Source organism: Streptomyces sp. DT224, assembly GCF_049844595.1.
GTDB lineage: Bacteria > Actinomycetota > Actinomycetes > Streptomycetales > Streptomycetaceae > Streptomyces.
Genome location: NZ_JBNCLI010000016.1, coordinates 57,672 through 110,348 on the forward strand (window position 1 = coordinate 57,672; position 52,677 = coordinate 110,348).

The following is a 52,677-nucleotide window of genomic DNA, read 5'->3' on the forward strand; positions in this document are numbered from 1 at the left end:
GCGGAACGCGATCGTGGCGCGGATCAGGTGGTGGTCGTACGGGAGTGCGTGACGGCCGCATGGCTCCCGGGTCACGGGGTCGTGGACCAGGCCGTGCACCCCCCACGGCGTCACCTGCTCCGCCAGGGCCAGGGCCGGGGCGCCCCGCAGGTGCTTGCAGCCGATCTCCTCGGTCAGGGCCTCGATCGCGCAGGCACGGTGCACGGGCGGGGAAGCGGTCTCCGCACCGTCGTGGAGGGGCGTGCCCTCGGCGACGAGGAAGAGGCGCCGGCCGTTCCACAGATCGGCTGCCTCACGGCCGGTGTCTGCGCCGCAGACCTGGCAGCCGAGGCGGTCCATCACCTCGCGCTGCCGCTGCGGGTGGACACCCGCCGGATTCGCGTACCCGCGGCCCCGCGCTGAGCCCTGGCGCAGCAGCAGCGCACCTCTGACGCGGTCCTGCTCGGTTTCGTCGGTGTAGGCGAGCCGGCCTCCGCGCAGCCACGTCAGCGCACGGTCGGGTCGCTCCTCGCTCCACGGCGCGATGTAGGGCATCCGCCGACGGCCCTGGTAGAACTGCTCAACGTCGGCTTCTACGAGTTCGACCATCACGCCCCCCGCGCTTCTGCTGTGCTGGCGGCCGGCTTGATCGCGACGCCCGCGTACGCCCCGGATGCGTGCCACATCTCCTCGGGGAGTGGGCTGTCCGCCCGCCACCGTGCGGTGGGCATGAGGCCCGGCTCCAGCAACGGCCAGCCGCCGGCGTACTCCCGGATGACTTCCTTGTCGCGGGGGAGGTAGGTGAGGGTGGCCTTGTCCCTGACGAGGGCGGTGAGTTTGGATGGCCTGGTGGGGCCAAGGTCGCAGGCGTGGGTGATCGACAGGGCGCTGCCGGGTGGCGCCCACTCCCGCAGGATGCGCATCGACCTCATGGCGTCGGCATCGGAAAGCCAGGGCAGCACGTCGTGCGCGAGGATGGCGACAGGCCGGTCCAGGTCGAGCGCCCCGCTCACCTGCTCGGAGCGCAGCAGGGTGTCCGTGCGGGCAAGGTCGCCTTGCACGATCCGAGTGACAGTCGCGTTCTCCTGCCGCATCCGCCGGTGAGCGACGACACGCGGATCGATGTCAACGTAAACGACTCGGGGTACGGGGATGAGCGCCAGCGCCGTCTCGTCCACGTCGCGGACGTGCGGCCGGGGCGAGGGGTAGCCGCATCCGAGGTCGAGGAACTGCGTGAAGCCCTCGTGGGCCAGGCGCGTGACCACCGCGGTGTTGTGTTCCAGATTGATCATGGCGGCCTGGCGCAGGCGTTCGAAGCCGTCCTTGGACAGGTCGGCGAACACCGCCCTGTCCGAGGCGTAACAGTCCGAACCGCCCAGCAGCCGGTCGTACAGTCGTGCGCTGGCGGCATGGTGTGCCCAGTCCTCGGGCGGGCGCGGCACCTGTGTGGCCGGGGCCCATGCGGTGCCGTAGCACCGCTGGTTGTGCTGGTACTCGGTGTCGGTGCTCATGCTTGGCCTCCCGAGGGTGTGGTCGGTTGTGCTGCTGCGGCGGTTCGGCGGGCAACGGCTGCGGCCAGGGACTGAGCCTCGTCCGCGGTGAGTGCGCCGAAGACGACTTGGTTCGGGAGGTGGCAGTTGTCGCATCCGGGCTGCGCCTCGATGAGCACAGCGAGTTTCGGCAGGCGCATCAACTTGCCTGCGAGTTTGTCGAGACCGGACCAGGTGGAGATATCGATATGGGCGGGCCGGTCGGAGGGTCCGCGGAGCAGCTTCCACAGGGTCAGCGCGTCTTTGGCGTTGAGCGCGAGGGGTTGGAGCGCGTAGTCGTCATCGACGGCTGCCCGGACCTCGATGCCGGCCTCGTTGAGGGCGAGGGTCAGAGCGAGTGCGGCGCGCTCCACGGCGTTCATTCCGGACTTGATCAGGGCGGTGAGCAGGCGTACGGCGCCGGCCGTTGGGAGAGTGATGTCCCATCCAAGGCGCGTGCCGGCGGACCGCTCGCACTTCCACGTCATGATGCCGTTGTCGGCGAGGGTGTTCTTCACATCGCCTCGGGCCCATGCCCATGCGTCCGGCCGGTCGTCGTCGGCCGCAGGCACACCCTCGACGCGGACTCGGGCGCCACCACCGCTGTGCTGCTGCACGAAGTGCCCCCCGGCCGGCCCGAGGACACCAAGGGCCACGTCCAGCTGCCGCGCGGCGAACTCGGCGACAGCAGCGAAACCGGTCTCGTTGCTCAGGTGAGGGAGAGCGTGCATGCCCATCAGGCGCTCACCCCGTCTGCGAGTGCGACGCCGGCGTACGGGCAAGCCGCGCCGGAGGGGGTGGTCGCGGCGGTGACGACGGCCTCGACGGCGACCCAGCCCAGTTCCCGGACGGCGTGCCGCGCCACGACGTACCGTGCGTCGGGGGAGTCGTAGAGGACCAGGGCGTCGTCGTCCTCGGCCAGGCTTGGCTGTCCCGTGCGGGAGTACCGGGTGCCGCGGACACCGATCTGCTCGGCGACCCGGGCCCGCAGCCGGACATGACCGTCCCGCAGCCACGGACAGCCCGCCGTCACCCTGTCCGCGCACGGCTCGCACGAGGGCGGGATGGTGGTCTGCACGCCCTCCCACGTCGTGCCCTCGGCCGGAGGCCCGGCCAGCAGCGGCATCAGCCACAGCATCCCGTCGGCGTTCCGGCTCGCGGGACCTCCGCACGTCGCGCAGAGCAGATTCCGCATCGCCTCGCGCTGACGGGCCGGGTGCAGCAGCGCGTAGATACGAGGTCCGGTCTGCTGGCCGCCGCATGCCTCCCACAGCACGTCGTCGTCATCCCTGTGTCGCTGATCCACGCGGGGATCGACGTAGAAGACGCCTCCCGGGGTGATCATCAGCGGCTCGGGCAAGGTGATCTCGCCCGCCCACGGAATGATGTACGGCGCTCTGGTGGTGGTCACGGTGCTGTCCCTGATGGTCGGTGACGGTCACGGAACTGGAGGTGGGGATCGGGGCCGGCCGCATACCCCCCACGGATCGCGGCCGGGGCGCGCAAGCGCGCCGCTCCCGGGCGCCTTCTGGCCGGGACACACTCGCTATGCGGCCCAGGCAAAAGGCAGGATTCCCGGACGCCCCCGGGTCTGATGGCACGGCCCCTCGGAGCGTGCGGGTCGGTCAGCTGGCCATGACGCTGGCGTTCTTCTGCTCACGCTGGACGGACCGGTACGCAACCGCGAGGGCGTCGTTGACGGTGCCGAGCTGCCGCTCGCCGTGAACGGCCTCCGCCTCCCGGTCAGGCCCGAAGCGCTTCCAGTACTGGCGCACGCACTTGGTGCGCATCAGGAGGTCGGCGTAGAAGCGCATCTGGGGGGTCGAGTCCACGCCCAGCCGATGCCGGAGCGAGTGCGTGCCCAGCGCCAGGTTGGCACTCATCAGCGTCGCGTACTCCTCGGCGCTCAGGTCGTCCGGCTTCCACGCCTCGGCCAGCTCGGGGTTGGTCATGATCCGCTCCAGCCACCGCTCCTGGCGGTTGGCCGCCGCGAGGTCGAGGCGCTGCCGGTGGTGCCGGTCACGCTGGACAAGATGGGCGCCGGCCAGGGCGGTGAGAGCGAGCAGGGCCATGCGTTCGAACTTCATGTGGTGCCTTTCGGGGCAGCGGTCAAGTGCGGAGGCTGTAGGGACAGTTGCTGAAGCCAGGCCGACGGCAGGAAGGCGACGAACGCGAGCCATTCAGCAAGTCGGCGCAGCAGGTGCTCGTAGGCGGAGCTGCTGGCCGGTATGGCCTGTCGGTTGGTCGTGAGAATCCCGTGCACGAAGCCGCGGCTGATGGCCTGGCAGGCAGCGCCCAGCTCCGGCCGCTCCGCGTTGCCGGGCGGCCTGGTGCTGGCGGCGGGGTACTCCGTGTACGGAACGCGGTAGACGTGCCAGTTGCGGGTTCTGGCGAATTCTGCGAGGTAGGCGTGGGCGGCCTCCACGTCGACTCCCGGCTCCGCCAGAACGTACGTGGCGACGCGCACCTGCCGGCTCTCCGGGACAGCGGCCAGGGCGCTCGTGAGGTAGCCCCGACGAAGGTTCGCGAGGCGGGCCTCGTCGGTCTGTCGCAGCCGGGGCTGACCGTAGTCCGGCCAACCGTCCGCGATCTCATCGGGCGGAACAGTCTCGAACACAGGATTCTCCAGTACGGGCCCCTGGTACCGGGGCCGAGGCGGCAGCCCGGCACCAGGGGGTCAGCCCGTGCTCGCCGGCATCCGGGGGGACGGGTGGGTCGGCGAGCACGGAGTCAATGGGCGGAACCGAGATGAGCGGCGATCTCGCGGTGCGGGGCCGGCTCTGGCCGGGCCTGCATCAGCACCTGCCGCAGCGGATCGACTGGGACTAGGCGGTCGCTCCTCGGCGGGCGCAGCCAGTACGGCCCCGGAGGCGCGTCCCGGTTCAGCGGGGGCAGGGTGAGGATGTGCGGAGCACCGAGGCACACCGCGTACGAGTGCCACGCCCAGCGCCGGCGCGTGCCCGGCGGGACCAGCCAGTACAGCCACCCGGCAGGGTCCTGGATGACCGGCCCGCACCCGCCCTGCTGCACGTCCATCCGCTCCAGCGCCTCAGCGGCCCCGTCGGCGCCGGTGATGACGACCTCGAACAGCCCGCCACCCAGCCGCAAGCGCGTCTGCCGGTGCGCCTGGACGTTCAGCAGGGCTCGCAGTCGGGCGGCGAGGTCCGCCATGTCGGCGGCCGGCTGTCGGTCAGGTCCGGCCGCCGCGTCCAGGCGCTCGGTGATTTCGGCGGCCGTCGGCATCTCGGCGACTGCCGACGGGAGGGTGAGGATGGTCATGGTGCCACCGGACCCGGGCGCAGGGTGGCGCGTACGGTCTTGCCGCCGCCCTCACGGTCGGCAGGGAAGTACGTGATGGTCGCGCCGCACCGCTGTGCTTCCCACAGGCCGCGCCCCAGTTCTCCCCCAATCGCTCGGTCGAACTCGGGGAACTTCGGGTTTGGGTCATCGACCTCAACCAGAAGCTCGTCGCCGTCAGCGACGGTGAGTCGCACCTCGAATGTCTGTGTGTCCGGAGTGACCCCGTGTTCCAGAGCGTTGCGCACCAAGACGTACAGAACGTTCACGGCATCATGCTGGCTGCCGGGCCAGCCCAGTACGGTGAGTCGGGTCCGACCGTCGATACGGGCCACCGCCAGTGCGCTGTAGTCGGCTGGTAGTGCGAAGCGCGTCTCACGTAGGACGGGAACGAGTTCCATCATGAGGTCCTTCGAGCAGGGACGAGCGCCGCGCTGGCGCCGGGGGAGGCGAGCTTCGTGGCTTGGTGGGGCACGAACTCCTCGCGCAACTAGGCTGCTACACAGGGGAATTAGGATTCAACGGAATCCCCGCAGAATCCTCCCGGGGGACTAAAGTGGCATGTGCCCGAGCGCGCAGATGGCCCGGGAGGTCGATCAGATGGACCTTGCAGCCGATCACATGGCGTGAGCGGCTGCGCACATGGGCTGTCGGGCCGATCCCATGGGGTGTTCTGCCGAGCAGATGCAATGCGACACTCAGCGCATGCCGAAGGAGGCATGTGCGTTCGCCGGGGAGGTAGGCACATTGGCCGGTCGATCGCGTCCGACCGCACGCAAGATTGCGCTGGGCCAGGAGCTGCGACGCCTCCGCGTTGCGGCGGGCATGAGGATCGAGGATGCCGCGGTCCTGGTGGGCTTCTCCGAGGCCCTGCTTCAGCGCGTCGAGACGGGGCTCAGTTCGCTGCGCCAGGCCCAGCATCTCATTGCGCTTCTGAGGATCTACGGCGTCGAAGAGCCGGACCCGCTCGTTGAGGAGCTGCTTGCCATCCAGCGGGAGGCTTCCAGCCAGGAATGGATCTCGGAGTTCAAGGACGGGATGACGCCCACCCAGATGCCGAAGTTCGTCGGCATCGAGGAGGTAGCGAAAACGATCCGCGTGTACCACCCGCTGCTACCGTGGGGAAGCCTCCAGACGGAACCCTTCGCGCGCGCCCTGTTCGCCATGCAGCAGCCAGTCCTGGAAGCCCCCTCCGACTCCGTGGAGAAGGCCGTACAACTGCGCATGCGCCGGCGTGGTTTCATCACCCGCAAGGACGATCCCGTCGCACTCGTCGCCATCATCGGAGAGTCGGCACTCCGGCAGATCATCGGCGACATAGAGGTGATGCAGGAACAGTGCGAAGAGCTGATCAAGCTCTCGAAGCTCGACAACGTCACCATCCAGATCCTGCCTACGACCGGAAAGCGATACCGGTTCACGGCCGACTTCAGCATCCTGGACATGGGGGACGAACTGCCCCCACAAGTCCAGGCAGATAACGCGTGGGGAGCCCTGGCTATGTCCGGGAAGCCCCGCGATGTAGGGGTCTTCGCCAGGCGGTGGGAGAGGCTTTCCGCTTCCGCCCTGCCTCCGGAGGAGACCGAAGAATATGTACGCAACCTAGCGCGAGAGATCAGATGACCAACAACAATGCTCAGCCCCAGTGGTTCAAGTCCTCCTACAGCGAGGGCAGCGGGAACGCCTGCGTGGAGGTAGCACTCAACACCAGCGCCGTCCTCGTCCGTGACTCCAAGGACGTAACGATCCCCAACCTCAAGATGACCCCCGCGTCGTGGTCGGCCTTCCTGACCCACGCCACACGCTAGTCCCTACCGAGAGAGCAATGATGGGCCCCCCTCTGGGAGATAGAGGGGGGCCCATCGCTGCTCTCCACGATGGCCATTCGAGCACAGCGAATCATCTTCCTGTGCCCGACACCAGCCTGCTTCCGGCCCTGGTGCTGAAGCGGCGATGGGTGGATGATTTCCCCACCCCCACATACAGAACAGCGCAAAGGGGTACCGGTGACCGTTTTCTTGCCGCACACGCCGACAACCGCGACAGTGGTCCGCGCCGGCTGCCGTACAACCCTCGTAGCACTGCCGGACTGGTACCGGGGGCAGATCCTCGTCCCGGTGGAGACGTGGGTCGTCATGATGGCCACCGGGCTCACCCGCGGCGCCCTGCCGGACACGCAGCTCCTGGTGCGCGCCCGGCTCGGGGCCCGTACGGAGCAACAGCTCGATCTTGAAGGCTGGGAGCTCCCCGACGGGGGCGAGCAGCCAGCTGCCGTGGCCGCGTGACTCCAGCTCAGCCTCCGCCCGCTTCCTCTCGGGCCCTGGCGACGGCTGCGTGTGCGGCTCCGCCGTACTGCGGGACCTTGTCGAGCGGGTCGCTTGCCCCGACACCGTGGCGGCGGTCATAGACCGTGTCCGCGGTGCGCGAGCCGGGCGCCCACCGGCCGGCCATGTTCCGCTCCGCCAGCGGCACACCCCGTTCGGCCATGTCCGTGTTCGCCCCGGCCCTCCACGAGTGCGAGGTGACCTTCTTGCCGTCGATGTACGGCACGCCTGCCCGCTCGGCGAGGATCTGGAGCCGTTCGTTGAGCGACCCGGGCCGCATCTTCGTGCCCCGCTCCCGGTCCGCCGGGTACTTGCGCAGGTTGCCCTTAACGGTGAGGGCACGGAACAACGGATCGGTGGGCCCGTCGGCGCTGAGATCGTGCAGGACGGCGAACCAGGCGCGTGCCCGACGCACGAGCTGAAGATCCTCGCGGTCCTTGATGAACCGGCGGGAACCCTTCCCGACCTGGTCGGTCTTGGAGGTAGCCGTCTTCACCCACAGACCCGTCTCGTGGACCTTGACCCACTTGCAGAGCTGATCGGCGAGTTCCATCTCCCGGTGCAGGTTGGCGTAGGCCAAGGCCGCGAGAAAGGCATCCCTCTTACCGATGTTCGTGCCCTCGTCAATGGCGGCGATGATCCGGACGTTGTACTCGATGGTGACGGATGCGGACCGGTCGACCTCGCCGCCGGCCTTCACCCACTCCTTCTTCCAAGCCCGCAGTCGGCCCTTGAAACGGCTGGGGTCGGGCCGGATGCCTTTCGGGTTCCAGTTCCAGATCCGCGACATGTACTTGCCTACGGTGTCCGGCACGAACTCCCCGGCTTTGCCGCGGCGGATGAGGTGCAGTCCGTAGGCCGTGTACGTCTCCGTCGTGCACGGGTACGCCGTCCGCGGCGGCTTCTGCGTGGCGCACCACGTCCTGAAGGCTCGGATCGTGGACTTGAGGTTGGTGACGGTGTTCTCGGCGAGGTCCGGTTCGGCAAGGTCCGCTTGATCCTCGGGGGACAGTCGAAAGTCGGCGTCCGTCCAGGCCGGCACCTGGTCAGTGCGCGGCGACAGCTCCCCGAGCCTGGTGCGCTCGCTGATCAGGTAGCGCGGCCCCGTCCCGGCCGGGGCAAGCTCGTCCCCGTCGACCAGCTCCGCCTGAACGACCTCGGCCTCCGTGCTCACGTCTCCTCCGGCTGCTCGTACTCGGGGTGGTCGGGGTGGTCGATGAACGGCGCGGCGAACTGCTGGACCACCATGCGGAGCGGCCCCACCAGCGGGGCCTTCTCTTCGGCGATCTGCGCCTTGAGCAGGTTGACCAGCATCAGCTTGCCCAGGAGATCGTCACGCGTGCGCTGCGGCTGGTTGCGGACGATGTGCATGGCGGTGGCCTGGTCCGCGAAGTGCCCGGAGCCGGTCAGGATCGGTGCGAATACCCGGCCGCCCATCCCCTGCACGCCGAACCGGCGGGTGCCCGGCTCGGTCAGCTCCCACCAGCCGTGGGGGGCAAGGACGCCGGCGGCCTCCAACTCCTCTGTGACACGGGCCTCCAGGAAGGCCGCCCACTCGGCGGCCGTCACCTCATCTTCGGCGGTCGGTCGCTCGGGTCGCTGTTCGGTCACCGCCGGGCCTCCGCGGGGAAGTCCGGGTGGTCCGCCCACTTCTTCGCCTCGTTGCGCATCCACTCCAGCTTGCGCACGGCGCCGACGATGTCCTGCTTCTCCATGCACGCGTCCGCGTATCCCCTGGCGTAGCCCAGGGCCTCGTAGAAGAGCGGTTCCACGACGGGTGTCGCCGCGGCCCGCGCCTTCAAGAAGGTGTGGAGGGCTTCGAGTTGGGCGCTCATGTCCGCGTACGCGTCGATGTCGGGGCGCTCGGGCGGGGAGAGCGGGGAACCGGTGGCGGGGGCCGTCGTCGGCTCCGGCCGGTAGCCCTGGGGGCTGTATCCGCGACCGTTCACGACTGTCCCTCCTGGTGACTGAAGGGGTTGGTGCACTCCGCCGAGGGCTCACCCACGGGGGTGAGACACGTACGGCACAGGTCGAGCCCGGGGCCGCCGAGCGGCGTGGCCGCGGTGCCCTGCGGGTCAGTGTCCACGATCATGGGCATGCTGGTCTTCCCGTCGCCGCCCGGCAGATGCCCACCGGTGATGACCCGGCCGAACGCCGCAACCCACTCGTCCGCATCGTCCGGCACCGGCATGGTGTTGGGCACCGGCTTCATGATCGCGTACATCTGCGTCGGATGCTCGATGTGCCCGAGGTGTGCGAGGCGGTCGCCCGGCGGCACTCCGCCCGAGCCGACCTCACCCGGACCGTCCGCGCGCTCGTTCCCGCTCATCTGTTCCCCTCCCACCAGGTACCGGCTATTCCAGGCAGAATACCCGGTAAGGGTGCCCTTACCGCCCCTCGATCCCCCCACACTACCCACTGAGGACCACAACGCGCGACCACAACACCCAACGACGTCATCCGCCCGTGAAACCACCCGATGTCATAGGCTGGGCGAAGTTCATCGGGTGAGTTCTGTCGGAAGGATCAGGATGGATCTGCGCATCAGTGGTGGGTCGGCCGCGTTCGAGGAGAAGCTGCTCGCGCTCTTCGCCGAGCACCGCGACGAGTTCACCGTCGAGGCCGATCGAGAATGGACACCGCAGCGCGCGAAGGACTTCGTCCGGATCGCCACGCCCCCCGTCCGCACACTCCTCAACGACGTTCTGCAGGGCGGGGGGTACCGCGCAGCGAGCGACCTGCGAGACATGGGCCGCGACCTCGCAGGCCCCTCCATCTCCCTGACGAAGACCCTGACCAAGGGCGTGGTCGACGGCCTATGGCCCAGCGGTATGCCCGCGCCCATCGCGGCAGACTACGGCCGCGAAAAACCCCAGAACAAGAAGGTCGAGGGGTACCGGATGGCGGCCGAACTCGTCCCCGTCTTCACCGTCGCAGTAGAAGGCTGAGCCCGTGCGACTGGAGCCCGAGCGGAACAGCACCCGAGGAGCGAGTGACGAGACACCGCCGGTGGCGGACCCGGAGACGGGCGAAATTCGGATACTCGAAGACCGCTGCGGAACGTGCATCCTGAACCCCGACGGAAGGAACGCCGGCCTGGAGCCGGGGCGGCTGAAGCAGTTCTTGGGGGACACCCGTGCGGTGGACGGACACGTGGTCTGCCACTCGACCATGCCGCCCTTCGTCCCGGCAAGCACGCCAGCGGCCATGTGCCGGGGGTATGTTGACGCCTACGGCCTCCCGCGAGCAGCCCAGGACGTCATACGACTTGGCCTCGGACATCTTGTAGAGGTCCCCGGCCCGAAGGCCGCCAGGGCGTAGCGCCCTTCCACCGCTCCGGCTGCACGAGCGAGGCGATCGTCGAGCTCTCAACGAGGGAACGGCAGTTGGCGTCCGCTCCGCGTTTTGTGCCGCAGGACGATGGGTAGGTTTCGAACGCATAGGTCACGAGTGATAGCCGATCAGGCCCCGGCCAGCTGTCCGGCGACCCCCATGTTGTGGCGATGGCGGGGAGCCCCGGGTGAAGACCAGGTCGCGCAGGTTTGTGCTGCGCGGCAGGAGCCTTCACATTGAGGACACCCGCAGTGCCTGCTTTGTCGTCATCTCTCATCCTGTCGACTGGGGCCCGTGTTGCTCGCCCCCTGGCGACGTTCCTAGTAGTTGCGGTGCGACTCGTGCCGGTTGCCACGGTCACGGTGTGTCTCGCGCCGACGTGGTTGACGTGGCCTGTCCTGCCTGAGCGGGTCCATAAGAGGACGCTCAACCTGGTCGTAGCGCTCGCGAAGTGGGCCAACCACTAGTCGGCGTCCGAGCGGGTCAGTGGGTCCGCACGGCTGGGTGCGGGCGGTGCCGCTGCCTGACCCGTACGCCGCGGTGTAACGAATCGGCGGGTCACTCCGTCTATCTCGTGCACGGCCCCCTGCGTCGGCGCCCGCCGGCACGGTATTCAGGCAGGGGGCTGTGCTCTGGGAGACATCGTGAGCACAGCCACCACCACCGCCGCGCGCAGCGAAGTGCTGCGTTCGGCGTCCCTGACGGTCTGCGGCCGGCGTGAGGGCAAGGTCAAGTCCTGCAACTCGTGTCTGCGGAAGGCCGATGCCGCCGTGCGGCTCATCAAGAGCCCCACGTTGAACACGCGGCTCTTGCCGCGCGTCGCAGACATCGTGTGCGGCTCGGACGGCCACCCCTGCGGCACCTGCTGGGAGAAGGCCACCGCCCTGATTCTGGAGCTGCGGCCGTGAACGATTCCGACTTCTGGGTGGTGAAGGCCCGCGTTCGCGCGGGTGGACAGGTGACGACTGCCCAGGTGGCGCTTTTCGGCCTGGACTGGGCAGCCTTGCCTGTTGAGGCGCGCTGCCTCGCAGTGCGCCAGGTCCGGCGTACCCTCTCCGGCACGGCAGGAATCTGCGAGTTCTGCGCGGGAACGGTCGAAGGCCCGTGCAGGCGCCCCTTCCCGTGTGGGCCGGTGTCGACGCTGGTGTCGGTCGGCGGCCACGAGTATCCGCTGACCGGCGACATGCTCACGGACTACGGCAGCGACCCCGGCCGCATGCTGGCTCTGGTGGCGACGGCCCGGGGCGGGTGGGGTCGCCAGGCGCGCGCCCTGGTTCCCGCCGCGGAATGGCAGGCCACCCATCCGCAGGCGCGTGAGGCCGCCCTGCGGTGTGTCGTTGAGGAACTGGTCCGCTGTTGCGGCGCTGGCCCGGACCCCCTGAACATCAGCACCCTGATCTGGGACGGTGAGCGCGAGTTCCCCTACCCCGGCAACTGGCCCGAGGCGCTTCCCGGTCAGAACTTCGTCCCGGCTGGCGGCTACGAAGTGTGGGCCGAGGGTGAGGGATACATCCCGCTGGACCGGTAGGCTGATTCCATAACTTCATACCGGGCTTCGGCCCGGCCGGCTGCGGCGCACGAGCGAGCGCCCGCGGCCTCCACGCTCCGACGACCGGAAAGGCATGCCCATGTCTCGCGTCACCGTTTCCACTCTCGGCTCCCCCTGCACGTCCTCATGTGACGTGACGAACCTCTGACCTGCGGTTTCCTACGCCGCCCTCGTCACGTCACTTCCCGGGAGACTGCTGTGCCTCCGCATGACTCAACACTCACGCGCGCCGCCCTGGGCACCGCGCATGCTCTGGGCCGGGCATGCCGCTGGTGCGCGAGCCGCCGCTTCGAACTCGCCCCCGCAGCCGCCTTTACGGGACTGACGGGACTGTCCTGGCTACATCACCTCGCCGACGTGAGCCGTGCCGAGCACGGCGTCTACGGAGCCGCCCTGGCCGCCTCCACCATGCTCACCGTCGGTGCGCTGAAGCACCGGCACAAGGGCCTGGCGACGGCGGGCGCCAGCAGCATGGCCGTCATGGCAGACGCCTGGATGGGGGCCACGCTCGGCCCGTCCGTGCCGTCCCTGATCGCCAGTTCCCTCGTGACCGGCGGGGCGTACGCCGTGTACGTGCCGTGGCTCGTCCGGTCCCGCCGGGAACAGCTCGCACTCCAGGTGAAGGCCGCGAAGGCCGGCGTCACCGCGCAGGGCCTGGGCACCGACACCCTCGCGCCGGGCCTGACCGGGGCCACCCGCGAGGAAACCGCGCTCATGCAGGCCCTCGTCGCGATGCTGTCCGTGCCGGCCGTGGACGTGACGGCGCTGGAGTACACCCGCTTCGGGTGGCGTGCGGTCATCGTGCTCCCGCCCGGCCGGGACACGGCCCCGCACAAGGTCATCGCCCGCCGCGACCAGCTGGCCACGAACCTCGGCCTTCCCGGGAAGCTGCGCCTGGCGAAGGGGGAGCAGGACAACGAGCTGGTGGCATACCTGTACGAGTCCGACCCGCTCGCCTCCCCGATCGCATGGCCGGGCCCGTCGACCAGGACGTGCACGGAGCCGGTCGTGCTCGGCGTGGACGCATACGGCCAGCCGGTGACGATCCCGCTGCTCTACAACCACACCCTGATCGGCGGGGCGACCGACAACGGGAAGTCGGGCGTCCAGAGCGTCCTCATCGCCTACGCGGTCGCGTGTGAGGACGCCGAGGCCCTGCTGATCGACATGAAGCCGGGAGCGGTGGAGTTCGGCCCGTGGCGGGACTCAGCGCTCGCACTGGCGGACACCCCGAGCCGGGCCATGCAGCTGCTCAAGATGGTCTGGGCCGAGGTCGAGCGCCGCGGCGCGCTGCTCTCCAGCCTCGGCGAGAAGAAGTGGGTTCCCGGTAAGCACGGGCCGGCGTGGTTCGTCTTCATTGACGAGCTCGCGGAGCTGATCCGCCGCGTGCCCGCGGCCGCGAAGCTGATCGAGTCGCTGCTTCAGGTCGCCCGGTACACCGGCGTCACGCTGGTGTGCGCGACCCAGTCGCCGAGCAACCGGGTCTTCGGCGGTTCCACGGACGGCCGGCAGCAGTACCAGGTCCGCATCGGCCTGGGCGCCAAGGAGTCGACCACGTCCAACCTCATCTTCGGGCCCGGCGCGTACGGAGACGGGTGGTGCCTTGACGAACTCGACCTCGCGGGGAAGTTCCTCCGCTGGGACCGCGAACACCAGATCCCGGTCGACGCCCGCGCGTACTGGATGACCGAGGCCGACGTGACCGCTACGAGCCACCGCTACGCCCGCGAGGAGACCGAGACGGAGGCTCGCGGGCATCCGGAGCACGCACCGGACCCGGAGGACGACCCGACGCCCCCGCGCCCGCCTGTGCCCCCTTCCGGCCCTGGCGGGGGCCGCCCGCTGCTGCGCGCGGTGCCGACGTTCCCGGACGGGTCGGAGATCGCCGACGAGCGGCATGCGGCGCTGTGGCAGGCGGTCGAGAAGGCCGGGCCGCGCGGCATCACTGTGGACGACCTGGTGGCCCTCGGCCTGCCGCAGTTCGCGGCCCGGTCGTCCGTGAACGGCCCCCTCGCGCAGTGGCGGCGCAGAGGGTGGATCGAGGAGGCCGGGAAGCAGGGGAGGGCGATGGCGTTCCGCACGGTGCCCCGGCTTCCGGTTGGCGAAGCGCCGGCGGCCGTCACGGACGCGGCGCCGGTAACGGTCGGCGGGTGAGGGGACGCCTTCGGCCCGGGACACTGGCGGAGCGAGGGCGTAGAGACAGGAAGTACCGGCGGTCGCGGGCGGCATTCTCCCCGCGGCCGCCGTGGCGTTCGCTGCCCTGGATCAGGCTGATGCCTTCGGCTTCCTGCTGCGCGCGGCCTCGACGGCAGAGCGGCAGGTGATGCACAAGGGGTTCCCGCCAAAGCCGTATCGATGGCAGCGCTGCTGGCAGCGGGCACACAGCCCGATCTGCGAAGGCGGGCACGTCAGCGCAGTGGAGTTCTTGGGCTGGGTGGGTGTTGTCATGGCTCACCCTCTCGAACCTCCGTTCTACCAGGATGCGGCCGGACAGCCCTTCCGGGCCACGCCGAACGCAGGGCGCCGGGACGGCTGCCGTGGCATGATCTCGCCCATGATCAAGGGGTGGGGGATAGGGGCGGCGTCCGCGCTACTCATGGCCGCGGTGGCGGCCGGGACGGCAGGATGCAGCGCGCAGGCAGACGCGGACGCGAAGCCGGCGACGAACGCGGGCCCGGCGGAAAAGACGCCTGCGGTGCCAGTCAAGGCGCAGTGGGACGAGACCATGGCGTGGTGGCAGACCCACGACATCAGGTGTCTCAACGGGGCGGACGTCGAAGAGAACCCGGACGGCTGCGCGATTCGCCTCCAGGACTTCGTGGACGACGTCCGAAAGATCCGCAAGGCGATGAACGCCGACCCGGATGCGCCCAAGGGCTTCTATTCCGAGGCGTACGTGATTATCGACCGGGTGGAGACGTACGCGGGAGTCCCAGTTGGTGAGTCCGACACCGACGGTTGGCTGGAGGCGCGGCCGCTGATCTGGATGGAGGGCCGGGCCCTCACAAACTGGATCAAGGCGCATCCGTTGCAGTAGGGCCGTCGTTGGATGGGGCAGGGGCCCGCGCGCGCCGAAGGCCCACCTATTAACCTTAATAGTTAGGTATTAACCTTGAAAGAAGAAGCGCACCGCGAAGAGGAACGTCAGGCTTGCTCCTTCGCGATTGACGCTCGTCACGCATCTCGCTTTACCGCCATCAGGAAGAAGCAGCGCCGCCAAATGGAGTTTTGGGCTTTTGAATTGGCCCGAAATAGCAAAGGGAAGCTCACCCGGGCGCAGGCCCGCTTGGAGGCGCGTCGGCAGCGGCCGGCTATGTGGCCCACGCTGGACGAGTACGTGGGACGCGCGATCCGCCTTCGGTTGGCCGAGGACGATTTGATCGGCCCGTGGGAACCGCTGACCACCGCCGAGGAGGAGGAAGCATCCCTGTCCGGCCGGGGAGTCGGCAAGAACTACAAGGGGCGGGGGCGCCTCGTCGTAAGGACCTACAACCTCCCTTCTTCCCTGGTCAGAGACCTGCGGGCAGCGGCGGTCCGGGTGAGTGAGGGCCCGTTGGGGGAGTTGGAAGACCTGGGCCTGCTGTACAACTCCCTCAGCTACAGCGAGGAGGAACAGGAACAGCGGGACACCCTGGTCGAGAGGGTGTTCTCTGCCGCCCGGATCGTCCGCGAAGCCCTGGAGCGATACGGCCCCTGGCCGCCGGACGAAGACCCCGTGCCCACTCCCTGAGTAGGCCCTAGAACAAGCGAGAGGCCGAAGGAGTGAACTAACGGTATTAACCTTAATACGAGAATCCGGCTACGCGCGCGCAGATATAGGGGCCTCCGAATTGCGCGGAGCGACCTTTCTGGGCGCTTTTTGGAATTCACCTTGCTTTCGCGGGGTGAGGTGCTTTTAATGGGCTCAATAGAGCGCATAAGGAGGCTCGCTATGCCCAGTTCCGTTCCCCCGCTCCCGGACCTCATCCGGTACACCCGCTGGCACCAGGTCCCGGCCGGCCTGCGCACCAAGACCCAGCTCGGCCGCATGGACCCGCCGCTCAAACCGGGGGCCGGCCCGGTCGGTCAGGTGCTCTACCACGGCAACAGCTACGCCCCCTTGTTCGAGGTCGCCGCCGCGGTGCCCAAGCGCCAGATTTCGCTCGCGCAGCGCGCCGTGCTCGACCAGGCCCGCGCGTTGCAATACCAGTGCCGGCGGTGCGGAGACCGCTGGGAGGAACCGCTCGGGAAGGGCCGGCTCTGCGTCCCGTGCCGGTACGTCACGACTCTCTGGGAGCAGCACGACCAGGCGCAGGCCCTCGCACGCGAGCTGGTCGCCGACCCGGCCGCCGCGCTCCTGGTCGTGGACGTCGAACCCGACTCGCTCCCGGAGGCGCAGGGCGTCGCCGTGGTCGGCGTCCGCGACCGCCAGGTCCTCTACGCCGCCGAGGCCGGGGAGTACGGCAGCCCCGAGCGCGGCGCGGTCCTCGAACGGCTCGATGTGCTCCTGGAGGGCCGCCGGGTGATCGAGGAGCCGGACTTCATGGGCCCGCACAGCCGGTACCCGTACGCCCTGCTGCGCCTGCCGAACTCCGGGCCGGTCACCTCCGGCCGCGACCCGCTGCACCCGTGGGCCGCGCCCTCCTCTGCGGCCAACGCCTCCGTCACCCGGATCTGGGCCGGGTGGTTCGGCTGGACCGACCGCCACTCCTCAACGAACGCGTGTGCCCCCTGGGAGTGGAGCGGCGACCTGCCCATGCCGTGGACGCGCTCGCTCGACCCGGCGGCCGACGGGCTGTCGATGGCCGGCCTGCTGCACCGGATCGCGGACGGCACCGAGCCGGTGTGGGAGCGCGCCGCGTGGACGGTCGACGGTCACGGCGTCGACCTGCCGGAGGTGAGTGCCTGATGTCCTCGCTGCGCATCATGGACTCCGACCCCGGCAAGGCCCGGCGCACCGCCGCGGCTGTCCAGCGGGCCCTGGAGGCGTCCCCGGAGATCGTCGTCGGCAACGTGTCACTGGTACCGAACCGGCGCGACGGCGGCGCCCGGGTCTTCATGGAGGTGCTACTCCTGGAGGCATCGGCGGCAACGCCCGGCGACGACGGCCAGGAGGTGACCGTTGAGCGTGACGACCGCCCTCGACGGCGCGTGCCTCGGGGCGAGCTGCCGCATGGCGGCCGTACGCTCAACGCATGAGCGCGAAGTACGTGGGCGGCCCGTTTCATGATGGCTCGAACCCGGACCCGTTTATCGATCAGATCGCAATGCGTACGCCTCTTGGCAACGGCACGTACGTGCGGGGCACCGATGAGAACGGCGTCGAGGTGTACCGGTGGGTGCCGGATGAGGACTGAACCGTGGTCGCTTAGACCAGGGGTCCGAGCGCGACCACCTTGTCGGCGAAGGCATGGCACTCGCGGTCGGTGAGGGTGAAGCCGACGGTGGCGCCGACCTCCCCGTCGAGGTGCGGCCGGACGGGCATGCCGAGGGCGATGAGGCGCCGGGCATCGTCAGGTCCGCATCGCAGAGTGAAGACGCCGTCCGGGTGCCCGGCCCACAGTGCCCCAGCGGGGTGCATGTTGAGCCGGTGCCGCAGCACAAGGAGGAGTCGATGGCTCGCGGCCTGCGGGCCGTCGTCCGCCGGTCGGCGCCCCGTGATTACTTCCTCCAGGCGCTCCGCGGCGGCCCGTGCGGCGTCGGGGTCCGGCGGGACGGGCGTGGGGGAGTGCTCCTGGCAGTAGATGCCTCGCGTCCATCGCAGGCGGCTGGAGCAGGCGGCCACGCGCAGCGGGATGTGGGCCTCGGCGGTGAGCGCGGCCGTCATCCGCTCGCCAGTGCGGGCATGCAGTAGGTCGTGGGAGCCGCGACCGGAGACGTACAGGGAGAGGGCGCAGCCGCTCGCTGTCACGTCCAACCCCTCGACATGCAGGTTGACCATCAGGCGATGCAGGGCCGGGTCGTTGGCCCGGTTGCCGGCCGCACGCTCCTTCACCGTCTGCCACGCCGTACCTACCAGCTCCGCCAGCACGGCGCACGTCGCCTCGATAGCGTCCTCGTCGCGCTGGTCGTCCGGGTGGTAGTGCCAGCGGACCGCCTCAACGGTCAGCGGCGTCAGCAGGCCCGGCGGCACGGTATCGGGCATCGGCTGAACCTTTCAGGACGGCGGTGCCCCCAGCCTACGCAGAGAAAGACCGGATTACGCACGCGGTCTCGAACGCCCGTGGAAGACTGGCCCGATCACACAGGACAGCAGTGAAAGGCCCGCGATGACCGACGATCCCCGGCTCTCCGAACTCCTCGGCGCCTCGGACCGGGAGGTCGTGCTCGCCGAGGACTTCGCGCACGTCGTTTACCGGATCTCCGCCCTGATCGGGTACGCCGAAGACGGGAACTGGCGCTCCGTCCACGAGAAGATCGGCTCGCTCAAGGCCGCGCTGGACACCTTCGACCGCAAGATCAGCGAGAAGGTGACGTACGAGGACGGCGAGCAGGGTTCGGTCTACCGCGATCCGATCGTGGACACCCACCGGACTGTGCAGCTCATCACCGCGTACGCACAGCAAAACGGAGGGCGGCTCGGTCCGGCGCTGTTCCCCATCGAGAAGCTGGAGAACGAGCAGGCCGTTGAGGCGATCCGTGCGAATCAGGAGCGCAATCGGAAGTTCCGGGAACAGCTTTTCGGTGAGGGCGCCTGAGCGGTTCGGGCGCTTCCCCGTTCGTTCGGCGAACTAGCCTTGAGGGTATGGATACCTCTCGCTACGGCATCCGTCTGCTCCAGGCGGCGGACATCGATTCGGCTCTGGAGCTGATGGCGCAGGCCAACCCGGGCTACGACGCGGAAAGCCTGGCCGCGAACCGGCGGCTGCTGGAGCTGAAGACCGCGCAGTCCGGATCGCGTCCCGCCGATGACGGTGTGCGGGAGATGGCCCGGCATCTGGCGAAGCTCTCCGACGGTGTTCTCACCGAGGATGCGGTTTACCAGAAGCTGAGCGAGAAGGCTGCTGCGGGCGGGGACCTGCTGGGCGAGGCGGTGTTGATGATGGTTGCGGAGGAGACCGCAACCGGGCAGGTTGTCGGCTTGGTGAACGCCGGCCCGCCGGGGAAGTGGGCGCTCCACGCTCTCACGCAACTGCCGGCCCCGATGGTTCAGCAGATGCGGGAGCGAGTCCTTGAAATCTCGGACATCGCGGTCTCGCCCAGCGTGCGCCGCCAGGGCATCGGGGAAGCACTCCTGAACGCCCTGCTCAATCTGGACAGCACAGAGGAGTCTCGACGCTGGCGCGTGGCGCTGTGGTTCTTCCACGAGGGCAGTGGCTTCGGCGACTTTCACCGCCGGATGGCCCCTGAGTGGCCCATTGACCGCCCGATCACCTTCCTCGACAGCGAACGTCACGCGGCACCATTCCGCCGCATGACTGGCGACCTGCGGGCCATCGTTGCCCCCCTCCACCCGGACCTCAAGCTCGTCAAGGACCCTACGGGGATGCCCGCCATCGCAGGCGTTTTCGATCAGCCCTGGCCGGACGCCGGCGGCGCTCCGGTCCCCGCGCCGCGCAACAAGCCCTCGAAGAGCGACCGGAAACGGGAGAAGAAGGCCCGCGGCCGCGCCCGCGGTTGAAGTTCGAGCGGGCGCAGTACAGTCGAGACAGGCCCGGTACCGCGTCCCCCGTCGGTACCGGGCCTGTTGCGTGCCGGCGGCCGTGGCCGCCCGCGCAACGTGACGGCCCGTCGGCGTTCACGGACCCTGCTCGGTGCGCAGTGCGCCCGGGCGCACGGGGCGGCCGAGGAGGTCGAGGACGAGCCGGCGGTGCGCGGAGTGCAGGGTGCGCACCGCGGCGGCCTCCAGGCCGGGCGGGGTCGGCTGCTCGCCGCGGGGCCGGCCGGGCTGGGTGGGAATCCACAGGTGCCCGGGGTCGGTGCCTTGCAGGGACGAGGCGATGATGCCGGCGCGCTGCCGCATCCACCGCTCCAGGACGCGGGCCGTCTCGGGGGACAGGGTGTGTGTGAGCTTCGCAGCCAGGAGGATGCGCGGCGGCCGGTGATGGAGCTGGACGTCGTCGGTGTACAGCGGTGCGAGCTCGGCGACGGTGCGGCCGGTCTCGGCAACGAGCGCGGCCACCGCCGCGGTGCGCACGGCGACAGCGGCGGTGGCGCCGCGGCGCTCGACAGCGAGGCGGCGTACGACTTGGGCCGCCTCGTCGGGGTCGAGGTGCTCGCCGGTGACGTTCGGGGGGACTTCCAGGCGCCAGGGGCTGCCCAGGTACTCGGCGAACACGTTGTAGGTGATGATCCGGACGCGGTTGGTCGCGGCGGCCGAGCGGGCGTTGGGGCCGGAGAGGGTGTTGCGGCGCCGCGTGCGCCCCGCTGCGGCGTCTTCGAGCCAGGCATGGGCGCGGGGGAGCTCCATCAGTTCCTCGGCGCTCAGCGAGGCGAGGGGGGCGGCTTCCGCGTTCTGGGCGTGCTCCAGGTACTCGGCGAGGAAGGTGCCGCGCACGCGTCGGGTCTCGTCGGCGAACTGGAGGGCGCGCAGCTGCTCCAGGAAGGCGTCGATAGCGGCGAGGGCGGTGCGGGTCACGCGTGCCAGGGTAAGGGGGCTGGTGGCCGGCAGACGGGCGCTTTCCGAACGCGGGGCGCGCTACTACACGCGCTGCGTGGCGTCCAGGTGGGCGAGCGCAAGCCGCAGCGAGAGGATCGCGGTGCCGAACGAGAGGTTGTCGAGCCCGTGCGCGTAGAGCTGGCCCGGCTCGATGATGAATGCCTCCGACACGCGATGCGCAATGGCTTCGTACTCGGCGGGATCGGTTGTGCGCTGCATGAGTTCCAGTGCCGTCGTCAGGTCGGGTGTGCCGATCTGACTCCATAGGTTGCCGTCGACGCGCAGGGATGTGTGCCGGATGTCGGCGACTGCCTCGGCCAGTTCTTCGTGTGCCTGCTGGTGATTCATGGCGGCAGTCTGCCGTAGCAGTGGGCCGGGGCCGAATCGGGCCGACGTTGCAGACGGGGCTGCCTACGCACCCAGAGGAGTCTGGTAACAGCAAACTGGCACCTCGCACCGCAAACCCGGGGGCCGCCGGTCGGGTGCGGCGTGAGCCATGGGCCGTGTCGAACCGATCCGGTCCGGCCTGGTCCAGTACGGTCCATCCCGGACCCAAGACCGCCCGCAGGAGGCCACGGGTCCGGGTGGGTGCCGGGGGCTAGGTTTGCTGTTACCGGGCCTGGCTGCCGGCCGCGTCCGCCGAGGCCGGCAGCATCCTTTCGAGCGAAAGGGGCCTTCCCCGTCGGCCGGCCCTGCTACGTTGTTCTCGTCGCCGGAGCCCTGGGGAACCCGGCGATCTTCTCTGGCAACAGGGGAGCCTCCACGGGAGGACAGTGGCGCCCGGGGCTGAGGATCGCAACGCATTCGTCTACTGACGCACAACACCCTGTGTCAGGGACAAGCAGTACAGGGCCAGCCTAGGGTCCATTCTCGGCGGCTTCAGTGCCGAGGAGAAGGAGCAAGGCCCCGCAGGTGGAAGGCCCCCGGTCAGCCGGGGGCCTTCGCGCGTACTCACTGATTCCGCAAGAAGAGGGCGCGGATCTCGTTCGCCCACTCCGCGCCGCGGTTAGCGGCTCCGTCAATCTCCCACGACATGTACGTCTGGACCCTCTCGTCATCATCGCCATGGCGGGCCCGGCCCTCCTCCCGCAGCCTGATCCACTCTCGCGCAGCCGGAACCGACAGGCCCGCCGCATGGGCGAAGCTCTCCACTTGACTACTCATGTCCGGCCAACGCCGAAGCTGCGCGGTTCGTTACGGCGTCCGTCAGTTCAGTGCGGCCCGCGCCTTGGCCAGCTCGGCGGCGGTGACGGTGACGACGTCGCGCAGCCCGGCGGCCTCCCACGCGGCCCGCGCCCTCGCGGCGTCCCCACCGGCGGCGTCCAGGAGCACGTTCTTGGCGATGTTCACCGCGATCACGCCCTCACCCATGTCCATGAGGTGGGCGACCATCCGCACGGACTTCTGCCGGCCGACGGACTCGTTGTATCGGTACACCAGCACCCAGCGGCCGAGCAGCGAGCGCGCCCGCTCGATCATCTGCCGGCCGCGGTCGGTCTCCTGCTGCTCCGTACGGATCTCCTCGGCGCTGCCGTCGGCGGTGCGCAGGGTGAGCAGGCCGCGGCGGCTGGACTCCTCGATCTCGACCTTCTCCAGGAGGGCGACGAACTTCGCGGCGCTCTCCAGGCGGGCGGTTTCCTGGGCGACTTGGGCGGCGATCATGTGCAGGTCCACGGCCAGGCCCTGGACCCGGCGGCCCCAGGCCGCTTCTTCTCCGGGCGTGCAGGGGCCGGCGGCCTGGGCGGCGGCGGTCACAAGGCTGTAGTCCACGGCTTCATCATCTCCTCTGGCGCGGCGCGGCCGCCAAGGACTTCCGGTGCCCAAGGGGGCGGGCCGCGTTCACGCGATGAGGCCGCGTCGGCGTACGTGCGGTTCGTACACGGCGAGGAGGATGCCCTCGGCGCGGTCGGGGCTCTTCATGCCGCGGGCCTTCATCTGCTTCTTCGACTCGACCACCGAGTAGCCGCCGGCGTTGTTGCCGAGGTTGGGGGTGGTGAGCTGGATGGCGGCCTGGCGGTCGACGCGGAGCCGGAGGCGGCCGGAGCCGGTGGCCGGGTCCGGCTGGAGCAGGGCCCGGGAGGCGAGCCACATCTCGTCGCGCTTGCGGAAGGGCCGCATGGGGGCGCCGGGGTCGTCGCGGTCGGGGGACTCGGAGACCATGACGCCGATGATCTCGCTGTGGTGCTTGCCATTCTGCCCCCAGACCTCCAGCATGCCGACGGCGCCGTGCCCGAGGCCGTTCTTGTCGATCTTGACGTGGACTTTCGCCGTGGAGCCGAGGGCCTGCGCCAGGCGCTCCGCGGCGTGGATCTCCTCCAGGATCTTCTTGGCGACGGTGACCTGGTTGTCGTTGGCGGCTCCGCTGGAGTGGTGGCGGTGCTCGATCGCGTCGCCGACGATGCGGTAGATGGTGAACTCGTCGCCGCCGTCCGCGGCGACGTCGACGCCGAGGCGGACCCAGGAGCCTTGCTTGACGGTGTGCTTGGCGGTTTCGCCGGGCAGGCCGAGGTCGCACAGGCGCACCCAGCCGGGGCCGGTGGGGTCCTCGTTCTGCTGCGCGTCCTCGATCCAGGTGATCGGGATGACCTTGCCGCCACCGCCCTTGGGGAAGCGGGCGTAGACCTTGGCCTGGACGTACGGGTGGTCCTCGCCGTACTCCCGGATCGTGCGGTCGATCCAGTCCATGTCGGGGAGGTGGATCGCGAGGGAGTGCGGCGGGACGCCTGCGGGGCAGTCGTTGCAGTACGGGACGCGTTCCTTGGTGATCGCGGGGGAATCGAACGTCGCGATGGGAACGGTGACTGTGGTGGGTTCCTCGGGGTCCTCGCCTTCCTCGCACAGACCCTCGAACCATGAGCGGGGGTCGTCGGCGGGCGGGTTCCCGATGGCCAGCATCCGCGCGTCACCGGTGAGGAGGTTGTTCGTGCCGGCGCCGATGCTTCGGGCGATGCCGCCGGCTTCGTCCACGACGATCAGGAGCTTCGGGGTGCCGTGGATGCCCTGCATGGCCGCTTCGTCGCCCTCGGGGGCGGTGAAGCCGTAGGCGACGACGACGTCGTTGCCGTAGGCGTCGGGCATCTTCCACTGGGTGGTGTCGCACCAGCCCGGCAGGCCGGCGCGGGCGACCGTCTTGCGGATGTGGGGCCACAGCTGGTTGCGAACCTGCCGGAAGCGGGTGGCGGTGGTGACGATGACCATCGTGCCGGGCGGGTTGACCGCTCCTGCCCAGGCGACGAGCCTGCCCGCGATCCACGTTTTGCCGACGCCGAACCCTGCGGGGACGGCGATCCGCTTGTGGAAGGGGACCGCGTCAACGATGTCACGCTGCTTCGACCAGATGCTCTCGCCCAGCACGTCCTCGATGAAGCCGCTGGGTGTGTCGGCCCACAGTCCGTAGAGGGTGCCGGTCTCCCGCTCGACTTCGGTGAGGACGTGGCTCAGGTCGTGGGTGTCGAGCGTCTTGAGGACGGCGCGCCGGGCCGGTACGGGGGCGCGGAGCAGCAGGTCGGCTTCGCGGGAGGCGATGCGGGACCGCACGCCGGCACGGTTTTCGACGGCGGCGTGCGCGGCGGCCACGGCAGGAGTCGGGGAGGTCGGGGCAGCCATGGCGCGCACGGTGCCCGTTGTGCCCGGCTACCGTCCCGGGCGGTTTCGGTCAGGGGCGGTAGCCACATCCGTAGGTGCTGTTCAGGCATTCCAGGGACAGGTGGTAGTCGCCGCGGCATCCGCAGTCGCAGCCGCACAGGAGGCCCTTGTGGAAGAGCCTGCGGATCTTCGCGAGGAACAGCTTGTAGGGGAGGGGGCCGGTGATCTCTTCCAGCGCGGTCTGCACGTCCCAGGACATCCGCAGGGGCACGAAGTGCGGGGGGTTGGGGTAGGGCTGCGGGGTGCGTCGGACGGCGTTGAGCAGTGCTTCGTCGGGGATGTCCTTGCACTGCATGGGGCGGCCGGCGACGTACCGGATCGTGGGGCGCTCGGGATCGTTCATCGGTGTTCCTGTACGTCCTCGGCCCCCGCCCTCTCCAGGAATCGCCAGGACCAGCCCAGGGGAGCGGGGTGGAAGCGTGCCTGATCGTGGAACGGGGGCCGAAGTTGAGGGGGTGGGGCGGCCCCAAGGGGGGTTGGGGCCGCCCCGGGGGGTGTTGAACCAACCAACCGGAGTGGAGGACAGGGTGCCCTTCACAGCCATAGACGGAGTGAGTCCGCCAGGTGTTACAGGTTTCGCAGAACTATTTTTTCGCGTTGCCGTTGGCGTCGAGAACGCGGCGGACGACCTTGGGGTCGCGGTCGATCACTTCGGCGATCTGGGGTGCTTCCCAGCCGTACGGTTCGGCGCCCATAACGAGGATCAGCTCTCTGCGCACCTGGAGCGCTGCGTCGTGCCGCGCTTTCGCCGCCTCGTACTCCAGCGCGATCTTCGGGAGCTTGGTGCCGGCTTTCTTGACGAACCGCACACCTGCGGCACGTGCCGCGGCCGGCTGCATGTCGCGCTTGGGGATGTCGGCGATGTCCGGCACCCCCAACACGCGAGCCAGGATGCGGTTGCAGGCGTTGCGGTTGATGCCCGCGGAGTAGTAGACGCCTTTCGCCGTGGCGTAAAAGGCGAGCGAGCACATCGCGGCATCACGCTCAGGCAGCAGCCGGTTGAGCTGTTCTTCCCAGTGATCCACGGCTTCGGCTGCGAGCCGAAGCCGCTCCTCGGGAGACCCGTCGACCGCGGCGAGTTCGTCCAGCATCGCGGTCCGGGCCTGCTCACGGATGGTCGCGAAGTCGGGCCGTTCCAGCTGGCCGACGTCCACCCTGCCAATCGCCGCCCGCAGCTCCTCGCCCGCCTCCCCCAGGTGTTCCTTGGCTGCACGCCGACGGGCAGCTGCTTCCTCGTATCGGGCGGAGATCGCTGTTGCCTGGTCCACGGCGTCCTTGGGGTGGGGAAGGCCGGCGTTGCGGGCAGCCTCGGCCCGTTCGGACAGAGGCGGCCACGGCGGCGGGTTGATCTGCTGCTCGCGGTCGAGGTCGTTGTGCAACAGGCCCATCGTCAGGCGCCGCAGGTGCGTGCGGCTGATGCCGAACTTCTCGTGCAGGTCCGGTGCGGGCTCGTAGAGTGCCGCTGCGGCGACGAGCTGCTGCCGCTCGTCCCTGAGCATGGACAGCTCCATGTGCGCCTGGTCGCGGATCTCCTCGGCGAGTGCGCGACGCTCGCGCGGGTCGATGATCTTCCCGAGCTCGTCGTCAACTTCGGCTCTCGCTTTGGTGCGGATCGCGGTGTAGTCGATGCTGCTCATGGTGGGCCCGTTCCCGGGTGCGCACCCTTTCCGGGTGCTGATGGCAGGGGACTCCCCTAGCCGTACGTCCTTAACAGGGAACTGTACACCATGTCCGCCGATTCACGGCTCTCACATGTTCTGACGTCGTCGGGACAGGTGGGCGCGGTGCTCGGCACGGGTACGGAGCCGAATCAGGTACACGGTGCGGGACGCGACCGTGACGGAGATACCGCTGATGATCCGCGGCTCGCCTTTCAGGTTAGCGAGCATCCATCCCGTGCTGACCGGCACGCGCCTCCCGTTGCGCCACCCTCCGACGGAGAACCGGCCGAAGTCGCGGTACCAGTGCTTGCCGATGCCGTGGTCGTAGATGCGGACGCTCAGGGCGGCAAGGGTGAAGCGGGCGACGCTGAAGGTGGCGCCGATCATCTGGGCCTGTCCGGAGTCGTGGCCGCGGAGGGGCCTGACGGCGAGGCGGGGCCCGCCGCGCCAGACGAGCAGGTGCCAGCGGAAGGTGAGGGGGATGTGCCGGGCTATCACCGTGTACCTCCGGCGGTGCGGGTGACGCGGGAGCGGGTGCCATCGGGCAGGAGCACGAACTCGGCGCCGTTGGGGTAGAGGACCGTCATCTCGCTGGGCAGCATCGGCCGGCGCACCTTCCAGCCGTGGCTGTAGGACTCGCGCGGGTGGTCCTCGAACCAGCCGTTGCACTCGGTGCACACCAGGAGCAGGTTCTGCGGCTGGTTGATCCACTCCTCACGGGCGCCGCCCATGCCGCGGTTGACCCGGTGGTGAATGGTCAGGTCCCGGGGGCTGTCGCAGCGGACACAGTGCCCGCCGTCCCGGGTGTGCACGAGAGCGCGCACAGCGTCCGTGGGGCCTGTGCGTCGGCGTCGAGGGGCCACGGTGGGGTTCTCCGTCCTGCCCCCGCGCGCTGGGACGCCGGTGGCGGCCGCGGGGGAGCGGCGGGAGCGAGAACGGGAACATGCACGTGCGGGGCGGCTACCGTCCCGGGGCCGGTCAGCCGGCGGCAGCAGCCTCCTGTTCCTGACGGGAGCGGGCGGCGGTGATCGCGTCGAGGAGTTCCGCGGCGTAGGGAACGGGCACGTACGAGACGTAGACGCGGCCGGTGCGGGTGGCGTTGTCGCCGAGGACGATCTCGTACTCCGCGCCCGTCTGCTCGTCGTCGTAGTTGTACGCGCCGGGTGCTGCGTCGGTCAGGGGGCCGTCGGCCTGGTCGAACCAGCCGATGCCGAACATGGCGTCGACGGCCTCGGCGATGACGTCGTTAGGGACGTCGTCCAGCTCGACGGTGGCGCGGGTGTCGTCATCGACGCAGACGCGGCCGTTGCCGAGTTCGCGCGGCTTGTCGATGGTGAGGGTCACCGGGCAGCAGTACGTCGGGGTCTTGGTCGGGGCGAGGCCGGGCAGGGCCAGGCCCAGGGCGTTGACAGCGGATTCGCGGAGCTGGTCGGAGGCTTCCCTCCACTTGTCGAGGGCGTTCATCACGGTGGGCTTCATGGGCTCGGGTCCGTTCGTTCGTGCCGGTCAGCCGACGGGTTCGGCTTCCGGCCTGGAGCGGTGTTCGAGCTGCTGAAGCTGCCGTCCGTGATCGTTAGCGTCTCGGGGTGAGGCCGCTTGCCGGCCGAGAAGGGCGCCGGAGCGGCCCGGGCCCGCAGCGATCTCGGGTGGCCCACCACAACTGTCTTCGTCTTCTTCTTTCGTCTGTGTTGGGTTCCTCTTGTTTACGTACGCGACACCGCATCAGGCCAGATGCGGTGTCGCGTACGTGGCCTCATGCGGTGGAGCGCATGAGGACTGCACCTGATGCGCTCCACCGCATGAGGGAAATCCTCATGCGCTCTGGCGCACGTGGATTATTTCCGCAGGTCAGGAACGGTGCGTCTTCTGCATCCCGAGGCAGTTCGCGATCAGGCGCCCCAGGAAGCGGCGGGGGCGGCCGATGACGATGACCGGCTCCAGGGGCCTGTCCTCCTCGATCGACGGGGCGGCGGCCACGCCACCGCGCGCGATCTTCATCTCTCCGACCACGACCGGCCGCTGCCGCTCCGGGGCCGCCCGGTCGACGCCCGTGCGCAGCTCCCGGCACAGCCGCTCGTGGTCGCTCGCGCACTTCCCCGCCTCGACCCGGCCGCCCAGGGCGAGCCACCGCGCCAGCGTCCGGTACGAGACCCCGATACGCGCCGCGGCCTGCTCCCGCGTCGCCCCTCCCCGGATCGCGGCCACGAGCTCCTTCACGTCCGCGGCCGCCAGCACTCGCTTCCCGCCTCCCGGGTTCGTCGGCCCGCCCTGGGCCGGGGAGAGCACGGGGACGGGCGCAGGCTGCTGCGCAGCCTCCACGCGGGCGTAGAGGATGCCGCACCGCCGCTCGTACTCGGTCCGGGCCCGCCCGTCCGCGTGCACCTCGCGTCCCCGGGCCAGCCACCGCGAGACACTGCGCCTGTCCACGCCCGCGGCCTTCGCCGCCTCGTCCAGCTGCCCCTTCGCCAACAGCGGCGCCACCGCCTTCACGACGTCGTCCGTCAGGAGCGCCGGACGCCCGAGCGGCTTCTTCTCCGCGGCGACGTCCCGGCCCAGATCCTTCTCGCTCATGATCCGGTCGACAGCCCTACGCTTGCGTTCCGCGTTCTCCAGCTCCAGGACCAGGCGCAGCGTCAGCAGGTCCAGGCCGGTCGCGGCGGCCCCGTCCGCGTCACGCACCCGCCGGCCCTGGGTGATCCACCTCTGCAACGTCGTCAGGGGCATGCCGAGCTCCGCGGCAGCCTCCGCCCGGGTCCGGCCCTTCTGCACCGCCTTCGCGATACGGGCGATCTTCTGCGCGTTGAGATGGGTCGGGCGGCCAAGGGTGGGAGAACCAGTCTTCGTCATAGCGCGGAAGGTAGGCACCCGGGCCCCCTTGTGTCCTGGGGTCCTCGGAGCCCGCCCAGCGCCCGGGCCGGCCAGGCGCCGAAATGGCGCCGGAGACGGTAGCGGGTGCGGGGCTCGGCAAGGTACGCCTCCCGGGCGCAGCAGACCACCCCCACACGCCGTGGAGGCCGCCTGTGAGCGGCCGGCCCGGAGAGCGCAGGCGCCGGCTTCCAGTCGGCGCCGTAGAAGCAAAAGGGGTGCTGGCCCAGCCACAGGGGATGACCGGACCAACACCGTGCAGCCTCGGCTCAGATCGAGTTGGCCATCTCTGCGAACGCGGCCTTGGTGCCAGCTCCGGCGATGCCGTCGATGGCACCGGAGTAGTACCCATAGTCCTTCAGGAACCGCTGAAGGGCCTTGATCGTCCCGGTTCCCACGATGCCGTCGATCGCGCCCGTGTAGCTGTACTGGCGGAGAAACCGCTGCATGGCCTGCCAGCTGCCAGTACCGAGCTGGCCGTCGATGGGCCCGGTGTAGCCGTGAAGGTCGGCAAGCCAGTCCTGCACCCTCTTTGCCTGTGCCGTGGTCAGCCCGAGATTGACAACTTCGGTGACCGCCGCTGGCCCTGAGACGACTGCCTGTGGCCTCGCCTGAGTCACAGCGACGGCAGTACCGGAGGCCGCCAGCGTCCCGGCGGAAATCCCGAGCAGAGCTGTGGCGGCAATGAGCGCCCTTGCCTTGATCGATCGCATCTCTGTCCTCTCCATGCCAACCCGACATACGGGGATCTTCCTCGACCCGCCCACTCTGGCACGAGCCCCGCCTCGTTCGGGGCTGAAGCGGGAGGGTTGGCCGGTAGTCCGCTGCGCCATCCGAGGTCGGAGCACGTCAGGAGCGGCCAAGGCGAGAGGCATCCAGGGGGCTTCGGCCAAAACCGTCGGCGCACATCACATCCACACCGGGGTTCTACGTGAGCCGAACCGCTCGGTTCCGCCCCCGCTCGCGCCGCAGATATCCGCCCTCCTCCAGCCGCCCCAGGTGGTACGCCACCGTGGAGGGGGAGCGCAGCCCGACTCCCGCCGCGATCTCCCGGATCGACGGCGCCTCGCCCTTGTCGGCGATCTCGCTCCGGATGAACTCCAGGATGCGCCGCTCGATCTCCGTCGCGTCTCGCGTCAACGCCGCGCCCGCTGCTCGGCCCGGTAAGCGGCGATGAGCTCGGCAGTCTCCTCGCCCAAAAACCCGTCGGCAGCTTCCAGCGCCGCGTCGGGCAGGGAATCGTCAGGGGCGTACCCGGGCGCCGGACGGCCCGCGAGGTGCCCACACAGGGCGTCGAGATGGTCCAGGAGCTCCGCGCGCCGCGCCTGGGCGGGGCTGAGCGCCCGCAGCCACTGAAAGCGTTCCTCGGCGGTCTCTGGGCGGTCAGGGAGCGCGCGGCGCAGCCCGTCGGCGCGATCGGCCAGCGCGTTCCACACGGGCAGCCGCAGCGCGTCGGCCAGCGTTCCCGTTCCCTGCCCTGCTTCGGCGGTCGTGGCGGTCATGCTCCTCACCGTCGCACCCCGCACCGACAACACGCCGCGCCCCGTACGAGGATTCCGTCGTACGGGGCGCGGCGTTACTGCGGTCGGGTCAACTGGCGGTACCGCCGAAGAAGCCGCCGGCGTTGCCGCCCCCAGTACCGCCCTCGCTGGTACCCCCACCGTCGGTGCCGCCGCCGCCAGTGCCGCCCTCGCTGGTACCACCGCTGCCATCCGGCGGTGCGACCGTCGGACTGGGCAGCTGCGGCGTGCTGGACGGCTCCGTCGGGCCCGTGGGGGTCGGGCTGCCCCCGCACTCCGGGTCGAAGACGTTGCAGGCCGTCTGCGACGGCTTGGGATCGGGCGCCTGGGGGTCACCGCCGAAAACGGCGAACGCGGCCAGGATGGCGCCGACCACGATCAGGGCGACACCAACGGCAAGGGCGCCGAAGCGGCGGCGGCACGGGCTCACGGACATGGAACGGGCCTTCCTCTAGGGGAACGAATCCGCAGGAGGGTGGACCGCGTCGGCGGTTTGCGACTCGGGCTGCTAAGCGGCAGCGCGCACGTTCCTCGTACAGGGACTTGGGCCCGCCGGTACTGTTCCCAGCCATGACGAGCAGGAGGAGCCGGGAGGTCATGGCCTGGCAGCCGCCGGTCGGCTGGCACGAGCTGAGCGGCGAGCGCCGCAGCGCCTATCTTCGGCGGCAGGGCATAGAGATCCCGTTGAAGCCGGCCGACTGGGAGGAGATGACCTCCAACCAGCGCAGCGCCTACTGGAAGTGGCACGGCCGCATCCTGCACGACACCCCTGAAGCGCGGGCCGCGAAGATGGCCGAGTACCGCAAGGACCTGCGCGCGTGGCGGGTGCTGATGTGCTGGTGGGTTCTCTGCTTCGCTACGGCTCTGGGCATCGTGTGGGGTGCAGGACGGCCCGGGGACTCGGTGTTCCTGCGCGCCGTGGCCACCGTCTTCACCGTGGGGATGTACGCCGTGGCGATCTTCATACCGATGCAGCTCACGAAGCCGGAGCTGGTCAAGCGGGACGAGCCCTGACGCACGCCTACCATCGAACCTATGGGCGAGAACATCCCGGACGCTGTTGAACACCGGTGCTGGAAGGAGAGCGACGGGCCCCGCCCGCGCGTGCACTGCTGGCCCCGCACCGGCCGGCCCGCCCTCTACGTGCGCTCCCACAACCGGTGGCGCTACGCCCCCGTAGAGGCCCGCCAGGACTGGGCAGACGGGAGCGTGGTCTATCAGGTGGCGGTCGACCTGCGGGGCGATACGACTGTGTCCAGCCGCGCGTACGCGTGGCCCCAGCCCGGGCTGCGCCTCGCGCACACACCGGGCCCGGCAGACGGGTACGAAGCCGGGGCCGGGGCGCGCCCCTGACGACCGGGCGTCAGCCGCCGGGCGAGTCAGCGTCGTTTGGCCGGAACCTTCACAGCCGGAACCTTCACAGCCGGGGCCTTCACAGCCGGGGCCTTCCGCTGCGGCTTCGCGGCACCGGTCGGGCCCTTGCCCTGGCCGGTCGTCTTCCGCGCGGTGCCGGGCACCGTGGCCTGGCCCGCCCCCGAGCCGGCGCCGGGCGCGACGGCGGCCGCCCCGCCGCGCAAGATGCACGGCCGGGGTCCGGAGCTGACGATGTCCACCACTCCGGACCGGGACGCCGGGCACGTCGGCGGGTCGTCGTCCCCGTTGAGCAGCGCCACGGAGAACAGCAGCCCGAACGTGAGCAGGGCAGCGGATATGGGCAGCAGGAGCGTGCCACGACTGACGGAGCGGTGAGACATCACGCGGGGGCCTTTCAGGCTCAGGGCAGGGGCTGGAAGAAGGGGTATGACGCATCGTGGTGCGGGTCGCCGGGGAAGCGGCCCCACTTGTCGGAGACGACGGGTTGCCAGACCGGCACGTCTCCGACGCCTTCGAGCAGGGAGGTGTCCTGTACGCGGCGCAGCCGGACCAGGTGCGGCTCGTCCACGACGCCTTCGAGCTCCAGGCCGTCAGCGGGGTCCTGCCCGTTGCGCACGAGCGTTTCGGCGACGGCCAGGGCCAGCGCGTACGCCGGGTGCAGTGGCAGACCGAACACCGCGATCTCGTACTCACGGCCTGGCCGGTCCCCCAGACCAACCGTGTACGCGACGGATGGCTGCACCCCGTCAGCAGTGGGCACCCACACGACGCCACTGTCCACGGGGAGCAGCGGGAACGGCCGCTCGTACTGGCGGTGACCCGGGTAGAGCAGGTTCGTGGACTCGTCGTAGACGTCGGCGGTCACGCAGTTCTCCGTACAGGGATGGGGCGCGGCCGGGCATGCGGCACCCGGGCCGGCTGCGGGGCAGGGGAAGCGAGTACGCGCGTGGACACGTCCGTCACCCAGGCCCGGAACGCGTCCGAGGCCCGGCAGCCGGCCAGCTCCACAAGCGGCCACACCTGAGCGGTCGTTGCGATGCCGGGCAGCGCGCTCGCCGAGGCGGGGAGCAGCGGCCCGGCGGGGGCCGGGGCGCCGAGCGCGGCGGCCAGGTCCCGGACGAACCACACCGGCTCACCGCCGCGCACCCGCACCCGCACCGGGGCATGCTCGAAGTGGAAGACGCGCGTGCCGTTCACATCCGCCCCTCGGCCCCGCGCGTCAGGACGAACTCCATCGTCAGGGCCACGCCCCGCCCGGTACCGTCGCTGACCACGGCCAGGCGCCGCGCCTCCTGGACGGCGTGGTGGAGGATGCTCTCCGCGCGGGTGAGCCGCGCCGCGTCGCGCTGAAGCCGACCTTCATGGTGGCTTTCCAGGCAGGCGTTCGAGTGCCGCATGGCCTGCATCAGACCGTTCGCAAGGTCGAGGCGGACAGCGGCCGTCGAGTGGTTCAGCATCCACAGCAGATGCCCGCCGGCCGTGACGGGCTCGTGCAGGTCTGCCGGTTCCTCGCCCTCCCGCAGCCGGGCCACCTCGTCGCGCAGCCGCGCGTTCTCCGCCTCCAGCCCGGCGCGGTCCGGGCCGGGCGCCTGCTGGCCGTCGATGTGCAGGTAGATCGGGCCGGTGCCGGTGATCACGGGAAGCCTCCAGGTGGGTCGCTACGCCTTGTAGACGCGGTGAGGGGGTAAAACCGTTACACCCCGCCGCCGAAGGGGCAGCGGGGCGCAGCAGCGGTTCAGCAGATCGGGGACAGGTTGAAGCCCTAGGAGTTGTCGTCAAAGTGTCACGCCCACATCAGCAGTGCGGCGAGGGTGATGGCTGCCTGGTAGGACTCGGCGGTCTTGTCGTAGCGGGTCGCGATGCCGCGCCATTGCTTCAAGCGGTTGAAGCAGCGTTCCACGACGTTGCGATGCTTGTAGATTTCGCGATCGACTGTCGGGGGGCGTCCGCCGAGGCTGCCGCGACGGGCCCGGTTGCGGATCTGGTCGGCCCGTTCCGGGATGGTGTGCGTGATGCCCCGGCGCCGCAGCCAGGCCCGGATCGCCTTCGAGCTGTAGCCCTTGTCTCCCAAGACGTGATCGGGCCGTACGCGGGGTCTGCCGGGACCGATGCGGGGCACCCGTATCGCCTCCATCACGGCGGTGAACTGGGTGCAGTCGTTGGTGTTCCCGCTGGTGAGAATAAAGGCGAGCGGTCGGCCGACGGCATCGCAGACCAGATGAATCTTGCTGGTCAGTCCCCCTCTGGAGCGGCCGAGTGCCGGGTTTCGGAGCCCCCTTTTCGGGCTCCGGCGGCGTGCTGGTGGGCTCGGACGACGGTGGAGTCGACCGACACCAGCCAGTCGATCCCGCCGACCGCGTCCGCCTGTGCCTGGGCTTCGCGGAGCATCCGCTCGAAGGTGCCGTCCCTGGCCCACCGGCGGAAGCGGGTGTGCAGCGTGGCCCAGGATCCGTACCGCTCCGGCACGTCTCGCCAGGCCGTGCCCGTCCGGAACTTCCAGACGATCCCGTTGAGGACCGTCCGGTCGTCCAGCCGCTTCCGCCCTCGCTCCGACCGGGGCAGCAGAGGGCGGACGAACTCCCACTCGGCATCCGACAGTTCATGGCGACGTATCACCCGACCATGATCCATCACCCAAGATCATTTGACGACAGAACCTAGGCCGCTCAGCCTGTCGGCAAGGTCGGCATTTCGGCTTCGCGGTCGGCCGCTTACACCAGCGACCACTTACCGGAGTGGTCGAACTCGCCGGTGACGAGATCCACGATGAGATGGTCCCCATGCTGCGGGTGAGCGGTACGGGAGTAGTCGGCCAGCAGTTCCACAAACCCATCCCACAGCGCTTCCTCGGCCGCTTCCGGGGTCTCCGCACATGACGGGCTCTCCCACGCCTCGGTCACGGTGCCGTCGGCCCGGTGGTGACAGACCGTGTCCTCATCCCAGTACACGCCGTCGTCGTAGTTCGCGTTGGTGACGAACTCGACCCGGACGATGGGGGACTGCACCGTTCCGGGCTGCTCGTGGTACAGGGCGCGCATTACGTCCACCAGCTGTCCAGGTATCCGCTGGTCGGCCGTAGCGGTCAGGACGTTGCCCAGCCGGTACAGCTGGTCCCGAGTCCAGTGCGCCACCATCGCGCGCACGGTCTCCAGGTCAGCGAAGCCGTCAGGGTTCAGCACTACGGACGTGATCGGGGCGCAGTGTCCCAGGGCGCCCACTGCACCTTCCCCGATCAGGGGCGCCACAACGGCACCAGCTGCGAGGGGTGCGACCACGGCCGGCGGGGGAGCAGCGGGGGTGGGGGCACGGGTGACGCCTACCTCGATGGCGTCGCCGGGGTACAGGTTCACGCGGGTTTCCTTCCAGAGGGCCGCCCGGTGCGCGTGCACCGGGCGGCGGCAGGCATCGGTCAGATGAAGTGGGTGCGGATGATGTCGGCGATGTCCTCGGCGACGGCCCGCATCTCCCGGGGGAGGGACGGCGCGCCGTTGGGGAGGTCGACGGTGACCCGCTTGTCGTCGGGGTTGTCGTCGCGCGCGACCGTCAGGTCGTTCCACTCGTCCACCCACACGCGCAGCGTCGGGGTGTTGGGGCCCCAGAGCGTCCCGTACGCGCCGATGTACCCGGACTCGGACTCCCACCCCTCGCCGCTCTCCGCGAGGACACTGGCGGCCTCCCGGGCGTACTCGCTGATGGGGTAGGCGTACTCGTTGCCGCGCACGTCGGTGACCACCTCGGCGAACGGGGACGGGATCGCGACGCGCAGTTGGTGACCGACCTGCGGCCGGTCGAAGTCGCCGAGCTCCACCAGGGCCTCGGAGACGGACGAGCGCTTGAAGTCCGTCCCGTACTCCTTCCCGACCGGGCAGTCCGTGAAGTAGGCGACCGCGTCCGTCGCCCACGCCGGGCCGTCGTCGTACTCGGTCGTCACGCGGAAGCCGATCGCGGCCGGGCGGCGCTCCTTGGGCCGGTCATCGAACCACCCCGTCAGGGCGGTACGCAGGTCTTCCAGAAGGGCGCCGTACTCGTTGTGCGCGGTCGGGGTGACGTCGGTCGTCCACAGGCGCGCCTCACTGCACTTCTTGCACCTGGCGCGGTTCAGCGGGTTGACCTGCTTGCACAGGCACCGCCACAGCAGGCCGGCGTGCGGCGCGAGGTCGAGCAGCATGTGTTCCTGGGAGAGGAACGCGGAGGCCATCAGCCGCTCGAAGACCTTGGTCGCGGTGGCGGCGCTGCGCGGCATGGGCGTGGTGTTCATGAAGGTGAGCCTTTCTGTGGGCCGCCCGGCGCGGTGTGCCGGGCGGCGAGGTCGAGCAGAGGTCAGGAGAGGCGCGCCCCGGGCCGGTGGGCGGTTGCCGGGGCGCAGCGTGCGGGGGAGGTCAGGCGGTGGGGCCGGTCAGCCGGTCGGCGAGGGCGCCGGACGCGGTCGCGTAGCGGGTGAGCGGGCAGCGGGGGGAGCCGTGGCGCCACATGTCCCGCAGGGCCTGGCGGGCTTCGAGTTCGGCGGCTTCGGCTTCCTGGCGGCGCTCCTGTTCGGCGCGCAGCTCCGTAAGGCGGGCCTGGACGGCCCGGGCCACGGACCCGAGGAACGGGGCGGTCTCGCCCGTGCGCTCGGTGAACCGCTCGTTCGCCAGTGCCATGAAGCGGGTGGTCGGCGTGCCGCTGTCGGTCAGGAGGAGCCCGAGCATGACCGGGGGCGCGGTAAGGAGGTCCTGGGCCATCTCCGTGACGGCGGGGTGCGCGGTGAGGGCGGTCACGGCGTTGTCGAACGCGGGGGACAGGGCGGCGACGGGCACGGGGTGGTTCTCCGATCGGGGTGCGTGTGCGGTGAGGTGGGAGGGTGCCGGGCGGGAGCGGCTTGCGTCGCGCGCTCCCACCCGGGGGCCGTCAGGCGTTGGTACGGGCGCCTGTGGCGATGGCGTGGAGGTCGGCCAGCGTGAGGTCCGGGGCGGGGGTCGCGGCGGCGGCCGTGGCGAACTCGAACGCGGCGCGCTCCCGTGCCGGCGTGGGGGCGTACTCGGCGCGCAGCGCCTCGATGGCAGGCGCTTCCTCGGCGAGGAAGCGGAACCATGCGGCGTGCGGGCCCTCGGTCTCCCAGCGCTTCCGGGCCACCATCAGGGCGTGCCCGGCGCTGGACGCGGTGACGCCGTAGCGGGCAAGGCCGCGCGCCGTGAGACTCATGTCCACCTCACGCCACCCGTACCCGTTGAGCAGCTGCTCCGTGCGGACCACGGAGTGAAGGGGGAGGTCGGCCCAGCGGTCACTGGTGAGCGTCGATGTCTGGTGGAAGAGCACCTGCCACGACTCGGGGGTCTTGTCGAGTACGACCGGGGCGGGGTCGTCGCTCTCCTCGGCCAGGGCGGCGACCGTGGCGGCGGCAAGCACGGTGCGCGCTTCGGCGATCTCCTCTTCCTCAAGCTCACCGGACAGGGCACCAGCACGGGCGAGCGCGTCCAGGTGGTACCAGGTGGCGCGCAGTGCCGCGACGGGGGTGCGCTCCTCGGTGCAGTGCGCCATCTCGGCCGGCCCGTAATCATCGAGCCCACCGTCGATGTGCCCCCACACCTGCACCGGGGTGAACTCCGGGCCGCCCTCGGCGATCGTGGTGTCGGCGTTCTCCTGGTAGGACACCACCGCATGGTTTGCGGCGTAGCAGGTCTCACCGAAGACGAACATCGCGGTCCTGTACTGCTCCTGGCGCTTCCTGTCGGCGATCTCAGCCGCCCACGCGGCGTCTTCAGCGGCGCGCTGCTGTGCCTCGGGGTGCGCGGCGACCTTCGCCTCGGCCTTGTCGCGGCAGCGGTCGTGCAGGAGGTTGCCGGGCCAGACGTCTGCCTCCACGCGGGCCGTCGACCGGTAGTAGGCGGTGTTGTCGCGGTGGCCCCGGGCCCGGATGCGGCGGTTGCACAGCGCCTTGCCGTCTTCGCCGAACGCGTGGAGGAAGTGCGCGTCGCTGTCGGTGCCCGACCAGACGACGGAGGTAGAGAGGGTGGATGTCCACTTCGGCAGGCTGTTGCTGGACATGGTTGTCCCCTTTGGGTTGGTTGGGAGCGTTTGTTGGTCCGGCTCGCTCGTGCCGTCCAACAAGAAGAACTGTACACCCTGTCCGGCGGTGGTCAACAGAGGGCCCGCACCCCGACTTCCCGCAGGTGCTCGGCCGCAGCACCCCGCGCCCCCAGACGGGACGGCACGGTGACCCGCCACCCGCACGAGCACGCTGCCACCGACGAACCGTCGTGCACCCACCCGCTCTTGACCCCGACCGGGCCACCCGCCCAGCTCTCCCAGGAGTCCGCCGCACGCGACCAGCCGCGCGGCTCCGACGTCCGGGTCACATGCCGCGCCTCCGGCGCGCACAGCAGCCGCAGCGCAGCGTCCGCCACGGCGGCAACGGCCCAGGTGTCCCACTGCGCCCCCTCCAGCCGGGCCGACAGCTCCACCCCCGCGTGCGAGGTGACCACCAGCCGGCCGTCGGGCCACACCCGCGCGGACGCCCCGGGCACACTCCACCCGACCGACCCGTCCGACTGCCGGGGCACCCCGTTGGCGTGCGTCCGCGTCATCTTCGCCACCACCCGAACCGACGCCGGAGCCATGTCCGGGTTCCGGTCGTCGGCGGCGGCCGGAGCGTGCTCGGCGAGAGCGGCCAGCCACGCCCCGGCGTACGGGTACGCGGCCGGCCGCAGCGTCACCAGCGCCGCCCGGTCGCGCCCGTTGCCCGCCCGCACAGCGGCCCGTACGAACTCGTTGCCGGGCGCAGCGCCGTACTTCTTCATCCGCACCGGGCCGTGCGGGGTCTCGAACGTGTGCGTCTGACGGTCGGCAAGCATCAGGCCGGGCATGACGGTGTCCTCCAAGCGGGAGTGGGGCGCAGCGGGGCGGGGTCAGCAGGGTTGCGGGTGGACGCGGGAACGGGCCCGCTCCAGGGCAGCGGCGCGCCGCTCCGGGGCTATCGGCCAGTAGCGGGCGCCGTAGTCGTACGGGCCGTCCCCAGGGGCCGGGAAGCGGTGCGCGACCAGTGCCCCGCCGGGGTCGAGGGCCGTGGGTTCGGTGATCTCGAATCGGAAGCGTGTACGGCCGATGCGCCGGACCCATGCGTACGTGACCCCGCCGTGCTCAGGGGGCGCGTACCGGGCCGGCCCGATGTTCAGCCGGTAGCGCGTGCACGCGGTCGGCACGGCCGGATGGTCGTGCTCGCCCTTCCAGTGCCCGCACCGGGCGCAGCACGGCGTACGGGCCGGACGGTCGCACGGCGCGGCCCGGAACACCGGCCCCAACTGGCCGGGGACCATTCCCCCGATCTGCGGCCACGACAGGGCCACGGTGCCCGTGTCCGGCTCCAGGGCGGCCGCGCCCCCGCAGTGCAGCGCGGATGCGAGCAGCGAGCGCACCAGGGCGCCGGAGACGGGTACGGCTGCGCCCGGACGGTCGGCGTTGGACAGGGCGTACGCGGTGCGGTCCGCGTCGAGGGGGCGGCCGATGGCGTGCGGGGTGGAGAGCTGGACTGCGGTCGCAGTGGTCACGGGGGTGTCCGTTCGGCGAGGGGGCCCGGGGCGCGGTGGTGCACCCCGGGCCGGCGGGCGGGTCAGAGTTCGTCGCGGCGCAGCGACACGGTCAGCGCTTCCTCGCGGCCCCGGGCGTACAGGCCGTCAAGCCCTTCCGGGTACGGGGTGCGCTCCTCGGCCGCGAGCTCGTACTCGGCCGCGCCCACGGCGAACGCGGCCTGTCCGGCGGTCTGTGGGACGTCGTCGCTCCAGGCGTCCCACGCCCACAGTCCGCCGATGGCGTACCTGCCGTGCGCGTCCGGCCGCACGGACCGGTTCCCGCCCACCCCGTCGTTCTCGATCGTCCATTGGAAGACGAGCGTGCCGTCCGGGGCGAACTCGGCCTCCATGCCGCACTCGTCGCGCTCCAGGTCCCGCACGATCAGTTCGGCCGTGGCCCGGGTGAACAGGTGCGCGTCGTAGGGCCCCCACGGGTCCTGGAGCGGCAGGCCGACGTACGGGCCGTAGGCGCTGGCCTCCACGGTGAAGAGCTGGACGCGCAGGGGCGCGCCGTCGGCGGTGCGCGACTCGACGTCGGGAGCGGCGGCGGGGGTGGTGGTCATGGTGGGTCCTTCCTGAGCGGGGTGAGGGTGCCAAAGGTCGGGGGCTTACGGCCCGGGGCGCGGCGGTCGCGCCCCGGGCCGGCTGCGGGTCAGCGGCGGCTCATGGCGCCACGGGACGTCCGGGGCACGCGGGCCACGGGGGCGGCGGCCGGGCGGGGCGCCGGTTCGGCCGGGGCGGCGCGCGCGTGCCCCGGCTCCGGCTCCTCCTGGGCGTCGGCCAGCACGGGTGGGGCGTAGCGGGTGAGGATGCGAGCGATGGCGGCGGCGGCGTTCTTGTCCTTGGAGAACAGATCCCGTTCCCAGTACTCGAACGGCAGGCCCCGCCGCTTCTCGATCTCGCCGAGGTACCCGAGGTCTCCCCACTCGGCGCCGAGCGGGAAGCTCGACAGGCACGTCCAGCCGTAGCCGTTCAGCGTCTCGGGGTCGATCTCCGTGATGACGATGTGGCCCCACGGGGAGTGGAGGACGATGCACGGCGACGCGTCGGGCGCGGGGCGGGGCGTGCGGGGCGCCAGTGTCTTCAGCACGCTCGCGCCCGGGTAGAAGGCGTGGCCGCGCAACCTGCGCTGTGCCTCGAACATCGGCATGTCGGACAGGGGGTGAAAGCGGGGGATGCGCACGGGCGTTCCGTTCTGGGGTCGGTGGCCCGGGGCGGATGTGCCCCGGGCCGGCCGGATGCTCGGAGATCAGGCCGTGTCGTCGTCGGGAAGCGGGTACTGCGAGTCCGGGTTGTCCAGCAGGGCCTTGACTGCCCCCTGGAAAATCTCCAGGGCCCCTTGGTCGGTCCTGAAGGCGGATGCCCGCTCGTGCGCCACGTTCAGCGCCTGTTCGATCTGCGCCAGGGAGAAGAACGGCGGGCGGGGGGCTCTGACCGACTGCCCGGACCCGCGCGCGGGCAGCACCGTGTAGTGGTGGGTCTTGGCGAGCAGGGCGGCGGGGTCGGCGTCGCGGGCGTAGCAGCCGGTCAGCCTGTGCCCCGCGTCAGTGATCCGGTACTCATCGACGCCCCACGGGCGATCGATGGCGACGATCAGCGCACCGTCGTCGTCGCGGGCGAAGGCCGGTTGCACGTGGGCCGTTTCGGCGGCCAAGGTCATGTGCTGGGCGAGTTCTTCCTTGGCGGCCCGCAGGGTCGAGCCGCGTCCGAAGATGTGGCGGCTGTGCTTGAGCATCAGGCGCCACGCTTCACCGCGTCGGGACGGGGACTGCACGGCGACGTCGGGGAAGGGAATGGACACGGTCTCGACGGAGACACCGGGCATGGTGAGCGCCTTTCTGGCGGGAGGGAAGCGGGGAGGGGGCCCGGGGCGGGGTTGGGTGCGCCCCGGGCCGGCATGGGGGCGTCAGGTCGCCGGGAGCGCCACGGGGAGCGTGAGGGTGTCTCCCAGCGTGGGCGGCCGGAGTGCGGCCAGGCCGGTCAGGAAGTAGTGGAGGGGAAGCGCGGGGTAGCTGATGTCCGTGCGTTCCGTGCCGTCGGCGTAGCGGGTGACGGTGCGGGTGATGGCACACCACTCGACGCGGCCCCCGAACGGCCCGGCGCCGATCTGGACTTCGGTGACGACGTGGGGCCGGTTGCGGTAGCAGTTGCGCAGTGCGGTCGTGGCGGCGTCCAGGAGCAGCGCGGGGACGTCGGTCGTGTCGAGCGGGGCAAGGCCCGCGCGGGCGGCGTCCCGGCGGAAGTCTTCGAGGATCATGGCGACCTTGAAGTTCGAGCGGTCCCACGGGCCCCCGGGGTAGCAGTGCTGTCCGGTGAAGTGCGCTTCGTCGTCCAGCTCCAGGAGGGCGGGGCGGTCGGCGTCCGGGGTGTCGGGGGCGAGCGCACGGGCGCGGGCGTAGGTGGCGATGGCGAAGAGTTCGGCGCGCGGGTGCAGGTCGGCCGTTGTCGCGGTGATCGTGGGCACAGTTGTCCCCTTTGGGTTGGTTGGGAGCGTGTGTTGGTCCGGCTCGCTCGTGCCGTCCAACAAGTAGAACTGTACACCCTGTCCGAGGATGGGGGCAGGGGCCCCGGTGAGCCCCCGCCCCAATGCAAGGTCAGGAGCGGGCCAGCACCGCAGCGACATCGCTCCCGGGGCGCCCGGCCGGCCCGCAGACGCGGTTGCCCATCGTGCGGCAGTCCCACCCGGATTCGCTCTCGTCCACGGTCCCGTCGCGGTTGTCGTCGCCCAGCGCGTCAGCCTGACCGTCCACCCACCCGTCGGCCCACGCGGCACCTTCCGGGCTGCTGTCGGCGCGCATGGCGTCCGGGGGCGTCTGCGCGGCCCCGTTGTTCAGTGCGGCCACACCTGCCCGCCACCCGGCGTTGTACGCGTTCACGGTGGCGTCCTGGCCCTTGTCGGGGGTGACGGTGGCCGTGGCGGCGGGGCGCGGCGCGCTGGAGGTGGAGGAGTGCGCGCCGATCATGGCGGCGACGGCGAGCGCCACCAGGGCGAGCAGGCCGGCCAGGATCGCGGCGGCTCGGATCTGCTCAACGGTGCGGCGGATACGGGACATGACGGGTTCTCCGATCACGGAAGGGCCGAACTCGGCCCACGAGGGACTGAAGGGGCTGAAATCTCGGGTTGGGCCAACGGGGGCTGGAATGCCGCCACAGGAGCAGCAGGGGGACATCCGGCCCCGGGGTGCGGTGCAGGGACGGGCGGGGGCCGGGCGACCGGTGAGGGGGGAGGGTCCGGCCGCCCGGCCGGCCGAGGGGCGCGACTGCTACGCGGCGGGGGCGTACTCGGCGACGTAGGGCGCGGTACGGCCGTAGGCGCTCGCACCGGCCATCAGCGCGGGGTCTGCGGCCCGGTAGACGTACACCTTGATCCAGCGACCCTTGGGCGCGCCCTTGCACGGCTTGGTGCGCTTGTACGTCGTGCGCGGGGCGTGGCCGTGGTGCGCGGCCCGGTACTTGCTCACGATGTGGCGTCCCGCCCATGAGCCGTACCGGTCCACCTCCTCCTGCGGCATTCCCGCGCCGAGCAGGAAGTCGCTCACCTTCACGCGGGTGGTGGCGTCGCGGTGCGCACGGTTCTCGCGGCGCCGGTCACGGAGTTCGGCGGCCAGTGCGCGGCGGCGGGTACGGCGGGCGGTAGCAGACACAGAAGTCCCCTTGGGTGCGGAGCGTGGGCGGTGACGGTCGCTCGTCCGTCACCGCCGGTCGGTGCAAGCACCACACTACATGACCACACGCGAAGCTGTACACACTGTCCGCCGATGGGGGCTTCGGCGCTCCGGCCGGCCGCACCCCATAGAGGAGAACCGATCGACCGATCCGGGATCAGGGCTTGCGCACCGCCGGACAGGGTGTACAGTTCAACTCGTTGGACGGCACGAGCGAGCCGCACCAACACCAACGCTCCGAACCCACACCCAAAGGGGACAACCATGTCCGTCACCCTGGCCAAACCCGGCGACAAGACCACCCCCAAGCCCACCGCACCCCCCGCCCCCACCGCCAGCGAGCGCGCCTTCCTGCGCACCGTGGAAGCGCTGCTCATCCACGCGGGCTACCTCGACGCCCACGCCGGCATCGTGCAGAACCAGCGATACGGCCTGGCCATCGGCCACGACGACGCGGTCATGAAGTGGGCCGAAGGCTGGAACTGGACCGCGCTCGGCCCCAACGGCATCGACGGCTGGTGCATGCAGCCCGGCATCCTCGCCCCCGCCAACGCCTCCCCCCGCCGCGTCGCGAACGCCATCATCGAAAACCTCGCCTGCCTCGCCATGATCCCGTGGGAGGACATGCGACTGCGCGACCGCGCCCGTATCACCGTCCGCAACTTCGGATGGTGGCGCGCACGCCTCCACCGCATCACCTACCGGCTCACGCGCTACCGCCGCACCGTCCGGGCCCGCATCACCCGCTGACCCCCGCCGGGGCGCCCGCACCGCACGGTGCGCCCCGGCCGGCCCGCGACCCCTCCCGCGCGCGTAGGACGGTCTCACGGGTTCCACGAACGCCCCTTTCTGCTGGTCACAGCGTCGCTCGCAGTCGCGTGCCGGTACCGCGTTCAGGCCCCGCCGAAGACTTCCGCGCCCCTTGTGCGCCGCTCCGTGTCTGCCCGTTCCCTTCCCCGCGATTCCGCTGCGCCCTTCTTCCCTGGAGTCCCTGTGTTCTTCTCTGCCCCCATGCCGGCCGCCATCGGCGAGTTCCGGCTGTGTGACCCGTCCGAAGCGACGTTCGCCGCGTACACCGTGGACGCGTCCCCGTCCTCCGCTGTTGTCCCCGGTATGGACACCCGTCCCATGTCCGGTGGGCTGGTCCGCGCCCAGCTGGTCGCCGCTCGTGCGTGCGGCGGGTCGATCGTCCTGGACGACTTGAGCGGGACCGTGACGTTCACCTACTCGTCCGGGAAGTTCCACCGCATGGTGCAGGTTGCCACCCCGCTCACCTCTTCCATTCCGCTGTGCGGGACGTGTGACCAGTGGGAGAGCGAGCACCGCAACCCGAACGCTTCGGCGTGCGACCGGTTCGACGTCGACCCCCGTCCGGGCACTGACGCGAACCCCCTGTGCCTCCGTGAGGAGTGCGGCGGCCACCCGCGTACGCACCACGGGCGCCCGTTCACCGTGGCCTGCCACTCCTTCGAGGGCTGACGGCCGGTCGTCCGGCGTGCCCGCATCGAGCCGCGGCGCCCTTGTCGCGGCCCGGTGCGGGGATGCACGAGCGCCCCGCACGTCTATGACCCGTCGGAGGTCTGCACATGTCGAACAACCCTGACGACCGTGAGCGCCCCGTGACCCGGCGCGAGTTCCGCATGGTCACGTTCATGATGGCGGGCGCGTTCATCGTCACCGCTGCCTCGATGTTCTGCCTCCTGGTCCTGGAGATCAAGGGCTGATCGTCAGCCGGCCGGGGTGTGCGCTCCCGCCGCCCCGGCCCGTTCCTCCCGCTTCCGCTGTTCCCCGCTCTCGTCCGCGCCACCGCCTGTCTGGGCCGTGTGCAGGACGCGCCGTAAGCACGTTCGCCGGGCCATCATCCGCGCCCGCATCCCCTGAACTTCTGGAGTCCTCGTGACCACCCTCCTTCCCCTGTCCGCGCTGCCGTACATCCCGTCCGCGTACTCCCCGGGCGACCGCCTGGAGGTCGCCGGCGAGGTTCAGATACGCGACGAGCAGGGCCGCTGGACGTGCGGCCGGCCGGAGTGCCCCAACTTGCTGTCGGACGCCGACGTTCGGCGTCTGTACACCGACCCGGGTCTCCTGACGCGGCTGGGCCTGCCGTTGATCGCGCCCCGGTCCGTCCCCGCCGACGTGCCGCTCCCCGGCCGCCCGGTCAGCATCGGCGAGAGCCCGTTCGAGCGTGACCGGCCGTACCTGATGTGCGGAAACCTGCTGGGCAGCTTCCACGCCCTCACCGTCTCGGACCCGGGGCCGTGGGGGATCGGCCAGAGCGCCACCACGTTCGCCGGCCCTCTGCGCCCGGGAAACCACGAGGTGACGCTCACGGCTACGGGCGTGGTGTGGGTCCGCAAGCGGTCCTGCTTCGACGGCGCGCAGATGACCTGTGCGTTCATCCCGGCCGAACTGCCCGCCGCGGACGAGGTGATGGCCCTGATCATGGCGGCCGTGCTCCCGGACAACACGCCGGTCTGCCACGTCCCGCGCGTTCCCCGTCACGCGCTCTGACCCGGTTTCCGGCGGGGGCGTACTGCCCCGCGTGCGCCCCCGCCGGCCCGCTCCCCTTCAGCTCACCGTGTCCCGGAGGACTCCCTACATGACCACCGCCGTCGCCCTTGACTACCGCACCCCCTTGTTGGCCTTCCGCGCCGCCGTACACCTTGTCCGCCTGTCTCCGGGCCCCGGAACCCTCGCGGAGCTGTCCCGGGCCGCTCTGGCGCTCCCTGCCACCCCGTCCGGCCCCCTCATGGACGACGGCAACTATGTGACGCTGCTGCGGGCCCTGGAACGCGCCGAGGAGTCCCAGGTCTTTCCCGTCATCGACCACATGGCCACCGCCGTAGAGGATCTGGCCCGGTCGAAGCCGAGTTGGACCCTCCCCCACGAGTCGGAAGCGATGGCCAACGTGATCCGGCTGCTGGCCGTATGCCACGAGCGGCAGCCCGACATGGAGGGCGCCCCGCTGAGCCCGTGGACCCGCGCGGCCGAGACAGGCACGCGGCTGCTCGGCATCATGCTGCGCCGGACCGATAAGCGGCCGGCCGAGAGCCTGATGAGCCGTACCGGGTGGGAGTTCGCCGATCGGTTGCGGTCCGCCATCGTGCACACGGCCGTTCTTACCGCTGGGCACTTTGCGGACCTCTGGGCACGCCGTTGCGGCCTGTTCCCCATCGGCCCCCGGGTCGCCCGCATCGACTGCGGTTACTACGTCGAGTGGACCCGGGTCATCGGACAGCGCCGGTACGCGTTCGAACTGGTCCAGGACGGATGGCGGGACGGGTTCCCGTACGGAGTCGTGACCGTTCGGCGGGCCGGTACGGAGTCCGTGCACGTCTTCGCGTTGACCGACCGTACGGACCGCAAGGTCGTTGACCGCTTCACCGCCTCCCTGTGAACCGTCCGGCGGGGCGTGCGCTCCGTGCGCCCCGCCGGCTGCCGCCCCTCTCTTCCATCCCTGAGCCCTTGGAGGACTCGACCATGCACACCACCATCACAGCCGCCATGCGGAGGCTGCTGACCGCCGGGCAGGCCGCCGTGCGCGCCGCCGAACGCTGGGGTTCCCCGGAAACCGTTGCCGGGCTGGACAAGGCCCTGTGCGCCCTTCCGGTCCTGGACATGGACGACCAGGCGTCCGGCCTCCTGCACGCGGCGCTGACGACCATCGCGCTCGCCGAGGACGCCGAGGAGTGGGAGCTCCTGACCAACGTCGAGCGCACCCACTCCCAGCTGATCGTCTACCCCGACGGAGTGACCCTTGAGCACCCCGTGGTGCTCGCCGTCGGCGTGCTGGCGTGGCGGTGCTACGCCCTGGCGCGGGATTCTGGCGGGGTTGTGGCGCGGGCCTGGGCGCGGGGTTACTCGGCCGGTGTGGAGGCCCTGGGCGCGTTGTGCGGCGCCATCCAGGGAACGACCGACGGTCGGGCCCTGCATAAGGCGATGACGGAGTTCCTGACCGCCGTGCGGCGCGCGATCCCGTACGCGGCCCTGTTCGCGACGCGGCGGGCCCTGGTCGAGTTCGCCCGTACGTACGAGCTGCCCATCGTCGGCATGCGTCAGCCCATGCCCCTCGGCCAGTGGGAGTACGCCCGCCGGATCGGCAACGCCATCTACCACTTCGAGGTCGTCCCCCCGCTCGTGGAGAACCACCCGTACGGCTCGGTCGCGGTCCGGCGTACCGCCGCCAACGGCACGGCGGGCCCCATCCGCTGCTTCCCGTTCAGCTCCATCGACCGGCTTCAGGCCGCGAACGACGCCCTGTACGTCCTCTGACCGCCCGCCGGCCCGGGGCGGGACATCCTCGCCCCGGGCTGTCCGGCCCGCTGCTTCCTTCCCTCGGCCGCGCCCGTCGCGGCCGTGAGCAGGGCGCACCGTGCCCCGCTGTTCCCGCACTCACCGCTTGGAGACTCCCCGTGTCCACCGTGACCTTGACCGCCCCGGCCGTGCGGCCGGCGCTTTTCCCCCCGCCTGCCGTTCCACTGCGCTTCACTGATGGCGACCGCTACGTGTGGACGCACACCCAGGACGTGTGGACCCGCGTCGATGGGTTGTGGGTGCCGTCCCGGTACGACGGACTGAATGCCGGCCAGGACGACGGCACGGGCACATGGACCGACGCCGAGGTGCGTGCCGCTCTGGGCCGGGCCGTTGAGAAGTGGGACGCGCGGCAGCGGTTCGTACCCGCTCCCCCCGGCATCGTCTTGCCCGGCCGGATGGACCTTGCGCTCCCACCGTTCCATGAGGCCGCACAGTACGTGACCGAGCACCAGGGAAGAGGGCTGCTCGTGCCGCTGCGGGACCTGGTGGCCCGGTACGACGAGGACGCGGCATACGACGTGCCCGGCGTCGTCACCGGCAGCCGGATGCGGGACCTGACTGCGGGGATCGCTGCCGAGCACGGCGGGTCGGTGATGACATACGACGAGGCCGCGGGGCGGGTGTACGTCCGCTACTGGGTGCGCGACTGGGCCGGCAGTCCGGCGCGCTTCCTGGCGGAGTGCCTGCATGTGTTCGTGTTCACCGCGTCCCCGGCGGAGGCGTAGCCGTGGCGACTGAGAAGGAACGCGGCCGGCTCGGGGACATCCTCATGCGGGAGTTTGCCGAGTACGCGGCCCAGCTCACCGCCGAGGGGTACGACTGGGCCGCCGTCTGGGCCACGGGCGCATGGCCGGCGGAGTCCCGGCTTCGCTGGCTCCACGGCCGGTTCCTCCTCGCGCAGGAGTGCGCGGCCATGATCGGCCACCGCTTCAGCGACGACGAGATCACGCAGTTCCACCGTGAGCACCTGGCGCACTTGGCGCTGTTCCCGGACGGGGCGCCGAGCCTGGCCGGCCCTGCATCCATCCCGTCCCCTGCCGCTGTTCCCTCCGTCCTTCGCACTGGTCAGGAGCCTTCCCGATGAGCACTGCACCGCACACCACGCCGTTTCACTCCGTGGGCCTTGCCGCCCGGGTGACGACGCTGCTCGCCCGCACTCTCCCCGAGTACGTCCGGGGCGTGGTGCCGGAGGGGTTCCGCGTTGAATCCCTCGATCATCAGGAACCGCGCCGGATGTTCGTGCGGTGGCACGGCGGTACCCCCACCCGGCCGATGTGGACGCACGGGCCCGCGCTGGGCCACGAGAAGTACAAGGCGCAGATCCTCGAAGTCCTCACCCGCGCCGGGTACGCGGTGACCAGCGTGCCCGGCCGGATGGACGTGTTCGTGAACGACCGGCCGCACGAGACTGCCGGGCCCCGGTTCGCGCCCGTCGCCAACGACATACCGTTCACCGCCCCGTGGCTGGTCATGGACCTGTGGACCCGCGCGCACGTTGCCGTGGCGGATACCGAGGAGGAGGCCGCGGCCGAAGCGATGCGCGCGGAGCGGCAGCACGCGCTCATCGACGCCCGGCTTGTTGCCGCCGAGGGCTTGTGGCCGGACCTGGAGCGCGCCGACGAGCTGATGGGGGACGGCCTGGCGTGGCTGCGGCGTGAGGTGCACAGCGTCAACCGGTACAGCGACCTGGTGGCGCATGAGCGTATTGACGCCCTGGTGGCGGTGGCGAACGCGCTGCGGGTCGGTCGGGAGGTCACGGAGCAGGGTCGCATGGTGGCCTGGAAGGAACCGGTGCCGATGCTGACGCGGGCGCACCCTCCGCTGACGTACGAGGTGCACTGGATACCGAAGAGCACCGCCCCGACCGTAGGCTTCTTCCCGGGCTTCAGGCGCGGGCGGGTGCAGGATGCCGCGATTGCGGTGCTGGCTGCGGCCGGACTGCCGATGGTGGAGTACGGCGAGCCGATCGGTACGGGCGCCTGGCTGGTCGAGCGGAACGGGCTCATGGTGACGGCGGCTGTCGCGTCCGGGGACTGGCCGGCTGGGGTCACGGTGGATGCGGCCGGGCCGGACGGTCTGGAGCAGACGGAGAGCGTGCCTCAGGTGCTGCGGGCGGCCGGCTGGACCGTGGCCCCTGAACGGGACTGGGCAGGCGCGTGGATGGCGTTTCCGCCCGCGGAGTAGACCAGCGGCGCGGGTGTTCCCCGGGGGAACGGGCGGGGTCGGGATGCCGGCCCCCTACCCCCACCCTCGGACACAGTGTACAGTTTTTCTTGTTGGACGGCACGAGCGAGCCGTATCCAACGAACGCTCCGACCTAAACGAAGGGGACAACCATGTCCACCCCCAAGTACGTTGCCGGCCTGAACACTTGGCCCCGTGAGGCGCTGATCGCGAAGGAGCGCGTCCGCCTGACCGAGCTGGTGCAACTGGCCCACTTCGACCAGCTCAAGGCCAGCAAGATCATGCACGGCCTGAAGCAGGCGATCGACCTCGCCCGGGCCGAGATGGACCGGATGAACTCGCACAGCATGCTGTTCCCGCCGTCCGACGACATGCAGCAGCTGTACGCGCAGCTGTCCGACCGGTACGGCAGGCTCATCGCCTCGCACCAGGACGCCTCGGCTGTGCGGGACGGCGCGGTTCTCGTCCACGAGTCCGCCGTGCTGGAGCGGGCTTGGCTCCGGCGCCCCGCCGTCGACGGTATTCCGCTGGCCAAGCAGGTGTTCTCCACCGACTTCATCCCCCACTCGCCCAGTTACGCGGTCACTGTTCTCCTGCCCGACCCGCCCAACGCCCGGGGCGGCCAGTTCTGGCGGCAGAAGCATCACGCGACGGTGAAGAAGAGCCTCGCCCGCACCATCCTGAACAAGTGGGCCGAGCAGGAGCAGGCGCACATCCTTCGGGACGCCCACGGCCGGTACTACGTCGCCACCCCCACGCACCGTCTGGAACTGGTGCCAACCGACATCGCGCGCCCGCACAGCGAAGGTGACGTGCTGCGGAGGGTGCTGGCCGCCTACCACCTCCAGGCATACGCCGACACCGACGGCACGTCCTCGTGGCTTGCCGTGCCCCTGGAGCCGCACACCTCCCACGAGGAGACCTACGACGGCCCGCACGTCCGCATCGAGGCGGCAGGCCGCATCGACCGGCCCGCCTCCCAGCACCGCGCGCCGTGGGTGGCCTCCTACTTCAGCGAGACCGGCGAGCACGCGAGGACCTTCGACGGCGTGCCGGCGGACACGCCGCTCGCCGAGGAATGCGCCTACCTCGCCCGCGCCATCGCCGAGTTCGCCGCAGGTCGCTGACCCGGTGTCCCGCACTGCTCACCCGCGCGCTTCGGCACGGGTGGGGGTGTGCGGAACCCCGGTTCCCCCCTGAGCCGATCCACGCACGAGGACCGCCACCCCACCACCCCCTAACCCAGCTTACCCCCGGGCCGACACGGCACCCGGGCCCACCTGGAGAACCATCATGCGCACAGCCCTGCTGCCCACGATCGTCCGCAACCCCGCCACCTTGGCCGCACACCTGGCCGAGCACGGAATGCCCGGCCAGAGGTCGAAGACCGCGATCACCCGCCTCCGCCGCGACCGCGAGCGCCGTACCCTCTCCCCGCCGAAGCCCCAGCCCCTCGCCGCCCGCCTCCGTGCGCGGCAGCTGGCGGCCGCCACGCAGGAGATCCGGCGTCGCGGCGGTGAAACCGCCATCACCGGCCGTACCTCGCTGGCCCGTCTGAAGATCACAGACCGGCGCGACGGACTGGTGCTCGTGCACGCCGAGGGGTGGCGCCACTACAGCAGCCGTGTGCCCGCCCGGTACGCGCGGCTCAGCTACCTGTGGGGTCCGGACGACGCCGGCTCGGGCCCGTGGGCCGTCCGCGTCGCTGGCACCATCACCAGCGTCGCCGACGCGCTCGACTGGCTCACCCCCGCCGACGTGAAGAAGGGCCTGGAGAAGGGCCTGCGCGTCCGGCGTCAGGGCGACGTCTACGCCATCGAGACCACCCCCAAGCGGGACGGCGACGGGGCTGCGCTGCTGCCCGAGTCGCACGAGTGGCGCCCCTCCACCCGCTACCTGGTCCACCGCCCCGAAGACGGCCGTCGGCACCGGCCGCTGCGGCTGCCCTGGCCCGTGCGGTTCGTCCAGCAGACGGCCTACGGGATGGGCCGTACGAACTCCCGCAGCGACGCCGACTGACCACCCCTGCACACGCCCGGCCGGACCAGTCCGGCCGGGCCGGAAGGAACACCCCATGTCATCCATACTCACCCCCACCGGGGCACGCATCCTCGACACGAACGACAACGGCGTCGTCTCCGGGCACCCGGCCGCGATGGCATGCCTGCTCGGCGACGGCCTGGTCATCCCGCACGACGGTGACGGCGGCACGCACTGGATCACCGAGGCCGGCTGGGCGGCACTTGATGCCTGGCGCCAGAAGAACGGCAACGCCCCCGCACCGCTCACGGCAACTATCCTGCCGAAGCTGCCGAAGACGCAGCACGAGGCGATCGTGACTGCGGCCAACCGTCCCGATCAGCGGGTGCCGGGCCGGGACGACAACGACGTGTACTGGGCCGGCGAGAAGTGGTTCCGAGGCCCCACCCTCCGCGCCGTCAAGGCCGCCGGATACGCCACCGAGTTCGAGAACGGGTACTCGCTGTACCTCACCCCGCTGGGCCGGGAGTACGCCCGCCAGCGCGGCAACGTGGATGTGTGCAGGCGACGGTTCGTCATCGTGGCGTGCGGGGACAAGAAGCAGCCGCACCCCGGCTTCAACGAGTTCGGCAACGCGAACGCGGGCTACCCGGCCGGAGAGCTCTACGTCGGCGACTATCACCTCTCCCTGCGCTCTGCCGCGGACGCCCTGACCGATCCGTCCATGATCCGCATCCTGTCCATGCTGCACGGCCTGGTGGACCTCAAGCGTTCTCTGATGCCGTACGACGTGACGTCCGGCGATCCGAAGGCGATCACGCCCGAACGGCTCGCCCGCCACACCGCAAGCCTCGGCGTGCACGACGCGGACGTCATTTTCCTCGGCGGCAAGGACTACGCCGACCTGCTCCGTCCGTCGATTCCGCACCTGTTCACGCCGCTCACTGGCGGCATGGGCATGCACCGCGGCCTGTGCAGGCAAGCCCGCGAAAGCGCCGAACTCCGCAAGTCCTGGTGGGCGCGGGCCGCCGAACTCCACGAGACGCAAGCGGCGAACTGACGGTTGCCTGTCCCCGCCCGGTCTTCCTCAACGGCCGGGCGGGGGCGGGGAGCCGGCCAGTTCCCGGCCCATCCTCAACACGACGGAGATCCCTGATGACGACACCCGAGTCCACTGCCAGGCCGGCCGCCAAGCCCAACTGGCTGGTTGAGGCCGAGAAGGAGGAGCAGCGGCAGGAGGCCGAGAAGGAGCAGCTCCAGCGCGACCGGGCGGTAAGGCACGTACAGACGGTGAACGCCCATCTGGCCGCCCTCGGTATCACCCCGGTGCGGC

72 protein-coding genes, 1 pseudogene and 1 riboswitch (2 of these 74 running past the window's edge) are annotated in these 52,677 nt (G+C 70.5%); of the genes and pseudogenes, 29 read left to right on the forward strand and 44 right to left on the reverse strand.

The genetic code is table 11. The annotated features are described in order from the left end of the window. The 8 genes from ACLQ2N_RS32650 to ACLQ2N_RS32685 form a co-directional block, all read right to left on the reverse strand. Window positions 1-588 carry the 5' portion of a hypothetical protein gene (locus tag ACLQ2N_RS32650; RefSeq protein WP_425818832.1) on the reverse strand. 63 nt of this gene lie to the left of the window's left edge, so 588 of the gene's 651 nt are visible here — the first part of the coding sequence; the start codon lies at window positions 586-588; the stop codon falls past the left edge of the window. Further along, window positions 588-1,490 carry an SAM-dependent methyltransferase gene (locus ACLQ2N_RS32655; protein ID WP_425818834.1) on the reverse strand — a complete coding sequence of 301 codons (903 nt, stop codon included), beginning with the start codon at window positions 1,488-1,490 and terminating at the stop codon, window positions 588-590. The genes ACLQ2N_RS32650 and ACLQ2N_RS32655 overlap by 1 nt, the downstream gene beginning before the upstream one ends. Next, complete coding sequence (locus ACLQ2N_RS32660) at window positions 1,487-2,239, reverse strand: hypothetical protein (RefSeq protein WP_425818836.1); 753 nt, start codon at window positions 2,237-2,239, stop codon at window positions 1,487-1,489. The genes ACLQ2N_RS32655 and ACLQ2N_RS32660 overlap by 4 nt, the downstream gene beginning before the upstream one ends. Window positions 2,240-2,244: 5 nt before the next feature. Continuing rightward, the gene (locus tag ACLQ2N_RS32665) at window positions 2,245-2,919 is read right to left on the reverse strand and encodes a hypothetical protein (protein ID WP_425818838.1); all 675 of its coding nucleotides are present in this window, start codon (window positions 2,917-2,919) and stop codon (window positions 2,245-2,247) included. 214 nt (window positions 2,920-3,133) lie between these two features. Then, the gene (locus ACLQ2N_RS32670; RefSeq protein WP_425818840.1) at window positions 3,134-3,595 is read right to left on the reverse strand and encodes a DUF6082 family protein; all 462 of its coding nucleotides are present in this window, start codon (window positions 3,593-3,595) and stop codon (window positions 3,134-3,136) included. Next, a complete protein-coding gene (locus tag ACLQ2N_RS32675; protein WP_425818842.1) occupies window positions 3,592-4,125 on the reverse strand; it encodes a hypothetical protein in 534 nt (177 codons plus the stop codon). The genes ACLQ2N_RS32670 and ACLQ2N_RS32675 overlap by 4 nt, the downstream gene beginning before the upstream one ends. A gap of 113 nt (window positions 4,126-4,238) precedes the next feature. After that, window positions 4,239-4,787: a hypothetical protein gene (locus ACLQ2N_RS32680; RefSeq protein WP_425818844.1), complete on the reverse strand. Its 549-nt coding sequence runs from the start codon at window positions 4,785-4,787 to the stop codon at window positions 4,239-4,241. After that, window positions 4,784-5,209, reverse strand: a complete 426-nt coding sequence (locus tag ACLQ2N_RS32685) for an ATP-binding protein (RefSeq protein ID WP_425818846.1) — start codon at window positions 5,207-5,209, stop codon at window positions 4,784-4,786. Before ACLQ2N_RS32685 ends, ACLQ2N_RS32680 begins: the two co-directional genes overlap by 4 nt. Before the next feature lie 301 nt (window positions 5,210-5,510). Here ACLQ2N_RS32685 and ACLQ2N_RS32690 point away from each other — a divergent pair, with 301 nt between their 5' ends. The 3 genes from ACLQ2N_RS32690 to ACLQ2N_RS32700 all read left to right on the forward strand — a co-directional run bounded on the left by ACLQ2N_RS32690 (window position 5,511) and on the right by ACLQ2N_RS32700 (window position 7,090). Next, entirely contained in the window at window positions 5,511-6,428 is a 918-nt protein-coding gene (locus tag ACLQ2N_RS32690; RefSeq protein ID WP_425818848.1) for a helix-turn-helix domain-containing protein, read from the forward strand. Next, window positions 6,425-6,613 (forward strand): DUF397 domain-containing protein, encoded by a 189-nt coding sequence (locus ACLQ2N_RS32695; protein ID WP_425818850.1) that lies wholly within the window; start codon window positions 6,425-6,427, stop codon window positions 6,611-6,613. The genes ACLQ2N_RS32690 and ACLQ2N_RS32695 overlap by 4 nt, the downstream gene beginning before the upstream one ends. A 198-nt stretch (window positions 6,614-6,811) precedes the next feature. Next, entirely contained in the window at window positions 6,812-7,090 is a 279-nt protein-coding gene (locus ACLQ2N_RS32700; protein WP_425818851.1) for a hypothetical protein, read from the forward strand. Window positions 7,091-7,097: 7 nt separating this feature from the next. Here ACLQ2N_RS32700 and ACLQ2N_RS32705 read toward each other — a convergent pair whose 3' ends face one another. From ACLQ2N_RS32705 to ACLQ2N_RS32720, 4 genes are read right to left on the reverse strand one after another with little or no spacing between them, the layout of a single operon-like run. Continuing rightward, window positions 7,098-8,303 (reverse strand): tyrosine-type recombinase/integrase, encoded by a 1,206-nt coding sequence (locus ACLQ2N_RS32705; protein WP_425818853.1) that lies wholly within the window; start codon window positions 8,301-8,303, stop codon window positions 7,098-7,100. After that, a complete protein-coding gene (locus ACLQ2N_RS32710) occupies window positions 8,300-8,740 on the reverse strand; it encodes a DUF6221 family protein (RefSeq protein WP_425818855.1) in 441 nt (146 codons plus the stop codon). The genes ACLQ2N_RS32705 and ACLQ2N_RS32710 overlap by 4 nt, the downstream gene beginning before the upstream one ends. Then, on the reverse strand, window positions 8,737-9,078 hold the full coding sequence (locus tag ACLQ2N_RS32715) for a hypothetical protein (protein WP_425818857.1): 342 nt from the start codon (window positions 9,076-9,078) through the stop codon (window positions 8,737-8,739). The genes ACLQ2N_RS32710 and ACLQ2N_RS32715 overlap by 4 nt, the downstream gene beginning before the upstream one ends. Next, a complete protein-coding gene (locus tag ACLQ2N_RS32720; RefSeq protein WP_425818859.1) occupies window positions 9,075-9,458 on the reverse strand; it encodes a hypothetical protein in 384 nt (127 codons plus the stop codon). The genes ACLQ2N_RS32715 and ACLQ2N_RS32720 overlap by 4 nt, the downstream gene beginning before the upstream one ends. A 202-nt stretch (window positions 9,459-9,660) precedes the next feature. Here ACLQ2N_RS32720 and ACLQ2N_RS32725 point away from each other — a divergent pair, with 202 nt between their 5' ends. The 9 genes from ACLQ2N_RS32725 (at window position 9,661) to ACLQ2N_RS32765 (ending at window position 17,347) form a co-directional block, all read left to right on the forward strand. Then, complete coding sequence (locus tag ACLQ2N_RS32725; RefSeq protein ID WP_425818861.1) at window positions 9,661-10,077, forward strand: hypothetical protein; 417 nt, start codon at window positions 9,661-9,663, stop codon at window positions 10,075-10,077. A 494-nt stretch (window positions 10,078-10,571) separates the two neighbouring features. Next, window positions 10,572-10,696, forward strand: a riboswitch (SAM riboswitch). 410 nt (window positions 10,697-11,106) lie between these two features. Continuing rightward, the gene (locus tag ACLQ2N_RS32730; protein ID WP_425818863.1) at window positions 11,107-11,370 is read left to right on the forward strand and encodes a hypothetical protein; all 264 of its coding nucleotides are present in this window, start codon (window positions 11,107-11,109) and stop codon (window positions 11,368-11,370) included. Beyond that, a complete protein-coding gene (locus ACLQ2N_RS32735) occupies window positions 11,367-11,990 on the forward strand; it encodes a hypothetical protein (RefSeq protein WP_425818865.1) in 624 nt (207 codons plus the stop codon). The genes ACLQ2N_RS32730 and ACLQ2N_RS32735 overlap by 4 nt, the downstream gene beginning before the upstream one ends. Before the next feature lie 378 nt (window positions 11,991-12,368). Further along, entirely contained in the window at window positions 12,369-14,165 is a 1,797-nt protein-coding gene (locus ACLQ2N_RS32740) for an FtsK/SpoIIIE domain-containing protein (protein ID WP_425818867.1), read from the forward strand. 91 nt (window positions 14,166-14,256) lie between these two features. Next, window positions 14,257-15,048 carry a hypothetical protein gene (locus ACLQ2N_RS32745; RefSeq protein ID WP_425818869.1) on the forward strand — a complete coding sequence of 264 codons (792 nt, stop codon included), beginning with the start codon at window positions 14,257-14,259 and terminating at the stop codon, window positions 15,046-15,048. Window positions 15,049-15,123: 75 nt separating this feature from the next. Then, on the forward strand, window positions 15,124-15,741 hold the full coding sequence (locus tag ACLQ2N_RS32750) for a hypothetical protein (protein ID WP_425818871.1): 618 nt from the start codon (window positions 15,124-15,126) through the stop codon (window positions 15,739-15,741). Between the two features lie 201 nt (window positions 15,742-15,942). Beyond that, window positions 15,943-16,899, forward strand: coding sequence for a hypothetical protein (locus tag ACLQ2N_RS32755; RefSeq protein WP_425818873.1), 957 nt, complete (start codon window positions 15,943-15,945; stop codon window positions 16,897-16,899). Further along, window positions 16,899-17,189 (forward strand): hypothetical protein, encoded by a 291-nt coding sequence (locus tag ACLQ2N_RS32760; protein ID WP_425818875.1) that lies wholly within the window; start codon window positions 16,899-16,901, stop codon window positions 17,187-17,189. Before ACLQ2N_RS32755 ends, ACLQ2N_RS32760 begins: the two co-directional genes overlap by 1 nt. Next, entirely contained in the window at window positions 17,186-17,347 is a 162-nt protein-coding gene (locus ACLQ2N_RS32765) for a hypothetical protein (protein WP_425818877.1), read from the forward strand. The genes ACLQ2N_RS32760 and ACLQ2N_RS32765 overlap by 4 nt, the downstream gene beginning before the upstream one ends. 11 nt (window positions 17,348-17,358) lie before the next feature. On the opposite strand, the gene ACLQ2N_RS32770 is transcribed toward ACLQ2N_RS32765, so the two are convergent. Then, on the reverse strand, window positions 17,359-18,135 hold the full coding sequence (locus tag ACLQ2N_RS32770) for a hypothetical protein (protein WP_425818878.1): 777 nt from the start codon (window positions 18,133-18,135) through the stop codon (window positions 17,359-17,361). Between the two features lie 124 nt (window positions 18,136-18,259). Here ACLQ2N_RS32770 and ACLQ2N_RS32775 point away from each other — a divergent pair, with 124 nt between their 5' ends. Together ACLQ2N_RS32775 and ACLQ2N_RS32780 are read left to right on the forward strand one after the other, a co-directional pair. Next, window positions 18,260-18,688, forward strand: a complete 429-nt coding sequence (locus ACLQ2N_RS32775) for a hypothetical protein (protein WP_425818880.1) — start codon at window positions 18,260-18,262, stop codon at window positions 18,686-18,688. Between the two features lie 47 nt (window positions 18,689-18,735). Then, a complete protein-coding gene (locus tag ACLQ2N_RS32780) occupies window positions 18,736-19,611 on the forward strand; it encodes a GNAT family N-acetyltransferase (protein WP_425818882.1) in 876 nt (291 codons plus the stop codon). A gap of 117 nt (window positions 19,612-19,728) precedes the next feature. Here the strand turns inward: ACLQ2N_RS32780 and ACLQ2N_RS32785 are convergent, their stop codons facing one another. The 14 genes from ACLQ2N_RS32785 to ACLQ2N_RS32850 all read right to left on the reverse strand — a co-directional run bounded on the left by ACLQ2N_RS32785 (window position 19,729) and on the right by ACLQ2N_RS32850 (window position 30,716). Further along, window positions 19,729-20,568, reverse strand: a complete 840-nt coding sequence (locus tag ACLQ2N_RS32785; protein WP_425818884.1) for a hypothetical protein — start codon at window positions 20,566-20,568, stop codon at window positions 19,729-19,731. Window positions 20,569-20,631: 63 nt separating this feature from the next. Beyond that, window positions 20,632-20,937, reverse strand: a complete 306-nt coding sequence (locus tag ACLQ2N_RS32790) for a hypothetical protein (RefSeq protein WP_425818886.1) — start codon at window positions 20,935-20,937, stop codon at window positions 20,632-20,634. Window positions 20,938-21,795: 858 nt separating this feature from the next. Further along, on the reverse strand, window positions 21,796-22,359 hold the full coding sequence (locus ACLQ2N_RS32795; protein WP_425818888.1) for a hypothetical protein: 564 nt from the start codon (window positions 22,357-22,359) through the stop codon (window positions 21,796-21,798). A 69-nt stretch (window positions 22,360-22,428) separates the two neighbouring features. After that, entirely contained in the window at window positions 22,429-24,195 is a 1,767-nt protein-coding gene (locus ACLQ2N_RS32800) for a hypothetical protein (protein ID WP_425818890.1), read from the reverse strand. Between the two features lie 49 nt (window positions 24,196-24,244). Continuing rightward, window positions 24,245-24,577 carry a hypothetical protein gene (locus ACLQ2N_RS32805; protein ID WP_425818892.1) on the reverse strand — a complete coding sequence of 111 codons (333 nt, stop codon included), beginning with the start codon at window positions 24,575-24,577 and terminating at the stop codon, window positions 24,245-24,247. 241 nt (window positions 24,578-24,818) lie between these two features. After that, on the reverse strand, window positions 24,819-25,871 hold the full coding sequence (locus tag ACLQ2N_RS32810; RefSeq protein WP_425818894.1) for a hypothetical protein: 1,053 nt from the start codon (window positions 25,869-25,871) through the stop codon (window positions 24,819-24,821). A gap of 111 nt (window positions 25,872-25,982) precedes the next feature. Continuing rightward, window positions 25,983-26,393, reverse strand: a complete 411-nt coding sequence (locus ACLQ2N_RS32815) for a hypothetical protein (RefSeq protein ID WP_425818896.1) — start codon at window positions 26,391-26,393, stop codon at window positions 25,983-25,985. After that, complete coding sequence (locus tag ACLQ2N_RS32820) at window positions 26,390-26,719, reverse strand: hypothetical protein (protein ID WP_425818898.1); 330 nt, start codon at window positions 26,717-26,719, stop codon at window positions 26,390-26,392. The genes ACLQ2N_RS32815 and ACLQ2N_RS32820 overlap by 4 nt, the downstream gene beginning before the upstream one ends. Before the next feature lie 154 nt (window positions 26,720-26,873). Continuing rightward, window positions 26,874-27,374, reverse strand: a complete 501-nt coding sequence (locus ACLQ2N_RS32825) for a hypothetical protein (RefSeq protein WP_425818900.1) — start codon at window positions 27,372-27,374, stop codon at window positions 26,874-26,876. Between the two features lie 369 nt (window positions 27,375-27,743). Then, window positions 27,744-28,742, reverse strand: a complete 999-nt coding sequence (locus ACLQ2N_RS32830) for a hypothetical protein (protein ID WP_425818902.1) — start codon at window positions 28,740-28,742, stop codon at window positions 27,744-27,746. A 287-nt stretch (window positions 28,743-29,029) separates the two neighbouring features. Continuing rightward, the gene (locus ACLQ2N_RS32835) at window positions 29,030-29,473 is read right to left on the reverse strand and encodes a peptidoglycan-binding domain-containing protein (protein WP_425818904.1); all 444 of its coding nucleotides are present in this window, start codon (window positions 29,471-29,473) and stop codon (window positions 29,030-29,032) included. A 214-nt stretch (window positions 29,474-29,687) separates the two neighbouring features. Beyond that, window positions 29,688-29,900, reverse strand: coding sequence for a winged helix-turn-helix transcriptional regulator (locus ACLQ2N_RS32840; protein ID WP_425818906.1), 213 nt, complete (start codon window positions 29,898-29,900; stop codon window positions 29,688-29,690). Then, complete coding sequence (locus tag ACLQ2N_RS32845) at window positions 29,897-30,262, reverse strand: hypothetical protein (protein ID WP_425818908.1); 366 nt, start codon at window positions 30,260-30,262, stop codon at window positions 29,897-29,899. The genes ACLQ2N_RS32840 and ACLQ2N_RS32845 overlap by 4 nt, the downstream gene beginning before the upstream one ends. An 88-nt stretch (window positions 30,263-30,350) precedes the next feature. Next, the gene (locus ACLQ2N_RS32850; RefSeq protein WP_425818910.1) at window positions 30,351-30,716 is read right to left on the reverse strand and encodes a hypothetical protein; all 366 of its coding nucleotides are present in this window, start codon (window positions 30,714-30,716) and stop codon (window positions 30,351-30,353) included. A gap of 134 nt (window positions 30,717-30,850) precedes the next feature. On the opposite strand from ACLQ2N_RS32850, the gene ACLQ2N_RS32855 reads away from it, so the two are divergent. Both ACLQ2N_RS32855 and ACLQ2N_RS32860 read left to right on the forward strand, forming a co-directional pair. Further along, window positions 30,851-31,294: a hypothetical protein gene (locus ACLQ2N_RS32855; RefSeq protein ID WP_425818912.1), complete on the forward strand. Its 444-nt coding sequence runs from the start codon at window positions 30,851-30,853 to the stop codon at window positions 31,292-31,294. A 21-nt stretch (window positions 31,295-31,315) separates the two neighbouring features. Beyond that, entirely contained in the window at window positions 31,316-31,633 is a 318-nt protein-coding gene (locus ACLQ2N_RS32860; RefSeq protein WP_425818914.1) for a hypothetical protein, read from the forward strand. 26 nt (window positions 31,634-31,659) lie between these two features. Here the strand turns inward: ACLQ2N_RS32860 and ACLQ2N_RS32865 are convergent, their stop codons facing one another. The 17 genes and pseudogenes from ACLQ2N_RS32865 to ACLQ2N_RS32945 form a co-directional block, all read right to left on the reverse strand. After that, a complete protein-coding gene (locus ACLQ2N_RS32865) occupies window positions 31,660-32,034 on the reverse strand; it encodes a hypothetical protein (RefSeq protein WP_425818916.1) in 375 nt (124 codons plus the stop codon). A 20-nt stretch (window positions 32,035-32,054) separates the two neighbouring features. After that, entirely contained in the window at window positions 32,055-32,519 is a 465-nt protein-coding gene (locus ACLQ2N_RS32870; protein ID WP_425818918.1) for a DUF4262 domain-containing protein, read from the reverse strand. Next, the gene (locus ACLQ2N_RS32875) at window positions 32,516-32,851 is read right to left on the reverse strand and encodes a hypothetical protein (protein ID WP_425818920.1); all 336 of its coding nucleotides are present in this window, start codon (window positions 32,849-32,851) and stop codon (window positions 32,516-32,518) included. Before ACLQ2N_RS32875 ends, ACLQ2N_RS32870 begins: the two co-directional genes overlap by 4 nt. After that, window positions 32,848-33,291 (reverse strand): hypothetical protein, encoded by a 444-nt coding sequence (locus ACLQ2N_RS32880; protein WP_425818922.1) that lies wholly within the window; start codon window positions 33,289-33,291, stop codon window positions 32,848-32,850. Before ACLQ2N_RS32880 ends, ACLQ2N_RS32875 begins: the two co-directional genes overlap by 4 nt. A gap of 146 nt (window positions 33,292-33,437) precedes the next feature. Further along, window positions 33,438-34,267, reverse strand: a pseudogene (locus ACLQ2N_RS32885) (IS5 family transposase). A gap of 98 nt (window positions 34,268-34,365) precedes the next feature. After that, window positions 34,366-35,004 carry a hypothetical protein gene (locus ACLQ2N_RS32890; protein ID WP_425818924.1) on the reverse strand — a complete coding sequence of 213 codons (639 nt, stop codon included), beginning with the start codon at window positions 35,002-35,004 and terminating at the stop codon, window positions 34,366-34,368. Between the two features lie 59 nt (window positions 35,005-35,063). Continuing rightward, window positions 35,064-35,912, reverse strand: a complete 849-nt coding sequence (locus tag ACLQ2N_RS32895) for a hypothetical protein (protein WP_425818926.1) — start codon at window positions 35,910-35,912, stop codon at window positions 35,064-35,066. 121 nt (window positions 35,913-36,033) lie between these two features. Beyond that, complete coding sequence (locus ACLQ2N_RS32900) at window positions 36,034-36,450, reverse strand: hypothetical protein (protein WP_425818928.1); 417 nt, start codon at window positions 36,448-36,450, stop codon at window positions 36,034-36,036. A gap of 91 nt (window positions 36,451-36,541) precedes the next feature. Further along, window positions 36,542-37,678 carry a hypothetical protein gene (locus ACLQ2N_RS32905; RefSeq protein ID WP_425818930.1) on the reverse strand — a complete coding sequence of 379 codons (1,137 nt, stop codon included), beginning with the start codon at window positions 37,676-37,678 and terminating at the stop codon, window positions 36,542-36,544. 92 nt (window positions 37,679-37,770) lie between these two features. Further along, a complete protein-coding gene (locus ACLQ2N_RS32910; RefSeq protein ID WP_425818932.1) occupies window positions 37,771-38,496 on the reverse strand; it encodes a hypothetical protein in 726 nt (241 codons plus the stop codon). Between the two features lie 42 nt (window positions 38,497-38,538). Then, window positions 38,539-39,177: a hypothetical protein gene (locus ACLQ2N_RS32915; protein ID WP_425818934.1), complete on the reverse strand. Its 639-nt coding sequence runs from the start codon at window positions 39,175-39,177 to the stop codon at window positions 38,539-38,541. Between the two features lie 62 nt (window positions 39,178-39,239). Then, window positions 39,240-39,761, reverse strand: a complete 522-nt coding sequence (locus tag ACLQ2N_RS32920; RefSeq protein ID WP_425818936.1) for a hypothetical protein — start codon at window positions 39,759-39,761, stop codon at window positions 39,240-39,242. Window positions 39,762-39,850: 89 nt separating this feature from the next. Next, window positions 39,851-40,381 carry a hypothetical protein gene (locus tag ACLQ2N_RS32925; protein ID WP_425818938.1) on the reverse strand — a complete coding sequence of 177 codons (531 nt, stop codon included), beginning with the start codon at window positions 40,379-40,381 and terminating at the stop codon, window positions 39,851-39,853. A 66-nt stretch (window positions 40,382-40,447) separates the two neighbouring features. Continuing rightward, entirely contained in the window at window positions 40,448-41,023 is a 576-nt protein-coding gene (locus tag ACLQ2N_RS32930; protein WP_425818940.1) for a hypothetical protein, read from the reverse strand. A gap of 81 nt (window positions 41,024-41,104) precedes the next feature. Continuing rightward, window positions 41,105-41,662, reverse strand: coding sequence for a hypothetical protein (locus tag ACLQ2N_RS32935; RefSeq protein WP_425818941.1), 558 nt, complete (start codon window positions 41,660-41,662; stop codon window positions 41,105-41,107). 130 nt (window positions 41,663-41,792) lie between these two features. Next, window positions 41,793-42,251, reverse strand: coding sequence for a hypothetical protein (locus tag ACLQ2N_RS32940; RefSeq protein WP_425818943.1), 459 nt, complete (start codon window positions 42,249-42,251; stop codon window positions 41,793-41,795). A gap of 210 nt (window positions 42,252-42,461) precedes the next feature. Beyond that, the gene (locus tag ACLQ2N_RS32945) at window positions 42,462-42,842 is read right to left on the reverse strand and encodes a hypothetical protein (RefSeq protein WP_425818945.1); all 381 of its coding nucleotides are present in this window, start codon (window positions 42,840-42,842) and stop codon (window positions 42,462-42,464) included. 285 nt (window positions 42,843-43,127) lie between these two features. Between ACLQ2N_RS32945 and ACLQ2N_RS32950 the strand changes: the two genes are divergently transcribed. The 13 genes from ACLQ2N_RS32950 to ACLQ2N_RS33010 form a co-directional block, all read left to right on the forward strand. Beyond that, a complete protein-coding gene (locus tag ACLQ2N_RS32950) occupies window positions 43,128-43,613 on the forward strand; it encodes a hypothetical protein (RefSeq protein ID WP_425818947.1) in 486 nt (161 codons plus the stop codon). A 261-nt stretch (window positions 43,614-43,874) separates the two neighbouring features. Then, window positions 43,875-44,342, forward strand: coding sequence for a hypothetical protein (locus ACLQ2N_RS32955; protein ID WP_425818949.1), 468 nt, complete (start codon window positions 43,875-43,877; stop codon window positions 44,340-44,342). 107 nt (window positions 44,343-44,449) lie between these two features. After that, window positions 44,450-44,587: a hypothetical protein gene (locus ACLQ2N_RS32960; protein ID WP_425818951.1), complete on the forward strand. Its 138-nt coding sequence runs from the start codon at window positions 44,450-44,452 to the stop codon at window positions 44,585-44,587. Between the two features lie 172 nt (window positions 44,588-44,759). Continuing rightward, on the forward strand, window positions 44,760-45,374 hold the full coding sequence (locus ACLQ2N_RS32965; protein WP_425818953.1) for a hypothetical protein: 615 nt from the start codon (window positions 44,760-44,762) through the stop codon (window positions 45,372-45,374). Window positions 45,375-45,462: 88 nt separating this feature from the next. Next, window positions 45,463-46,260: a hypothetical protein gene (locus ACLQ2N_RS32970; RefSeq protein ID WP_425818955.1), complete on the forward strand. Its 798-nt coding sequence runs from the start codon at window positions 45,463-45,465 to the stop codon at window positions 46,258-46,260. A gap of 83 nt (window positions 46,261-46,343) precedes the next feature. After that, window positions 46,344-47,135, forward strand: coding sequence for a hypothetical protein (locus tag ACLQ2N_RS32975; RefSeq protein WP_425818957.1), 792 nt, complete (start codon window positions 46,344-46,346; stop codon window positions 47,133-47,135). Between the two features lie 140 nt (window positions 47,136-47,275). Continuing rightward, window positions 47,276-47,905, forward strand: a complete 630-nt coding sequence (locus ACLQ2N_RS32980; RefSeq protein WP_425818959.1) for a hypothetical protein — start codon at window positions 47,276-47,278, stop codon at window positions 47,903-47,905. Window positions 47,906-47,907: 2 nt separating this feature from the next. Continuing rightward, the gene (locus ACLQ2N_RS32985; protein WP_425818961.1) at window positions 47,908-48,264 is read left to right on the forward strand and encodes a hypothetical protein; all 357 of its coding nucleotides are present in this window, start codon (window positions 47,908-47,910) and stop codon (window positions 48,262-48,264) included. Further along, window positions 48,261-49,364: a hypothetical protein gene (locus tag ACLQ2N_RS32990; protein WP_425818963.1), complete on the forward strand. Its 1,104-nt coding sequence runs from the start codon at window positions 48,261-48,263 to the stop codon at window positions 49,362-49,364. The genes ACLQ2N_RS32985 and ACLQ2N_RS32990 overlap by 4 nt, the downstream gene beginning before the upstream one ends. A 152-nt stretch (window positions 49,365-49,516) precedes the next feature. After that, window positions 49,517-50,491, forward strand: a complete 975-nt coding sequence (locus tag ACLQ2N_RS32995; RefSeq protein WP_425818965.1) for a hypothetical protein — start codon at window positions 49,517-49,519, stop codon at window positions 50,489-50,491. 166 nt (window positions 50,492-50,657) lie between these two features. Further along, the gene (locus tag ACLQ2N_RS33000) at window positions 50,658-51,383 is read left to right on the forward strand and encodes a hypothetical protein (RefSeq protein WP_425818966.1); all 726 of its coding nucleotides are present in this window, start codon (window positions 50,658-50,660) and stop codon (window positions 51,381-51,383) included. Between the two features lie 55 nt (window positions 51,384-51,438). Further along, a complete protein-coding gene (locus ACLQ2N_RS33005; protein ID WP_425818968.1) occupies window positions 51,439-52,404 on the forward strand; it encodes a DUF6884 domain-containing protein in 966 nt (321 codons plus the stop codon). A 95-nt stretch (window positions 52,405-52,499) separates the two neighbouring features. After that, window positions 52,500-52,677, forward strand: the start of a protein-coding gene (locus ACLQ2N_RS33010; protein WP_425818970.1) for a hypothetical protein. It continues 893 nt past the right edge of the window; 178 of the gene's 1,071 nt are visible here — the first part of the coding sequence; it begins with the start codon at window positions 52,500-52,502; its stop codon lies off the right edge, out of view.

Bases quoted from the DNA above. Each gene is read 5' to 3' on its own strand.
- ACLQ2N_RS32830 (WP_425818902.1), bottom strand. From the start codon at position 28,742: ATGACGAAGACTGGTTCTCCCACCCTTGGCCGCCCGACCCATCTCAAC.
- ACLQ2N_RS33005 (WP_425818968.1), top strand. From the start codon at position 51,439: ATGTCATCCATACTCACCCCCACCGGGGCACGCATCCTCGACACGAAC.
- ACLQ2N_RS32940 (WP_425818943.1), bottom strand. From the start codon at position 42,251: ATGTCCCGTATCCGCCGCACCGTTGAGCAGATCCGAGCCGCCGCGATC.
- ACLQ2N_RS32835 (WP_425818904.1), bottom strand. From the start codon at position 29,473: ATGCGATCGATCAAGGCAAGGGCGCTCATTGCCGCCACAGCTCTGCTC.
- ACLQ2N_RS32760 (WP_425818875.1), top strand. From the start codon at position 16,899: ATGTCCTCGCTGCGCATCATGGACTCCGACCCCGGCAAGGCCCGGCGC.
- ACLQ2N_RS32670 (WP_425818840.1), bottom strand. From the start codon at position 3,595: ATGAAGTTCGAACGCATGGCCCTGCTCGCTCTCACCGCCCTGGCCGGC.
- ACLQ2N_RS32920 (WP_425818936.1), bottom strand. From the start codon at position 39,761: ATGACCACCACCCCCGCCGCCGCTCCCGACGTCGAGTCGCGCACCGCC.
- ACLQ2N_RS32695 (WP_425818850.1), top strand. From the start codon at position 6,425: ATGACCAACAACAATGCTCAGCCCCAGTGGTTCAAGTCCTCCTACAGC.
- ACLQ2N_RS32955 (WP_425818949.1), top strand. From the start codon at position 43,875: ATGCCGGCCGCCATCGGCGAGTTCCGGCTGTGTGACCCGTCCGAAGCG.
- ACLQ2N_RS32765 (WP_425818877.1), top strand. From the start codon at position 17,186: ATGAGCGCGAAGTACGTGGGCGGCCCGTTTCATGATGGCTCGAACCCG.
- ACLQ2N_RS32810 (WP_425818894.1), bottom strand. From the start codon at position 25,871: ATGAGCAGCATCGACTACACCGCGATCCGCACCAAAGCGAGAGCCGAA.
- ACLQ2N_RS32755 (WP_425818873.1), top strand. From the start codon at position 15,943: ATGCCCAGTTCCGTTCCCCCGCTCCCGGACCTCATCCGGTACACCCGC.
- ACLQ2N_RS32990 (WP_425818963.1), top strand. From the start codon at position 48,261: ATGAGCACTGCACCGCACACCACGCCGTTTCACTCCGTGGGCCTTGCC.
- ACLQ2N_RS33000 (WP_425818966.1), top strand. From the start codon at position 50,658: ATGCGCACAGCCCTGCTGCCCACGATCGTCCGCAACCCCGCCACCTTG.
- ACLQ2N_RS32975 (WP_425818957.1), top strand. From the start codon at position 46,344: ATGCACACCACCATCACAGCCGCCATGCGGAGGCTGCTGACCGCCGGG.
- ACLQ2N_RS32860 (WP_425818914.1), top strand. From the start codon at position 31,316: ATGGGCGAGAACATCCCGGACGCTGTTGAACACCGGTGCTGGAAGGAG.
- ACLQ2N_RS32655 (WP_425818834.1), bottom strand. From the start codon at position 1,490: ATGAGCACCGACACCGAGTACCAGCACAACCAGCGGTGCTACGGCACC.
- ACLQ2N_RS32865 (WP_425818916.1), bottom strand. From the start codon at position 32,034: ATGTCTCACCGCTCCGTCAGTCGTGGCACGCTCCTGCTGCCCATATCC.
- ACLQ2N_RS32685 (WP_425818846.1), bottom strand. From the start codon at position 5,209: ATGATGGAACTCGTTCCCGTCCTACGTGAGACGCGCTTCGCACTACCA.
- ACLQ2N_RS32845 (WP_425818908.1), bottom strand. From the start codon at position 30,262: ATGACCGCCACGACCGCCGAAGCAGGGCAGGGAACGGGAACGCTGGCC.
- ACLQ2N_RS32725 (WP_425818861.1), top strand. From the start codon at position 9,661: ATGGATCTGCGCATCAGTGGTGGGTCGGCCGCGTTCGAGGAGAAGCTG.
- ACLQ2N_RS32950 (WP_425818947.1), top strand. From the start codon at position 43,128: ATGTCCGTCACCCTGGCCAAACCCGGCGACAAGACCACCCCCAAGCCC.
- ACLQ2N_RS32805 (WP_425818892.1), bottom strand. From the start codon at position 24,577: ATGAACGATCCCGAGCGCCCCACGATCCGGTACGTCGCCGGCCGCCCC.
- ACLQ2N_RS32850 (WP_425818910.1), bottom strand. From the start codon at position 30,716: ATGTCCGTGAGCCCGTGCCGCCGCCGCTTCGGCGCCCTTGCCGTTGGT.
- ACLQ2N_RS32960 (WP_425818951.1), top strand. From the start codon at position 44,450: ATGTCGAACAACCCTGACGACCGTGAGCGCCCCGTGACCCGGCGCGAG.
- ACLQ2N_RS32770 (WP_425818878.1), bottom strand. From the start codon at position 18,135: ATGCCCGATACCGTGCCGCCGGGCCTGCTGACGCCGCTGACCGTTGAG.
- ACLQ2N_RS32680 (WP_425818844.1), bottom strand. From the start codon at position 4,787: ATGACCATCCTCACCCTCCCGTCGGCAGTCGCCGAGATGCCGACGGCC.
- ACLQ2N_RS32930 (WP_425818940.1), bottom strand. From the start codon at position 41,023: ATGCCCGGTGTCTCCGTCGAGACCGTGTCCATTCCCTTCCCCGACGTC.
- ACLQ2N_RS32790 (WP_425818886.1), bottom strand. From the start codon at position 20,937: ATGAATCACCAGCAGGCACACGAAGAACTGGCCGAGGCAGTCGCCGAC.
- ACLQ2N_RS32895 (WP_425818926.1), bottom strand. From the start codon at position 35,912: ATGAACACCACGCCCATGCCGCGCAGCGCCGCCACCGCGACCAAGGTC.
- ACLQ2N_RS32970 (WP_425818955.1), top strand. From the start codon at position 45,463: ATGACCACCGCCGTCGCCCTTGACTACCGCACCCCCTTGTTGGCCTTC.
- ACLQ2N_RS32995 (WP_425818965.1), top strand. From the start codon at position 49,517: ATGTCCACCCCCAAGTACGTTGCCGGCCTGAACACTTGGCCCCGTGAG.
- ACLQ2N_RS32905 (WP_425818930.1), bottom strand. From the start codon at position 37,678: ATGTCCAGCAACAGCCTGCCGAAGTGGACATCCACCCTCTCTACCTCC.
- ACLQ2N_RS32780 (WP_425818882.1), top strand. From the start codon at position 18,736: ATGGATACCTCTCGCTACGGCATCCGTCTGCTCCAGGCGGCGGACATC.
- ACLQ2N_RS32720 (WP_425818859.1), bottom strand. From the start codon at position 9,458: ATGAGCGGGAACGAGCGCGCGGACGGTCCGGGTGAGGTCGGCTCGGGC.
- ACLQ2N_RS32825 (WP_425818900.1), bottom strand. From the start codon at position 27,374: ATGAAGCCCACCGTGATGAACGCCCTCGACAAGTGGAGGGAAGCCTCC.
- ACLQ2N_RS32910 (WP_425818932.1), bottom strand. From the start codon at position 38,496: ATGCCCGGCCTGATGCTTGCCGACCGTCAGACGCACACGTTCGAGACC.
- ACLQ2N_RS32775 (WP_425818880.1), top strand. From the start codon at position 18,260: ATGACCGACGATCCCCGGCTCTCCGAACTCCTCGGCGCCTCGGACCGG.
- ACLQ2N_RS32660 (WP_425818836.1), bottom strand. From the start codon at position 2,239: ATGCACGCTCTCCCTCACCTGAGCAACGAGACCGGTTTCGCTGCTGTC.
- ACLQ2N_RS32855 (WP_425818912.1), top strand. From the start codon at position 30,851: ATGACGAGCAGGAGGAGCCGGGAGGTCATGGCCTGGCAGCCGCCGGTC.
- ACLQ2N_RS32800 (WP_425818890.1), bottom strand. From the start codon at position 24,195: ATGGCTGCCCCGACCTCCCCGACTCCTGCCGTGGCCGCCGCGCACGCC.
- ACLQ2N_RS32690 (WP_425818848.1), top strand. From the start codon at position 5,511: ATGCCGAAGGAGGCATGTGCGTTCGCCGGGGAGGTAGGCACATTGGCC.